Origin of the sequence: Pantoea sp. IMH (assembly GCF_000599885.1) — a bacterium.
Taxonomy (GTDB): Bacteria; Pseudomonadota; Gammaproteobacteria; order Enterobacterales; family Enterobacteriaceae; genus Erwinia.
Window position 1 is genome coordinate 57672 of sequence record NZ_JFGT01000007.1, and the last position, 57671, is coordinate 115342.

General features: G+C 53.4%; 52 protein-coding genes, 2 tRNA genes, 1 other RNA gene and 1 pseudogene (2 of these 56 cut by a window edge). 31 read left to right on the top strand and 25 right to left on the bottom strand.

Features of this window, described 5'->3' with window-relative positions; translation table 11 throughout:
- The 6 genes and pseudogenes from EA20_RS0118270 to EA20_RS0118300 all read left to right on the top strand — a co-directional run.
- Window positions 1-1063, top strand: the 3' portion of a protein-coding gene (locus EA20_RS0118270; protein ID WP_024968204.1) for an anthranilate synthase component 1. 500 nt of this gene lie to the left of the window's left edge; 1063 of the gene's 1563 nt are visible here — the last part of the coding sequence; the start codon falls outside the window, past its left edge; it ends in the stop codon at window positions 1061-1063.
- Window positions 1063-2656: pseudogene (gene trpD, locus EA20_RS21200) on the top strand (bifunctional anthranilate synthase glutamate amidotransferase component TrpG/anthranilate phosphoribosyltransferase TrpD). Before EA20_RS0118270 ends, trpD begins: the two are co-directional and overlap by 1 nt.
- A gap of 2 nt (window positions 2657-2658) precedes the next feature.
- The gene (gene trpCF, locus EA20_RS0118285; protein ID WP_024968207.1) at window positions 2659-4020 is read left to right on the top strand and encodes a bifunctional indole-3-glycerol-phosphate synthase TrpC/phosphoribosylanthranilate isomerase TrpF; all 1362 of its coding nucleotides are present in this window, start codon (window positions 2659-2661) and stop codon (window positions 4018-4020) included.
- A 42-nt stretch (window positions 4021-4062) separates the two neighbouring features.
- A complete protein-coding gene (trpB, locus tag EA20_RS0118290) occupies window positions 4063-5253 on the top strand; it encodes a tryptophan synthase subunit beta (protein ID WP_024968208.1) in 1191 nt (396 codons plus the stop codon).
- Window positions 5253-6059 carry a tryptophan synthase subunit alpha gene (trpA, locus tag EA20_RS0118295; RefSeq protein ID WP_024968209.1) on the top strand — a complete coding sequence of 269 codons (807 nt, stop codon included), beginning with the start codon at window positions 5253-5255 and terminating at the stop codon, window positions 6057-6059. Before trpB ends, trpA begins: the two co-directional genes overlap by 1 nt.
- Window positions 6060-6201: 142 nt before the next feature.
- Window positions 6202-6516, top strand: a complete 315-nt coding sequence (locus EA20_RS0118300; protein WP_024968210.1) for a BON domain-containing protein — start codon at window positions 6202-6204, stop codon at window positions 6514-6516.
- Between the two features lie 56 nt (window positions 6517-6572).
- Here the strand turns inward: EA20_RS0118300 and ompW are convergent, their stop codons facing one another.
- Window positions 6573-7205 carry an outer membrane protein OmpW gene (ompW, locus tag EA20_RS0118305; RefSeq protein ID WP_024968211.1) on the bottom strand — a complete coding sequence of 211 codons (633 nt, stop codon included), beginning with the start codon at window positions 7203-7205 and terminating at the stop codon, window positions 6573-6575.
- A 330-nt stretch (window positions 7206-7535) separates the two neighbouring features.
- On the opposite strand from ompW, the gene EA20_RS0118310 reads away from it, so the two are divergent.
- From EA20_RS0118310 to yciA, 3 genes are all read left to right on the top strand, one after another.
- The gene (locus tag EA20_RS0118310) at window positions 7536-8273 is read left to right on the top strand and encodes a YciC family protein (protein WP_024968212.1); all 738 of its coding nucleotides are present in this window, start codon (window positions 7536-7538) and stop codon (window positions 8271-8273) included.
- A gap of 78 nt (window positions 8274-8351) precedes the next feature.
- Window positions 8352-8888 carry a septation protein A gene (locus EA20_RS0118315; protein WP_024968213.1) on the top strand — a complete coding sequence of 179 codons (537 nt, stop codon included), beginning with the start codon at window positions 8352-8354 and terminating at the stop codon, window positions 8886-8888.
- 51 nt (window positions 8889-8939) lie between these two features.
- Complete coding sequence (gene yciA, locus EA20_RS0118320) at window positions 8940-9371, top strand: acyl-CoA thioester hydrolase YciA (RefSeq protein WP_024968214.1); 432 nt, start codon at window positions 8940-8942, stop codon at window positions 9369-9371.
- Between the two features lie 41 nt (window positions 9372-9412).
- Here the strand turns inward: yciA and tonB are convergent, their stop codons facing one another.
- Complete coding sequence (tonB, locus tag EA20_RS0118325; protein ID WP_024968215.1) at window positions 9413-10156, bottom strand: TonB system transport protein TonB; 744 nt, start codon at window positions 10154-10156, stop codon at window positions 9413-9415.
- 204 nt (window positions 10157-10360) lie between these two features.
- Between tonB and EA20_RS0118330 the strand changes: the two genes are divergently transcribed.
- The gene (locus EA20_RS0118330) at window positions 10361-10657 is read left to right on the top strand and encodes a YciI family protein (RefSeq protein ID WP_024968216.1); all 297 of its coding nucleotides are present in this window, start codon (window positions 10361-10363) and stop codon (window positions 10655-10657) included.
- A 23-nt stretch (window positions 10658-10680) separates the two neighbouring features.
- On the opposite strand, the gene EA20_RS20480 is transcribed toward EA20_RS0118330, so the two are convergent.
- The gene (locus EA20_RS20480) at window positions 10681-10872 is read right to left on the bottom strand and encodes a YciY family protein (protein ID WP_071995454.1); all 192 of its coding nucleotides are present in this window, start codon (window positions 10870-10872) and stop codon (window positions 10681-10683) included.
- A gap of 148 nt (window positions 10873-11020) precedes the next feature.
- Between EA20_RS20480 and cls the strand changes: the two genes are divergently transcribed.
- Window positions 11021-12481 (top strand): cardiolipin synthase, encoded by a 1461-nt coding sequence (gene cls, locus EA20_RS0118335; protein WP_024968217.1) that lies wholly within the window; start codon window positions 11021-11023, stop codon window positions 12479-12481.
- A gap of 36 nt (window positions 12482-12517) precedes the next feature.
- On the top strand, window positions 12518-12841 hold the full coding sequence (locus EA20_RS0118340) for an HI1450 family dsDNA-mimic protein (protein ID WP_024968218.1): 324 nt from the start codon (window positions 12518-12520) through the stop codon (window positions 12839-12841).
- 39 nt (window positions 12842-12880) lie between these two features.
- On the opposite strand, the gene oppF is transcribed toward EA20_RS0118340, so the two are convergent.
- The 7 genes from oppF to EA20_RS0118375 all read right to left on the bottom strand — a co-directional run bounded on the left by oppF (window position 12881) and on the right by EA20_RS0118375 (window position 21518).
- Window positions 12881-13882, bottom strand: coding sequence for a murein tripeptide/oligopeptide ABC transporter ATP binding protein OppF (oppF, locus tag EA20_RS0118345; RefSeq protein ID WP_024968219.1), 1002 nt, complete (start codon window positions 13880-13882; stop codon window positions 12881-12883).
- Window positions 13879-14892 (bottom strand): ABC transporter ATP-binding protein, encoded by a 1014-nt coding sequence (locus tag EA20_RS0118350; RefSeq protein ID WP_024968220.1) that lies wholly within the window; start codon window positions 14890-14892, stop codon window positions 13879-13881. Before EA20_RS0118350 ends, oppF begins: the two co-directional genes overlap by 4 nt.
- A gap of 11 nt (window positions 14893-14903) precedes the next feature.
- Window positions 14904-15812: an oligopeptide ABC transporter permease OppC gene (oppC, locus tag EA20_RS0118355; RefSeq protein ID WP_024968221.1), complete on the bottom strand. Its 909-nt coding sequence runs from the start codon at window positions 15810-15812 to the stop codon at window positions 14904-14906.
- Window positions 15813-15826: 14 nt separating this feature from the next.
- Complete coding sequence (oppB, locus tag EA20_RS0118360) at window positions 15827-16747, bottom strand: oligopeptide ABC transporter permease OppB (protein ID WP_024968222.1); 921 nt, start codon at window positions 16745-16747, stop codon at window positions 15827-15829.
- An 82-nt stretch (window positions 16748-16829) separates the two neighbouring features.
- Window positions 16830-18461 (bottom strand): oligopeptide ABC transporter substrate-binding protein OppA, encoded by a 1632-nt coding sequence (gene oppA / locus EA20_RS0118365; RefSeq protein ID WP_024968223.1) that lies wholly within the window; start codon window positions 18459-18461, stop codon window positions 16830-16832.
- Between the two features lie 163 nt (window positions 18462-18624).
- Window positions 18625-20259, bottom strand: coding sequence for an ABC transporter substrate-binding protein (locus tag EA20_RS0118370; protein ID WP_024968224.1), 1635 nt, complete (start codon window positions 20257-20259; stop codon window positions 18625-18627).
- A gap of 611 nt (window positions 20260-20870) precedes the next feature.
- Entirely contained in the window at window positions 20871-21518 is a 648-nt protein-coding gene (locus EA20_RS0118375; protein ID WP_024968225.1) for a YchE family NAAT transporter, read from the bottom strand.
- Window positions 21519-22003: 485 nt separating this feature from the next.
- Here EA20_RS0118375 and adhE point away from each other — a divergent pair, with 485 nt between their 5' ends.
- The gene (adhE, locus tag EA20_RS0118380; RefSeq protein ID WP_024968226.1) at window positions 22004-24688 is read left to right on the top strand and encodes a bifunctional acetaldehyde-CoA/alcohol dehydrogenase; all 2685 of its coding nucleotides are present in this window, start codon (window positions 22004-22006) and stop codon (window positions 24686-24688) included.
- Window positions 24689-24813: 125 nt separating this feature from the next.
- Here adhE and tdk read toward each other — a convergent pair whose 3' ends face one another.
- The gene (gene tdk, locus EA20_RS0118385; RefSeq protein WP_024968227.1) at window positions 24814-25434 is read right to left on the bottom strand and encodes a thymidine kinase; all 621 of its coding nucleotides are present in this window, start codon (window positions 25432-25434) and stop codon (window positions 24814-24816) included.
- A gap of 489 nt (window positions 25435-25923) precedes the next feature.
- Here tdk and hns point away from each other — a divergent pair, with 489 nt between their 5' ends.
- On the top strand, window positions 25924-26331 hold the full coding sequence (gene hns, locus EA20_RS0118390) for a histone-like nucleoid-structuring protein H-NS (RefSeq protein WP_024968228.1): 408 nt from the start codon (window positions 25924-25926) through the stop codon (window positions 26329-26331).
- A 127-nt stretch (window positions 26332-26458) separates the two neighbouring features.
- On the opposite strand, the gene EA20_RS0118395 is transcribed toward hns, so the two are convergent.
- From EA20_RS0118395 to rssA, 5 genes are all read right to left on the bottom strand, one after another.
- Window positions 26459-27466, bottom strand: coding sequence for an NAD-dependent epimerase (locus EA20_RS0118395; RefSeq protein ID WP_024968229.1), 1008 nt, complete (start codon window positions 27464-27466; stop codon window positions 26459-26461).
- A 10-nt stretch (window positions 27467-27476) separates the two neighbouring features.
- The gene (locus tag EA20_RS0118400) at window positions 27477-28820 is read right to left on the bottom strand and encodes a UDP-glucose/GDP-mannose dehydrogenase family protein (RefSeq protein ID WP_024968230.1); all 1344 of its coding nucleotides are present in this window, start codon (window positions 28818-28820) and stop codon (window positions 27477-27479) included.
- 24 nt (window positions 28821-28844) lie between these two features.
- The gene (galU, locus tag EA20_RS0118405) at window positions 28845-29753 is read right to left on the bottom strand and encodes a UTP--glucose-1-phosphate uridylyltransferase GalU (RefSeq protein WP_024968231.1); all 909 of its coding nucleotides are present in this window, start codon (window positions 29751-29753) and stop codon (window positions 28845-28847) included.
- Between the two features lie 194 nt (window positions 29754-29947).
- Window positions 29948-30961: a two-component system response regulator RssB gene (gene rssB, locus EA20_RS0118410; protein ID WP_024968232.1), complete on the bottom strand. Its 1014-nt coding sequence runs from the start codon at window positions 30959-30961 to the stop codon at window positions 29948-29950.
- Between the two features lie 76 nt (window positions 30962-31037).
- Window positions 31038-31964, bottom strand: coding sequence for a patatin-like phospholipase RssA (gene rssA, locus EA20_RS0118415; protein ID WP_024968233.1), 927 nt, complete (start codon window positions 31962-31964; stop codon window positions 31038-31040).
- A gap of 106 nt (window positions 31965-32070) precedes the next feature.
- On the opposite strand from rssA, the gene EA20_RS0118420 reads away from it, so the two are divergent.
- The 6 genes from EA20_RS0118420 (at window position 32071) to xthA (ending at window position 35347) form a co-directional block, all read left to right on the top strand.
- Window positions 32071-32529 carry a YchJ family protein gene (locus EA20_RS0118420; RefSeq protein ID WP_024968234.1) on the top strand — a complete coding sequence of 153 codons (459 nt, stop codon included), beginning with the start codon at window positions 32071-32073 and terminating at the stop codon, window positions 32527-32529.
- 47 nt (window positions 32530-32576) lie between these two features.
- Complete coding sequence (purU, locus tag EA20_RS0118425) at window positions 32577-33425, top strand: formyltetrahydrofolate deformylase (RefSeq protein WP_024968235.1); 849 nt, start codon at window positions 32577-32579, stop codon at window positions 33423-33425.
- 143 nt (window positions 33426-33568) lie between these two features.
- Window positions 33569-33653, top strand: a tRNA-Tyr gene (locus tag EA20_RS0118430).
- Between the two features lie 279 nt (window positions 33654-33932).
- A tRNA-Tyr gene (locus tag EA20_RS0118435) sits at window positions 33933-34017 on the top strand.
- A gap of 39 nt (window positions 34018-34056) precedes the next feature.
- Window positions 34057-34152: non-coding RNA, RtT sRNA (locus EA20_RS20485), on the top strand.
- Window positions 34153-34540: 388 nt separating this feature from the next.
- The gene (gene xthA / locus EA20_RS0118445) at window positions 34541-35347 is read left to right on the top strand and encodes an exodeoxyribonuclease III (protein WP_024968237.1); all 807 of its coding nucleotides are present in this window, start codon (window positions 34541-34543) and stop codon (window positions 35345-35347) included.
- Window positions 35348-35389: 42 nt separating this feature from the next.
- On the opposite strand, the gene EA20_RS21325 is transcribed toward xthA, so the two are convergent.
- From EA20_RS21325 to EA20_RS0118465, 3 genes are all read right to left on the bottom strand, one after another.
- Window positions 35390-35716, bottom strand: a complete 327-nt coding sequence (locus tag EA20_RS21325) for a DUF1496 domain-containing protein (protein WP_369699802.1) — start codon at window positions 35714-35716, stop codon at window positions 35390-35392.
- 104 nt (window positions 35717-35820) lie between these two features.
- Window positions 35821-37743: a DNA topoisomerase III gene (locus EA20_RS0118455; RefSeq protein WP_024968239.1), complete on the bottom strand. Its 1923-nt coding sequence runs from the start codon at window positions 37741-37743 to the stop codon at window positions 35821-35823.
- A gap of 228 nt (window positions 37744-37971) precedes the next feature.
- The gene (locus tag EA20_RS0118465; protein WP_024968240.1) at window positions 37972-38523 is read right to left on the bottom strand and encodes an NAD(P)H nitroreductase; all 552 of its coding nucleotides are present in this window, start codon (window positions 38521-38523) and stop codon (window positions 37972-37974) included.
- A 191-nt stretch (window positions 38524-38714) separates the two neighbouring features.
- Here EA20_RS0118465 and sppA point away from each other — a divergent pair, with 191 nt between their 5' ends.
- From sppA to pncA, 3 genes are all read left to right on the top strand, one after another.
- A complete protein-coding gene (sppA, locus tag EA20_RS0118470; protein WP_024968241.1) occupies window positions 38715-40571 on the top strand; it encodes a signal peptide peptidase SppA in 1857 nt (618 codons plus the stop codon).
- A gap of 86 nt (window positions 40572-40657) precedes the next feature.
- Window positions 40658-41677 (top strand): asparaginase, encoded by a 1020-nt coding sequence (gene ansA, locus EA20_RS0118475; protein WP_024968242.1) that lies wholly within the window; start codon window positions 40658-40660, stop codon window positions 41675-41677.
- Between the two features lie 15 nt (window positions 41678-41692).
- Complete coding sequence (gene pncA / locus EA20_RS0118480) at window positions 41693-42301, top strand: bifunctional nicotinamidase/pyrazinamidase (RefSeq protein WP_024968243.1); 609 nt, start codon at window positions 41693-41695, stop codon at window positions 42299-42301.
- 149 nt (window positions 42302-42450) lie between these two features.
- On the opposite strand, the gene EA20_RS0118485 is transcribed toward pncA, so the two are convergent.
- Window positions 42451-42729, bottom strand: coding sequence for a YeaC family protein (locus EA20_RS0118485; RefSeq protein WP_024968244.1), 279 nt, complete (start codon window positions 42727-42729; stop codon window positions 42451-42453).
- A 3-nt stretch (window positions 42730-42732) separates the two neighbouring features.
- Window positions 42733-43143, bottom strand: coding sequence for a peptide-methionine (R)-S-oxide reductase MsrB (msrB, locus tag EA20_RS0118490; protein WP_024968245.1), 411 nt, complete (start codon window positions 43141-43143; stop codon window positions 42733-42735).
- 341 nt (window positions 43144-43484) lie between these two features.
- On the opposite strand from msrB, the gene gapA reads away from it, so the two are divergent.
- On the top strand, window positions 43485-44480 hold the full coding sequence (gene gapA / locus EA20_RS0118495) for a glyceraldehyde-3-phosphate dehydrogenase (protein ID WP_024968246.1): 996 nt from the start codon (window positions 43485-43487) through the stop codon (window positions 44478-44480).
- A 63-nt stretch (window positions 44481-44543) separates the two neighbouring features.
- Window positions 44544-45422: a D-hexose-6-phosphate mutarotase gene (locus EA20_RS0118500; RefSeq protein WP_024968247.1), complete on the top strand. Its 879-nt coding sequence runs from the start codon at window positions 44544-44546 to the stop codon at window positions 45420-45422.
- 55 nt (window positions 45423-45477) lie between these two features.
- Here EA20_RS0118500 and EA20_RS0118505 read toward each other — a convergent pair whose 3' ends face one another.
- Together EA20_RS0118505 and EA20_RS0118510 are read right to left on the bottom strand one after the other, a co-directional pair.
- Complete coding sequence (locus EA20_RS0118505) at window positions 45478-46329, bottom strand: aldo/keto reductase (RefSeq protein WP_024968248.1); 852 nt, start codon at window positions 46327-46329, stop codon at window positions 45478-45480.
- A gap of 82 nt (window positions 46330-46411) precedes the next feature.
- Window positions 46412-47152 (bottom strand): MipA/OmpV family protein, encoded by a 741-nt coding sequence (locus EA20_RS0118510; protein WP_024968249.1) that lies wholly within the window; start codon window positions 47150-47152, stop codon window positions 46412-46414.
- A 423-nt stretch (window positions 47153-47575) separates the two neighbouring features.
- Here EA20_RS0118510 and yeaG point away from each other — a divergent pair, with 423 nt between their 5' ends.
- From yeaG to EA20_RS0118550, 6 genes are all read left to right on the top strand, one after another.
- On the top strand, window positions 47576-49510 hold the full coding sequence (yeaG, locus tag EA20_RS0118515; RefSeq protein WP_024968250.1) for a protein kinase YeaG: 1935 nt from the start codon (window positions 47576-47578) through the stop codon (window positions 49508-49510).
- Window positions 49511-49577: 67 nt separating this feature from the next.
- Complete coding sequence (locus tag EA20_RS0118520) at window positions 49578-50858, top strand: YeaH/YhbH family protein (protein ID WP_024968251.1); 1281 nt, start codon at window positions 49578-49580, stop codon at window positions 50856-50858.
- Between the two features lie 441 nt (window positions 50859-51299).
- On the top strand, window positions 51300-53027 hold the full coding sequence (locus tag EA20_RS0118530; protein WP_024968253.1) for a potassium/proton antiporter: 1728 nt from the start codon (window positions 51300-51302) through the stop codon (window positions 53025-53027).
- 77 nt (window positions 53028-53104) lie between these two features.
- The gene (locus tag EA20_RS0118535; protein WP_024968254.1) at window positions 53105-53338 is read left to right on the top strand and encodes a DUF1480 family protein; all 234 of its coding nucleotides are present in this window, start codon (window positions 53105-53107) and stop codon (window positions 53336-53338) included.
- A 376-nt stretch (window positions 53339-53714) separates the two neighbouring features.
- Window positions 53715-55181, top strand: coding sequence for an undecaprenyl-phosphate galactose phosphotransferase WbaP (wbaP, locus tag EA20_RS0118545; RefSeq protein WP_024968255.1), 1467 nt, complete (start codon window positions 53715-53717; stop codon window positions 55179-55181).
- Between the two features lie 153 nt (window positions 55182-55334).
- Window positions 55335-56537: a multidrug effflux MFS transporter gene (locus EA20_RS0118550; RefSeq protein WP_024968256.1), complete on the top strand. Its 1203-nt coding sequence runs from the start codon at window positions 55335-55337 to the stop codon at window positions 56535-56537.
- Here EA20_RS0118550 and dadX read toward each other — a convergent pair.
- Both dadX and EA20_RS0118560 read right to left on the bottom strand, forming a co-directional pair.
- Complete coding sequence (gene dadX, locus EA20_RS0118555; protein ID WP_024968257.1) at window positions 56521-57600, bottom strand: catabolic alanine racemase DadX; 1080 nt, start codon at window positions 57598-57600, stop codon at window positions 56521-56523. The genes EA20_RS0118550 and dadX overlap by 17 nt on opposite strands.
- Before the next feature lie 29 nt (window positions 57601-57629).
- Window positions 57630-57671: the end of a D-amino acid dehydrogenase gene (locus tag EA20_RS0118560; RefSeq protein ID WP_024968258.1), read on the bottom strand. 1254 nt of this gene lie beyond the right edge of the window; the window shows 42 of its 1296 coding nt (coding positions 1255-1296); its start codon lies beyond the right edge, outside the window; the stop codon is at window positions 57630-57632.

Here is a 57671-nt window from a genome sequence, read left to right on the forward strand (position 1 = left end):
TCAACGCTGCCCGGATTACTGTTTCTATCTGGCGGAAACGCTGCTTATTATCGATCACCAGAGCCAGACCGCGCGGTTACAGGCGAGTCTGTTTACCTCCACATCGGGTGAGTTTTTACGTCTGCAAAGCCGCATCGAACAGCTGCATGCGCAGATGCTGCACCCTGCGGTGCCGCTGCCGGTACAGACGCTGGAAAGCATGACATTAAGCTGCAATCAGAGCGATGAAGCCTATTGCGATATCGTGCGTCAGATGCAGGAAGCCATCCGCGTTGGTGAGATATTTCAGGTAGTCCCTTCACGACGCTTTTCGCTCCCTTGCCCTTCCCCGCTGGCGGCATACGATACCCTGAAGAAAAGCAATCCCAGCCCCTATATGTTCTTTATGCAGGATCGCGACTTCAGCCTGTTTGGGGCGTCGCCGGAAAGCTCACTGAAATATGACGCCGCTAATCGTCAGATTGAGATCTATCCCATCGCCGGTACGCGTCCCCGTGGCCACCATGCGGATGGTTCTCTGGACCGCGATCTCGACAGCCGTATCGAGCTTGAGATGCGTACCGATAAAAAAGAACTTGCTGAGCATCTGATGCTGGTCGATCTGGCGCGTAACGATCTGGCCCGCATCTGCGAACCGGGAAGCCGCTACGTTGCCGACCTGACCAAGGTTGACCGCTATTCCTTTGTGATGCATCTGGTTTCCCGCGTGGTAGGCACGTTGCGTAAGGATCTGGATGTGCTTCACGCTTACAGCGCCTGTATGAACATGGGCACCCTGAGCGGTGCGCCTAAAGTCAGGGCGATGCAGCTTATTGCGGCGGCTGAAGGTACCCGTCGCGGTAGCTATGGCGGCGCGGTCGGTTACTTCACCGCCAGCGGCGATCTTGATACCTGTATCGTTATTCGCTCTGCCTATGTTGAGGATGGTATCGCTACCGTTCAGGCGGGTGCTGGCGTGGTGCTCGATTCCATTCCTCAGGCTGAAGCGGATGAGAGCCGGAATAAAGCCCGCGCCGTTCTGCGCGCTATTGCCGCGGCGCATCACTGCAAGGAGATCTTCTGATGGCTGATATTCTGCTGCTCGATAATTTTGATTCCTTTACCTACAACCTTGTTGACCAGCTGCGCGCCTCGGGACATACGGTTGTGGTTTATCGCAACAATGTGCCGGCGGATACGCTGATAGCACGGCTCAAAAGCCTGGAGAACCCGGTGCTGGTGCTTTCACCGGGTCCCGGTTCCCCTTCAGAAGCTGGTTGTATGCCGGCGTTGCTGTCGCGCTTACGTGGTCAGTTGCCCATTATCGGCATCTGCCTTGGACATCAGGCGATTGTGGAAGCCTACGGCGGCTACGTGGGTCAGGCGGGCGAGATCCTTCATGGTAAAGCATCTGCCATTTCCCATGACGGTGAAGGTATGTTTGCCGGACTGGCGTCGCCCTTGCCGGTGGCACGTTATCACTCACTGGTCGGCAGTAATATTCCCGACGGGCTGACGGTCAATGCCACTTTCAACGGCATGGTCATGGCGGTGCGCCACGACAAAGATCGCGTCTGCGGGTTTCAGTTTCATCCCGAATCCATTCTGACCACGCAGGGAGCACGCCTGCTGGAGCAAACGCTCGCCTGGGCGCTGGCATAATAATAAGGAGAGAACCATGAACGCGATTCTGGAAAAGCTTTACCAGGCAGCAACCCTGACGCAGGCGGAAAGTCACCAGCTTTTTTCAGCCATTATCACCGGACAGCTGGAGCCTACCCAGCTTGCCGCCGCGCTGATTGCGATGAAAGTCCGTGGTGAACGCCCGGAGGAAATCGCCGGGGCGGCAACCGCACTGCTTGAAGATGCTAAGCCCTTCCCGCGCCCGGACTACCCGTTTGCCGATATTGTCGGCACCGGCGGTGACGGTAGCAACAGCATTAACATTTCCACGTCGAGCGCCTTCGTGGCGGCGGCCTGCGGGCTGAAAGTCGCCAAGCACGGCAACCGCAGCGTCTCCAGTAAGTCCGGATCCTCAGATCTGCTGGCGGCGTTTGGCATCAGCCTCGACTTACCTGCTGAACAGGCACGGCAGGCGCTCGATGAACTGAATGTCTGTTTCCTGTTTGCGCCGCAGTATCACACCGGCTTTCGCCACGCGATGCCGGTCCGTCAGCAGTTAAAAACCCGTACGCTGTTTAATGTACTGGGGCCGTTAATCAACCCGGCACGTCCGCCGCTGGCGGTGATTGGCGTCTACAGTCCGGAGCTGGTTCTGCCCATCGCCCATACGCTGAAGATGCTCGGCTATCAGCGCGCCGCGGTCGTCCACGGTGGCGGTATGGATGAAGTTGCCCTGCACAGCGCAACCCACATCGCGGAACTGCGCGAGGGCGAAATCACCAGCTATCAGCTGACGCCGGAAGATTTCGGGCTGAGCTTCCATCCTCAGGAGGCGCTGGCTGGCGGTACGCCGGAAGAAAACCGTGACATTCTGACCCGTTTACTCCAGGGTAAGGGCGAGCGCGCGCACGAAGAGGCCGTCGCGGCGAACGTCGCCCTGCTGCTGAAAATTTTTGGACACGAAGATTTGCGTGAAAACGCACAGCGGGCGCTCAGCGTCATCAGAAGTGGACAGCCTTACGAACACGTTATCGCACTGGCAGCAAGAGGATAATCATGCAGGATACCGTACTCGCTAAAATCGTACAGGATAAAGCGGTGTGGCTGGCGGCACGCCAGCAACAGCAGCCGCTGGCAACGTTTCAGGACGAGATAAAGCCTGCCACGCGCAATTTTTACCATGCGCTTCAGGGGGCCAGAACCGCCTTTATTCTGGAATGCAAAAAAGCCTCTCCATCCAAAGGTCTGATTCGTGAGGATTTTGACCCGGCAACCATCGCGGGCGTTTATAAGCACTATGCTTCTGCGGTTTCCGTGCTGACCGACGAAAAGTATTTTCAGGGCAGTTTTGACTTTCTTCCCATCGTCAGTGCCGCCATCACCCAGCCGGTATTGTGCAAAGATTTTATGATCGACCCTTATCAGGTCTATCTGGCGCGCTTTTATCAGGCAGACGCCATATTGCTGATGCTTTCCGTGCTCAACGACGACCAGTATCGTCAACTCGCCGCCGTCGCGCACAGCCTGAATATGGGCGTTCTGACAGAGGTGATCAGCGACGAAGAGCTTGAACGGGCAACGGCGCTCGGCGCGAAGGTCATCGGCATCAATAACCGCGATTTGCGCGATCTCTCAATCGACCTGGATCGTACCCGCCGGCTGGCGCCTAAAGTGGCGCACGGCGTGACGGTCATCAGCGAATCCGGGATCAACAGTTATGCGCAGGTACGGGAACTGAGCCATTTTGCCAATGGCTTTCTTATCGGCTCCGCCCTGATGTCCGAAGATAATCTGGCCACGGCGGTACGCCGGGTGATACTGGGTGAGAATAAAGTGTGCGGACTGACCCGCGCCGAAGATGCCCGCAGCGCCTTCGAAGCGGGGGCGATTTACGGTGGCCTGATCTTTGCTGAAGGATCGCCACGCCAGGTGAGCCTTGAACAGGCACGGCTGGTGATGCAGGGCGGCGATCTGCATTATGTCGGGGTGTTCCGTAATAGCGCTATTAGTGACGTTGTCACTGCTGTCCGTGAACTGAACCTCGCTGCCGTCCAGCTGCACGGAGAAGAAGATCGCGCTTTCGTCGCTGCGCTTCGTGAACAGCTTCCGCATAACACACGAATCTGGAAGGCATTCAGTATTGCCGGTTCGCTTCCTTCGCGCGACTGGCAGCATGTGGACCGCTACGTTTTTGATCAGGGTGCGGGCGGCACAGGCCAGAGTTTTGACTGGTCACTGCTGCGCGATCAGAACCTGGATAATGTTTTGCTGGCCGGCGGCCTGGGCGCGGATAACTGCGTGACTGCCGCCCAGTTGGGATGCGCAGGCCTGGATTTTAATTCCGGCGTGGAAAGCCAGCCTGGTATTAAAGATGCGTCAAAAATTGCCTCGGTGTTTCAGACCCTGAAGGCGTACTGACCGTAAGGACAGGCGCTTGCCCGTCCATTAAGGAAAAGCGATATGACTTTATTAAACCCCTATTTTGGTGAATTTGGCGGCATGTATGTGCCGCAGATCCTGATGCCGGCACTGAACCAGCTTGAAGAGGCCTTCGTCAGCGCCCAGCGCGACCCCCTCTTCCAGGCCGAATTTATCGATCTGCTGAAGAACTATGCTGGCCGTCCTACCGCGCTGACCCTGTGCAAAAATCTTACCGCAGGAACCCGTACCCGCCTCTATCTGAAACGGGAAGATCTGTTGCACGGCGGCGCGCACAAAACCAATCAGGTGCTGGGCCAGGCGCTGCTGGCAAAACGCATGGGCAAAAAAGAGATCATTGCCGAAACCGGTGCCGGTCAGCACGGCGTCGCTTCCGCACTTGCCTGCGCCTTGCTGGGCCTTAAATGCCGCATCTATATGGGCGCAAAAGACATTGAGCGCCAGTCGCCAAACGTCTTCCGTATGCGTCTGATGGGAGCGGAAGTGATCCCGGTCCATAGCGGTTCCGCCACCCTGAAAGATGCCTGTAACGAGGCGCTACGTGACTGGTCCGGAAGCTATGAAACGGCACACTATATGCTCGGTACCGCTGCGGGCCCGCATCCTTTCCCGACCATCGTCCGTGAATTCCAGCGGATGATTGGCGAAGAGACCAAAGTGCAGATTCTGGAAAAAGAGGGCCGTCTGCCGGATGCGGTCATCGCCTGCGTTGGTGGCGGCTCCAATGCCATCGGCATGTTCGCCGACTTTATTGATGAAACAACCGTCGGGCTGATTGGCGTGGAGCCAGCCGGACACGGCATTGAATCCGGTGAACACGGTGCGCCGCTGAAACATGGTCGCGTGGGTATCTATTTCGGCATGAAAGCCCCGATGATGCAGACCGCAGAGGGCCAGATTGAAGAATCTTACTCCATCTCTGCCGGGCTGGACTTCCCTTCCGTTGGCCCACAGCATGCATATCTTAACAGTACGGGCCGGGCCGATTACGTCTCCATCACCGATGATGAGGCGATGGAAGCGTTCAAGACGCTCTGCCGGAGCGAAGGCATTATTCCGGCCCTCGAATCGTCACACGCCCTGGCGCATGCGCTGAAGATGATGCGGGAAGCGCCGGAAAAAGAGCAGCTGCTGGTGGTGAACCTTTCAGGACGCGGCGATAAAGATATTTTCACCGTTCACGATATTCTGACCGCTAAGGGAGAAATGTAATGGAGCGCTACGATCAGCTATTCCGTCGTCTTGCAGAGCGTAATGAAGGCGCTTTTGTGCCTTTCGTAACCCTGGGCGACCCGACTCCCGAACTTTCGCTGCAAATTGTTGATGCGCTGATTGAAGGCGGCGCGGATGCGCTGGAGCTGGGCATTCCTTTCTCCGATCCGCTGGCGGATGGTCCCACTATCCAGAACGCCACACTGAGGGCTTTTGCAGCAGGCGTGACGCCGTCGCACTGCTTTGAAATGCTTGCCGCTATCCGGCAAAAACACCCCACCGTGCCGATTGGTCTGCTGATGTACGCGAACCTGGTATTTTCCAACGGCATCGACAACTTCTATGCCCGCTGCGAGGAAGCCGGGGTGGATTCCGTGCTGGTGGCAGATGTGCCGGTTGAGGAATCTGCCCCCTTCCGTCAGGCAGCGCTGCGTCATAATGTGGCACCCATTTTTATCTGTCCGCCGAATGCCAGCGACGATCTGCTTCGCGAGATAGCCTCACACGGTCGCGGCTACACCTATCTGCTTTCGCGGGCTGGCGTAACCGGTACCGAGTCGCGTGGCACAAGCCAGTCTCTCGAACATCTGGTGACGAAGCTGCGCGAGTATCATGCCGCTCCGCCGCTTCAGGGCTTCGGTATTTCCGAGCCTGATCAGGTAAAAGAAGCGCTGGCGGCCGGCGCAGCGGGCGCGATTTCGGGATCGGCTATCGTCAGGATCATCGAACGTAATCACGCCAATCCTCCCGTTATGCTGGCAGAGCTGACGGCGTTTGTCAGTTCGCTCAAAGCGGCAACGCGCTGACCGCCGCCTCATATCAGCGGGTAAGACGCGCTTTTTAAGCAATCACGTTGATAAACCGGCGTTTATGGCTAACACTTCCCTCTGCAGAGCGATTCTGTAAACACAGCATGCATTTTTAATGAAGATAACAGGGAGCAGAACAATGAAGTTATTTAAAGTCTTAACGGGTATGGTGGTGGCCGTTGTGGTGGCGCTTTCGCTGAGCGCCTGCGCCCCAACGGCAACTCAGGAAGGGACCGGCGGCTACATCGACGATACGGTGATCACCACCAAAGTGAAAGCTGAGTTACTGAACGATGAGTCGCTGAAATCCACCGAAATCAATGTGGAGACCTTTAAAGGCCACGTTCAGCTCAGTGGTTTTGTCACTTCACCACAGATGGCTAACCGTGCCGTTCAGCTCACCCGCAGCGTGAAAGGCGTGAAAGCGGTGTCGAATAAAATGCAGATCAAATAGTTCTGCTTTATAAACGTCAAAAGGCGCAGTGATGCGCCTTTTTTTACGCCTGCGCTTCAGAAGCGGTAGCCTGCGCCAAAGAAGAACACAAAAGGATTAACGTGGGTATCAATGCTCTGACGGGAGCCACCCGCATCGAAGTTCACTTTGGTATCAATATCCATATACCAGAGCGACGCATTGAGCATCCAGTCCGGCGTCAGCTGGTAGTCAAGGCCAACCTGACCCGCCACACCCCATGACTCTTTTACCTTCAGGTTGCTGAGGCCAGCATCGCGACCGGTCTGGTTAAAGTCGGCATCATAAAATTTGGTGTAGTTGACACCCACGCCCGCGTAAGGCTGCCATTTACTGCTGCTATCCATAAAATACCACTGTGCCATCAGCGTAGGCGGTAGCTGACGAACGGTTGCCAGATTACCGGTAGACGCCAGCCCCACCTTATGGCGGAACGGGGTTGCGCCCAGCAGCTCAATACCAATGTTATCGGTCGCCATATAGGTGAAGGTTAGCCCAAGCTGGGTATTATTACTGACGTCAAATTCACCCAGACCCAGCACGTTATCCGATCCGCCAGTCGGGCGTACCGTAGCGGAACCAGCACGCATAAAGAAGTCTCCCACCTGATGGGCAGAGGCCACCAGCGGCATCAGGGTCAGGGCGGCAAGTAACACAGCTTTCAGTTTCATCACTACTCCTTAGCAAAATGAAATAACCATCGCTCAACAGCGAAACGCGAAAAACCCTGTATTTTTACAATGAATTACTGGAAACATCATCTTAATCATTTTTTTCAAACTCCTTAAAAAACAGTCGGTTGATATAGATCAACTTTTACCTGTTTTAACGCGCGCCGCACAAATGCTTAGGGTTAGAAACAAATGGACATTTACAGGTTCAGAGCTGGCCAATGGGATAATCTCTTCTTTAATCGAAAGTTATGTAAGACAGGGTGCCAGGTTAGCGCCAGACCATGTACAATCGCCGGATCGCAAAACACCGCTTTTCAAGGAGTCTACATGTCTATCACGGCGGGTTCGTTGTACCGTGACACCGGGAACTTTTTACGCCATCAGCTGGTCACTATCGTGCTGCTGTCGCTGCTGACCTCATTTATTACCGTGCTGATTGGCCATGCCCTGACGCCGGGTGCCGATCAGCTCGCCCTGCTCTCCGAAGGTCAAAGTGGTTCTGGGATGAGCCTGCTTGAAATGGTGCAGAATATGTCACCTGAACAGCAGAACGTGCTACTGCGCGCCTCGGCTGCCGGTACGTTCGCCGCGCTGGTGGGGAATACCCTGCTACTGGGAGGCATGCTGAGCCTGATCCCGATGGTTTCTGCCGGACAGAGAATCAGCGCGCTGCGCGCCATCGGTGCCTCCGCCCCGCTGCTCCCACGTCTGCTGCTGCTGGTCTTTATTGTCACGCTGGTCGTTCAGCTCGGCTTTATGGTGCTGGTGGTGCCAGGCGTTATTCTGGCAATTCTCCTGTCGCTGGCGCCGGTTATTCTGAGTACAGAGAAGACGGGCGTCTTTGCCGCCATGCGCACCAGCCTGCGTCTGGTCTGGAGCCAGATGAAGATCGTCGCGCCTGCCGTGGCGTTCTGGCTGCTGGCGAAAATTACGGTACTGCTGCTGGCGTCTTCGCTGACTATCCTGCCGGCGAACGTCGCTTCTGTGGTGCTTAACGCGCTAAGCAATCTGGTCTCAGCCATACTGATTATCTATCTTTATCGCCTTTATATGCTGTTACGCTAGTTGCTGTCAGCGGATGGCCGTCAGGGCATCCGCTTCAGATTGGTTACCCTTGTCTCAGTCTGTTATCTGGAAGCCCTTATGAAGCAGTTACTCGATTTTCTTCCCCTCGTGGTCTTTTTTGTTTTCTATAAGCTTTACGATATTTTCGTCGCCTCCGGCGCGCTTATTGTTGCCACCGGTCTGGCGCTGGTGGCTAGCTGGCTGCTCTACCGCCGGCTCGAAAAGATGACCATCATCACCTTTGTGCTGGTGGCGGTCTTCGGCACGCTGACGCTGGTTTTCCATAATGATGAATTTATCAAATGGAAGGTCACGGTAATTTATACCCTGTTCGCTGCGGCGCTGGTCTTCAGCCAGTTCTTTATGAAACAGCCGCTGATCCAGACCATGCTGGGCAAGGAGCTGACGCTGCCGGGTTCCGCCTGGCGCAGGCTTAACATCGCCTGGGCGATTTTTTTCCTCGCCTGCGGCCTGGCCAATATTTATGTGGCGTTCTGGCTGTCACAGGCATTCTGGGTAAATTTTAAAGTTTTCGGCCTGACCGGACTGACCCTGATCTTTACCCTGATTAGCGGCCTCTATATCTATCGCCTGATGCCGCAGGAAGAGAAGTAATTTTCCCGGCGCTTCTGCCGGCTATTTGCGCCTTTAGAGTAAGAGCAATGCATGAATAATGACGGAAACAGGCTTCCGCAGGGTGAAATGGTGTTACGTACGCTGGCGATGCCCGCCGATACCAACGCCAACGGCGATATTTTTGGCGGCTGGCTGATGTCGCAGATGGATATGGGTGGCGCGATTCTGGCAAAGGAGATCGCCGGAGGACGCGTGGTAACGGTTCGCGCTGACGGTATGACCTTTCTCAAACCGGTGGCAGTCGGCGACGTGGTGAGCTGTCACGCCCGGTGTATCCGTACCGGGACCAGCTCCATTACGATTAATGTGGAAGTGTGGATTAAGAAAGTCTCATCCGAACCTATCGGGCAGCGCTACTGCACTACCGAAGCGGTATTTGTCTATGTGGCCGTCGATGCTGCCGGCAAATCCCGTCCCTTGCCGGCTGATAAAAGCCATTTTCAACACGATCAACAGGCATAACCCTTTTCCTGCTCAGGCACGGCGTCGCCGTGCCTTTCTCTTTATTCGACGCTGCTGCCACCTTTTATTCTGAAAATGACTTTGGTGGTCAGATTCTTACCTGGCTTATTAGGTTCGTAGCGCCATTTCTTCATCGCCTGCTTCACTTCACGCTCAAACATATTGCGGGGTTTGGCGGAAAGGATGCGGACATTATCAACACGCCCGGCACTGTCGACGTCAAACTGTACTCTTACTTCTCCCTCAAGACGCAGCGCAAAGGCGCGGGCCGGATAGCTGGGTTTACCCTGTTGCAGCGCTCTCGGACCGCTGCTGACGGAAGGCGCTGCCGCCGGCGTCGACTTCGGTGCCGTTGAAGGCCGGGTGGCGGGCGTCTCGGTTTTTGCAAACGGTGACGCGGCCCGTGGCTCGGTTCTCGGCTTAACCTCTTTCCTGGGCTTTATCACCTCTTTTTTTACCGGCTTCGGTTTAGGTTTGGGAACGGGCTTCGGTTCGGGAATGGGCACGGGCTCCGGTTTAGGCGGCTCCGGAAGAGGTGCGGGTTCCGGCTCGGGCTCCGGCTCAGCAACAGGTTCAGGCGCAGGCTGGGGAGCGGGCTGAGGCTCTGGCTGCACTTCAGGGGCAACCAGTGACACGCTTATCGGCTGGGACGCTTTCGGCATCTCCACTGTCTGGTGAAAAGAGGCATAAAGAATTCCCCCAATTACCACGGCGTGCAGGCCTAACGAGAACAGCATCGGCAGTGAGATACGGCTGGGTAAAGAAGTTTCTGCAAGCGTCGTCATAATCTTTCTGCTGTTTAGGTGAAGCGACAAGTTTAAATGCAAATAGCAATCAGTTTCAACAACCTCTCGATATTGTCGTCCCGTTTTCCGCATTAATGTCAATTTTGCTGAACGTCAGCAACAGAGTGCTATCTTTCAATTGCACAACGGTTAACGATGACTTAACGTGATGATCGATGAAGAAAACTGACTGGAGCTGTGACCGTGCTTTATGTAATTTATGCTGAAGACAATGCCGATTCACTGGAAAAGCGTAGCGCCGTGCGCCCTGCTCACGTGGCGCGCCTGCAGCTCCTGCGAGATGAAGGTCGCCTTATTCTTGCAGGGCCTATGCCTGCGGTGGACAGCAACGAACCGGGCGTCGCGGGTTTTACCGGCTCAACCGTGGTGGCGGAATTTGCTTCCCTTGAGGAAGCGCAGGCCTGGGCAAAAGATGACCCCTACATTGCGGCCGGGGTCTATAAACAGGTTCAGGTCAAACCCTTTAAGCGCACGTTCTGATTTCTCTGGCTGCGCGCCGGGCGTTACCCGCTACGCGCCTGTTTAACAGGATGAGTGATAAACAGAACTGAACGCCGCTGCTGCTGGCTGAGCTGGTGACGGATAGCGACCATGCGTCCGTAGCGTCTCGACTGCGCTTCGAGCCACCGTGTCCGGCGGCGTTGTATCTGACGTGACATCCGCCAGCGTGCGACTTCATTTCTGCTCCGTCTCATAGTAACCTCTGCTGAAAAAACTCGCGGCGCAGTATAGCGCTTTCGGACCCCGCATGGGGTCCGATGACTTTAACCGGGAAAAGGTTTCCCCTTACGCCAACTGCACGTAAACTCCCTCTATTGCGGCGTGAACAGGATTTTCACTTACATGACGACTTTTTATACTTTAATCAGTTGGCTCATTTTCTTCGGTTACTGGTTACTGATAGCCAGTGTTACCCTGCGCATTTTAATGAAGCGTCGCGCTGTCCCTTCTGCCATGGCCTGGCTGCTGATTATTTATATTCTGCCGCTGGTCGGTATCATCGCCTATCTTTCATTTGGGGAGCTGCATCTGGGTAAGCGCCGCGCCGAGCGCGCACGCACAATGTGGCCCTCCACCGCCAAATGGCTCGAAGATCTGAAATCGTGCCAGCATATTTTTGCCCACAATAACAGCGACGTGGCCCGCTCACTGTTTCAGCTTTGCGAAAACCGTCAGGGCGTGGCGGGCGTCAAGGGTAATCAGCTTCAGCTTCTCACTTCCACTGATGACACTATGCGGGCGCTAATCCGCGATATTCAGCTGGCCCGGCATAATATTGAGATGGTGTTTTACATCTGGCAGCCCGGTGGGCTGGCCGATGAAGTGGCGGAGTCGCTGATGGCCGCCGCCCGTCGCGGCGTGCACTGCCGCCTGATGCTGGATTCCGCCGGCAGCGTACAGTTTTTCCGCAGCCCCTGGGCGGCGATGATGCGAAATGCCGGCATTGATGTGGTGGAAGCGCTTAAGGTCAGCCTGCTGCGTGTCTTCTTACGTCGTATGGACCTGCGCCAGCACCGTAAAGTTGTGCTGATTGATAACTACATTGCCTATACGGGCAGTATGAATCTGGTGGACCCCCGCTACTTCAAACAGGATGCGGGCGTGGGACAGTGGATCGATTTGATGGCCAGGATGGAAGGCCCGGTAGCCACCACCATGGGGATCATCTACTCCTGCGACTGGGAGATCGAGACCGGCAAGCGCATTTTGCCCCCGCCGCCGGACGGCAACATCATGCCGTTTGAGCAGGAAAGCGGTCACACTATCCAGGTGATCGCCTCAGGACCGGGCTTCCCGGAGGACCTGATCCATCAGGCGCTGTTAACCGCCGTCTATGCCGCCCGCGAACAGTTAATCATGACCACGCCCTATTTCGTGCCCAGTGACGATCTGCTCCATGCCATCTGTACCGCCGCCCAGCGCGGCGTCGATGTCAGTATCATTGTGCCGCGGCATAATGATTCGATGCTCGTCGGCTGGGCAAGCCGGGCCTTTTTTGCCGAGCTGCTTGAGGCGGGCGTGAAAATCTATCAGTTTGAAGATGGCCTGCTACATACCAAGAGCGTGCTGGTCGACGGACAACTTAGCCTGGTAGGCACGGTTAACCTTGATATGCGCAGCCTCTGGCTGAATTTTGAAATTACTATGGTGATTGATGATGATGGGTTTGGCAGCGATCTGGCGCGGGTACAGGATGATTATATCGCCCGCTCAAGACTGGTGGACGCCAGCCGCTGGTCGCGCCGTGCCTACTGGCAGCGGATCGTTGAACGACTGTTTTACTTCTTCAGTCCATTGCTGTAAAACGAGCGAAAAATAGCAGGCATGACGGAAACTATGATGGATTTAAATAATCGCCTTACCGACGACGAAACGCTGGAACAGGCTTACGATATTTTTCTGGAACTGGCGGGCGACAATCTCGATCCTGCTGACATTATTCTCTTTAATCTGCAGTTCGAGGAGCGCGGCGGCGCCGAGCTTTCTGACCCTGCGGAGGACTGGGCTGAACACGTCGATTTTGACCTGAACCCGGACTTTTTCTCCGAAGTGGTTATTGGTCTCGGCGAAGCGGAGGGTGAGCCGATCAATGATGTCTTTGCCCGTGTCCTGCTCTGTCGTGAGAAAGATCATAAGCTTTGCCATATATTGTGGCGTGAATAACCTACTGAAAAAGACCGGCAGCGCCGGTCTTTTTTTTGGTTAAAGCGGATCCACTTTCAGGCAGGAGACCGCATGGCGGAAACTACCTTCCAGCAGTGGCCGTGTTTTGGCACATTCCGGTCCGGCGATCGGGCAGCGTGTGCGGAATACACAGCCGGAAGGCGGATTAATCGGCGAGGGTAATTCCCCTTCCAGCAGTTGGATAACCTTGTTCTTTTCCAGATCCGGATCGGGAACAGGCACAGCGGACATCAGCGCGCGGGTATATGGATGCTGCGGGTTATGGTAGACCTCACCATAGGTGCCCAGCTCTACCGCATGGCCGAGATACATTACCAGCACGCGATCGGAAATATGCTTTACCACCGCCAGGTCGTGGGCGATAAATATCAGCGACAGGCCCATCTCCCTTTGCAGCTTTTGCAGTAAATTTACTACCTGCGCCTGAATCGACACATCCAGCGCTGACACCGGTTCATCACAGATAATCAGTTTGGGCTCGAGGATAAGTGCCCGTGCAATGCCGATACGCTGGCACTGGCCACCCGAAAATTCATGCGGGTAGCGGTTAATCAGGTTTGGCAACAGCCCAACCTTCATCATCATGGCCTTAACCTTCTCCTTTACCTCCAGTTTCGGCATTTTGGGATGATAGGTCCGCAGCGGCTCGGCAATAATATCGCCGATGGTCATGCGTGGGTTAAGTGAAGCCAGCGGGTCCTGAAAGATCATCTGGATATCGCTGCGGGCTCTGCGCCACTCTTCCTCACTCTGCCCCAGCAGATCGCGCCCCAGCCAGGCAACGCGGCCATCTGTTGCTTTGACCAGGCCGATAATGGCGCGGGCGAGCGTGGATTTACCACAGCCCGACTCTCCCACTACGCCCAGCGTTTCGCCTTCATAGAGACGCAGGCTGACACCATCAACCGCCTTCAGGGTTTTTGACGGCTGCCAGAACCACTGCTTGCCATCCTTAATATCGAAATGCACCTTCAGATCGGCAATTTCGAGCAACACTTTCTTTTCAGCTACCGCAGTCATACCAGCTCCTCCGCAGGTTTAAAGCAGGCGCGCAGGCGACCCTCGCCAAAGGGCGTCAGCGGCGGTGCGTTTGAGCAAATTTCCATCGCATGGGGACAGCGCGGCTGGAACGGGCAGCCGGACGGCAGGCGTAGCAGATTCGGTGGGTTACCGGGGATCGTCATCAGCGAATCCCCTTCCGCATCCAGACGCGGCACCGCATTCAGCAGACCAATGGAATAAGGATGGGTTGGCTCGTAGAACACATCTCGGGCTTTGCCATACTCCATGGTCCGTCCCGCATACATCACCAGCACCCGGTCGCAGATACCGGCGACGACGCCAAGATCGTGCGTGATCATAATGATGGCCGTATTAAACTCTCTTTTCAGATCGTTTAGCAGCGTCATGATCTGCGCCTGTACGGTCACATCAAGCGCCGTGGTGGGCTCATCAGCAATCAGCAGCTTCGGCTTGCAAAGCAGCGCCATGGCAATCATGACGCGCTGGCGCATGCCGCCGGAAAACTCGTGCGGATACATTTTCATTCGCTTACGGGCTTCCGGCATTTTTACCGCATCCAGCATACGGACAGATTCTTCAAAGGCCTCTGCGCTGCTCATCCCTTTATGAAGCTTTAACACTTCCATCAGTTGCTCACCCACCCGCATATAAGGGTTAAGCGAGGTCATGGGATCCTGAAAAATCATCGCCACCTGTTCGGCGCGCAGGTTGTTAAGCTGCTTTTCCGGCAGATTGAGGATCTCTTTGCCGTTGAACAGCGCGGAACCACCAATGCGGCCATTTGAGGCCAGCAGCCCCATCAGTGCAAACGCGGTCTGGGATTTCCCGGAACCGGACTCGCCGACGATGCCGAGCGTTTCACCCGCACGCAGGTTAAAGTTGAGGTCGTTAACCGCCGTGACATCACCGTCCGGCGTGCTAAAGGTGACGCGCAGATCCTTCACGTCAAGTAACAGCTCGCTTCCCGCTTGTTGTGCCATTGCTGGCTGTAATTCAGTTACGCTCATCGGGAAACTCCTTAACGGTCTTTCGGGTCGAGGGCATCACGCAGGCCATCGCCAATAAAGTTAAAACAGAACAGCGTAATCACCAGAAAACCTGCCGGGAACAGCAGTAGCCAGGGCGAAACCTCCATGGAGTTAGCTCCGTCGCTGAGCAGTGCTCCCCAGCTGCTGAGCGGCTCCTGCGTGCCGAGGCCCAGGAAGCTTAGGAAGGATTCAAACAGGATCATACTCGGCACCAGCAGCGAGGCGTATACCACAACCACGCCCAGCACATTCGGCACAATATGGCGCAGAACAATACTGGCGGTTGAGACGCCGCCGACATGGGCCGCTTCGATAAACTCTTTCCGCTTCAGGCTGAGCGTCTGGCCGCGAACGATACGCGCCATATCCAGCCAGGACACCAGTCCGATCGCCACAAAAATCAGCAGAATGTTACGACCGAAAAAGGTGACCAGCAGAATGACAAAGAACATAAAAGGGAAGGAGTTAAGGATTTCCAGCAGGCGCATCATCACGGAGTCCGTTTTGCCGCCAAGATAGCCCGCAAGCGATCCATAAAGCGTACCGACAAGCACGGCCACCAGCGCCGAGGCGATGCCGACCATCAGCGAAATACGTCCGCCAATCGCCACGCGCACCAGCAGATCGCGGCCGGATGAGTCAGTGCCGAAATAGTGACCCACTTCCATTTCAGGTGGTGCCGACATCATTCCCCAGTCCGTTTCATCGTAGGTAAAAGCGGAAAGCATTGGGGCAAAAATGACAAACAGCGCAATCAGCAGCAGCACAATCAGGCTGCCCAGCGCCGCACGGTTATGGATAAAACGACGACGGGCATCCTGCCACAGGCTACGCCCTTCGACTTCCAGCTTCTCGCTGAAGGCATCAAGAGCTTCGCTATTTTTCTTACTCAATAACATGGCGAGCTCCGGTATTAATAACGAATTTTCGGATCGATGACCGCATAAAGCACATCAACGATCGCATTGAACAGAATAGTCAGCACACCCACTAAAATTGTCAGGCTCAGCACCAGCGAGTAGTCACGGTTAAGCGCACCGTTCACAAAAAGCTGGCCGATACCAGGCAGACCGTAAATGGTTTCAATCACCATCGATCCGGTGATGATGCCGACGAACGCCGGACCGAGATAGGAAAGCACCGGCAGCATCGCGGGCTTGAGCGCGTGGCGCAGCACAATGCGGTGCATCGGTAAACCTTTCGCGCGGGCGGTGCGGATAAAGTTAGAGTGCAGTATCTCGATCATCGACCCACGCGTGATGCGCGCAATGCTGGCGATATACGCCAGTGAAAGGGCGACCATCGGCAGGATCATATATTTCAGCTGGCCGCCGTTCCATCCGCCGCCAGGCAACCACTTCAACCCAATCGCAAAGATCAGAACCAGCAGCGGCGCCACCACGAAACTCGGTATGACCACGCCGGTCATTGCCACCCCCATCACCGCAAAGTCCCATTTCGTATTCTGCTTCAGCGCCGCGATTACGCCCGCCGAAACCCCCAGCACCACGGCGAGCACAAAGGCCGCCAGGCCGAGCTTAGCCGATACCGGAAAGGCGTGCCCCACCAGATAGTTGACCGAATAGTCTTTGTATTTGAAGGAAGGCCCAAAATCACCGTGAGCCAGCTGTACCAGATAGTTGGTGTACTGCTTCCACATCGGATCGTTCAGATGGTATTTCGCTTCGATATTCGCCATTACCTCTGCTGACAGCGTACGCTCACCGGTAAAAGGACTGCCCGGCGCTAACCGCATCATAAAGAAGGAGATGGTGATCAGAATGAGTAACGTCGGGATCGCTTCCAGAACACGACGAAAAATAAACTTTAACATTGCCCGTACCTGCTGGCTTGTGCCTTAGCACTGCGTAAAATAGACACGATGGGGGAAGCGAATCCCTCCCCCACTTTTGCCATTAATGTTTGATAATGTAGAGATTTTTGTCGTAAACATTATCCAGTGGATCTTTACCGGTATAGCCACCCACGTAAGGCTTCACCAGACGGGTGTTAACGTAGTAGTAAAGCGGGACAATCACGGAATCCTTATCGAGGATCTGTTCAGCCTTGGCATAAAGATCGCTACGGCCTTTCTCGTCACTGGCGCCTGCCGCAGCGGTCATCACTTTATCGAACTCCGCCGATTTGTAATGTGAGGTGTTGTTGCTGCTGTCGGAAAGCATGGTGTTCAGGAATGAAGTCGGTTCGTTATAGTCCGCACACCAGCCCGCACGGGCCACGTCGAAGTTCCCCTGATGACGGGTATCCAGGAAGGTTTTCCACTCCTGATTATTGAGCTTGATATCCACCCCGAGATTTTTCTTCCAGATGGACGTCGCGGCGATAGCCAGCTTTTTATGCAGGTCGGAAGTGTTATAGAGCAGCTGGAAAGAGAGCGGCTTATCTTTGGTATAGCCCGCTTCGGCCAGCAGTTTTTTGGCTTCTTCGTTACGCTTTTCCTGTGACCAGCTGAACCACTCCGGCTTGATCAGCTCGGCACCGTCGGTCGCCGTCGGCGTGTAGCTATAGGCTGGCATCTGCCCCTGGGCCAGCACCTTGTTCACGATAATGTCACGATCGATGCCCAGCTTCAGGGCAGCCCTGACGCGCGGATCGTTGAAAGGCGGCTTCTGGTTGTTGATCTCGTAATAATAAGTACAGAGATAAGGGTCAACTTTCAGCTCTTTTGGGTTTTCCCGCTGAAGCTTTTTAAACAGCTCGATCGGCATATTGTTATAGGTCATATCGCTGCCGTCGCTGCTGAAGTAACGGTTAACATCGCTCACTTCCGAGGCGATAGGCAGGAAAGTGACTTTTTCGAGTTTCGTATTGACGTTATCCCAGTATTCCGGGTTACGCACCAGCACAATACGTTCGTTGATCATATGAGACTGCAGTTTGAATGCGCCGTTGCCCACCCAGCTCTGCGGCTGCGTCCACTGCTCGCCCGCTTTGTCGATGGCCGGCTTATATACCGGAGACATGGAAGGGTGAATAAGCAGTTTGAAGAAATAAGGGACGGACTGGCTCAGCGTCACCTGCAGCGTATGGTCATCAATCGCTTTCACGCCCAGCTGATCGGGGCTTTTCTTACCGGTAATAATCTCATCCACGTTTTCCAGGTGACCATACTGCAGGTAGCTGGCATAAGGAGAGGCGGTTTTCGGATCAGCCAGGCGCTGCCAGCTGTAGACGAAATCCTGGGCAGTTACCGGCTCGCCGTTTGACCATTTGGCATTTTTACGCAGATGGAATGTCCAGACCTTGCCGTCTTTATTTTCCCAGCTTTCCGCCACGCCCGGGATTGGATGACCATCCGGGTCGCTTATTACCAGCCCTTCAAGCAGATCGCGGCTGACGTTGGATTCCGGAACGCCCTCAATTTTGTGCGGATCGAGCGACTGGACTTCACCGCCGTTGCCCTTAACCAGTTCCTGCTTTGCCGCCAGCTCCACGCCCGCAGGCACGGTGGCCGCTATCGCAACATTGCCCGCCAGCGCGGTCATAATCCCAAGTGCTATCAGGCTTTTTTTCGTGATGTTGGTCATTATTTACCTACTCCAGTTTTATCATTGCTGATGTGCTTTCAGACATCAGCGCCACCCTTTTAACGGGCTTTTCCTCTCAGGTTACCTGAACGTTGGCGCGCTGAGACGATGAGGTTTTATCCTGTCTGGTTTTAAGACGTCCGCCGGACAAATCGCGCCGGACTTAATGTTTTATGATGTAGTAGTATTTCAAGTCGGTCAGGTCCTGCGGATCTTTACCGGTAAAGCCGCCGACCCAGGGTTTCACTAAGCGCGCACTGACGCGGTAGTAAACCGGAATAATGGCCGAATCGCTATCCAGCTGCTGCTCCGCCTGCTGATAGACAGCCGCACGTTCAGCGTCAGGCACGTCCAGCGAGCGGGCCATCAGGGCGTCAAACTTCTCGCTTTTGTAGAAAGCGGTGTTATTCGTCGAGGTACTCAGCATGGCGTTCAGGAAGGTTGAAGGCTCGTTATAGTCGGAACACCAGGTGGCGCGGGCTACGTCAAACTCTCCCTGACGGCGCGTATCCAGCATCGTTTTCCACTCCTGATTATTCAGTGAAACGCTGGCGCCGAGATTTGATTTCCACATCGACGCGGCCGCAATAGCCTGCTTTTTATTCACATCAGACGTGTTATATAAGAGGGTGAAACGCAGCGGATTGTCCGCCGTGTAGCCCGCATCAGCCAGCAGCTTCTTCGCCTTCTCGTTTCGCTCAGCCTGCGTCAGCGCCATCCAGTCGGGCTGAGTAGAAGTCCCACCATTGATAAAGGGCGGCGTAAAGTTACCCGCCGGGATCTGCCCCTGCCCCATCACTTTTTCAGTAATAATGTTGCGATCCAGGGTTAGCTTCACCGCGGTGCGTACTTTAGGATCGTTGAACGGCGGTCGCTTATTGTTCAGCTCGTAGTAAAACGTGCAGAGCAGCGGGCTGATGCGGACCTGGCTGCCAAGCGTTTTTCGCAGCGATGGAAAGCGATCCGGGGGCAGCGCGCTGTTGGTGATATCGATTTCACCGCTGCGGTAGCGGTTCACGTCACTGGCTTCCGACGTCACTGGCAGAAAGGTTGCACGGTCGATTACTGAGCGGGCGTTATCCCAATATTGCGCGTTGCGTTGCAAAACGATTTTCTCGTTGATTACCCAGTCGCTGAGCGTATAGGCGCCGTTGCCAACAAAATGACCAGGTTGCGTCCAGCGATCGCCCCACTTTTCAATGGCGTTACGATTAACAGGCTTCAGGGAGGTATGGGCCGCCAGCTCAACAAAATAAGGGACAGGCTGGCTTAGCGTGACCTGAAAGTGGCGATCGTCCAGCGCTTTTACGCCCAGAGCAGAAGGAGGCAGTTTGCCCGCCAGGATTTCATCAATATTGGCTACATGGGCATACTGCAGATAGCTGCCATAAGGTGACGCTGTTGCCGGATCAACCAGGCGCTGCCAGCTATAAACGAAATCGCTGGCGGTGACGGGATCGCCATTGCTCCATTTCGCATTGTCCCGCAGGGTAAACGTCCAGACTCTCCCCTGCTGATTGCGCCAGCTTTCCGCCACGCCGGGCACCAGACGGCCTGCGTTATCGGTCGTGACCAGCCCTTCAAGCAGGTTCAGAATAATATTACTTTCCGGTACGCCTTCAATTTTCTGCGGATCGAGTGAAGATACCTCTCCGCCATTATTAATGACGATAGTCTGGCTGGCGGCCAGCTCAACGCCGCCGGGAACGGTGGCGGCAAACGAATGGCTGGCGATAAGTCCTGTAAGCGCGACAGCGACTTTCCGGAGACGTAAAACGCATTGCTCATTATGTTTCATTAAGCGTGGATAACCTTTTTAAGAAACCGGAACGGGAAGAGAAAAACTCTTTTGCATATCCGGTGCCAATTCTTTACCGAAAACGAGACGTTATCAGAGTGCGTCTTTTTACGCCAAAACAGCGCGTCGAAAATGTTAACTAATTCTCTTTTATCACGAGCGGCTGACAATCAGAAGCGTTATTTAACATGTTGAATTAATCGCCATCCTGCTGATTTTCAATTGATTAACATCAAAGAGGCGAGAGATTAATCAATCTCAGGAATGATCGAGTTCACAAAACTCGCAAAATAGGCAATTAAAGTAGCGCTACAGAATGAATCACCATAAACCCGTCTCATGCCAAACTGTTGTGCCACAAAGTTAGCAAGCTGGCCTATTTCAGCAATGTGATTAAATTAACATTCCGTTGTTAGTGATTGAAATCAGACAGGATTGCAGTAGTTACATTAATAATGACGCTCAGCCATTAAGCTGAGCGAATAATTGCACCATAAAAATGCATAAAAACCCCCTTAGCGCACCATTATGGTGCCTCACCTGATAGTTATAAAAAAAAAAGCGCAGAATATGCGCTTTATTTTCAACAGGCAGTTTTGTTATAGCGTTGATTAATGTACCAGCCCGGGGAATAGTGCTCTGATGCCGGTCACCACGAACTCGATGCCCAACGCCATCAGCAGCAGTCCCATAATTCGGGTAATAACGTTAATCCCGGTTTGGCCCAGCAGCCTGACCATTAAGGGGGCGGCCCGGAACAGCAGCCAGCAGCAGAACGCGAACAGCGCAATGGCGAGGCTGAAGCCCAGCAGGTTAAGCCAGCTGTTATAACGTGTACTCCAGACAATGGTCGAGCTGATTGCGCCCGGGCCAGCCATCAGCGGCAACGCCAGCGGCACCACACCAATGCTTTCCCGGATTGCCGTTTCTGATTTTTCCTGCTTATTCTGTTTATCTTCGCCCAGTTTGCCGCTGATCATCGACATGGCGATGGTGACCACCAGAATACCGCCCGCAATGCGAAAAGAGTCAATTGAGATGCCAAATATATGCAGAATCGCATCACCCAGAAATAGCGATGTCCAGAGAATAATCGCCACCGAAAGGTTGGCCGTCATATTGGTTTTATTGCGCGCCGCAGCCGCCTGATAGCTGGTCATACTAATAAAAACGGGGATGATCCCTACCGGATTCACCAGGGCAAATAGCCCCACAAAAAATTTAATATATCCGGAAAAGTCTAATATAGCCGGGTTCACAATCTGCTCCTGAGCGGGCGGGTTTTCTGGCGGGTAATTTAATGCAAAAGCGTTACGCTTACCATCATAAGCCGCCAGATTTTTGCCTGGTTTTAAGGCCGTAGCCCAGCATAATCCGCCAAAGGAATACGCCGCTGTTGCCGTTCTGATGCGGCAGAGAGAGCGGGACTACCACCGATTTCCCGAAATTACCAAAAATCGCACAAAACGTGCGGCTGAAAGGTGTCAGCTTGGGCGTAACTTGATCCAGATCATACTTATATTACCCCATAGTGGGTAAGCTGCATTCATCAAAAGGAAGTGTGAAGCCCGCATTTTTTCCGTCCAGGCGGAGTAAAGCGGAGACTTTTTCAGTAAACCTGTAACGCGAATGCGTAAACCGGTGAAAAGTCACAGTGATTTAACTACAGCGTAACAGCGCGTGACTATACTCATAGGTTCAGACTTGTTTACTAATAGAGTTTAACTTCCATCAGGAGAGCATTATGGCCGTTACTAATGTTGCTGAACTTAACGCACTGGTTGAACGTGTAAAAAAAGCCCAGCGAGAATATGCCAATTTCACTCAAGAACAAGTTGACAAGATTTTCCGCGCCGCGGCTCTTGCCGCCGCTGATGCCCGAATTCCGCTGGCAAAAATGGCCGTTGCAGAATCAGGCATGGGTATTGTTGAAGATAAAGTCATTAAAAACCACTTCGCTTCTGAATATATTTACAACGCCTATAAAGATGAAAAAACCTGCGGTATCCTTGATACCGATGATACGTTTGGCACCATCACTATCGCTGAACCAACAGGCCTGATTTGCGGTATCGTCCCCACCACTAACCCGACTTCTACGGCGATTTTCAAAGCGCTTATCAGCCTGAAAACCCGTAACGGTATTATCTTCTCTCCTCATCCACGTGCCAAAGATGCGACGAATAAAGCGGCGGATATCGTGCTGCAGGCAGCGATTGCCGCAGGGGCGCCTAAAGATATTATCGGCTGGATTGACGTCCCTTCCGTCGAGCTTTCTAACCAACTGATGCACCATCCGGATATCAACCTGATTCTGGCTACCGGTGGTCCGGGCATGGTGAAAGCGGCCTACAGTTCTGGTAAACCTGCTATCGGTGTTGGCGCGGGGAACACGCCGGTCGTGATTGACGAAACGGCGGATATCAAGCGCGCTGTAGCGTCAATCCTGATGTCAAAAACCTTCGATAACGGCGTTATTTGTGCATCTGAACAGTCTGTCATCGTGGTTGATTCAGCCTATGAGGCCGTACGCGAGCGTTTTGCCAGCCACGGCGGCTATATGCTGCAGGGTGAAGAACTCAAAGCTGTGCAGAATATTATTCTGAAAAATGGCGGTCTGAATGCGGCTATCGTCGGACAGCCCGCGGTGAAAATTGCTGAAATGGCCGGCATTAAAGTGCCCGCTAACACCAAAATCCTGATTGGTGAAGTGAAGCTGGTCGATGAGAGCGAGCCTTTTGCGCACGAAAAACTTTCCCCTACGCTTGCCATGTACCGCGCGAAAGATTTTGAAGATGCCGTTTCTAAAGCGGAAAAACTCGTGGCGATGGGCGGTATCGGTCACACTTCTTGTCTCTATACTGACCAGGATAACGAGCGCGAACGCGTGAACTATTTTGGCGATAAAATGAAGACTGCGCGTATCCTGATCAATACTCCGGCTTCTCAGGGCGGTATTGGCGACCTTTATAACTTCAAACTGGCACCGTCTCTGACGCTGGGCTGTGGTTCATGGGGTGGTAACTCAATTTCTGAAAACGTCGGACCTAAACACCTGATCAATAAGAAAACTGTCGCCAAGCGAGCTGAGAATATGTTGTGGCATAAACTTCCTAAGTCTATCTACTTCCGCCGTGGTTCACTGCCTATCGCCATGGAAGAAGTGGCAACCGACGGAGCTAAACGTGCCTTTATCGTGACGGACCGGTTCCTGTTCAATAACGGTTACGCCGATCAGATTGTTTCCGTACTGAAATCTCACGGTATTGAAACTGAAGTCTTTTTCGAAGTGGAAGCAGATCCAACGCTGAGCATTGTGCGCAAAGGCGCAGAGCAGATGAACTCCTTTAAGCCGGATGTCATCATCGCGCTGGGCGGTGGTTCCCCGATGGATGCGGCCAAAATCATGTGGGTGATGTACGAACATCCGGAAACCCACTTCGAAGAACTGGCGCTGCGCTTTATGGATATCCGTAAACGTATCTACAAGTTCCCGAAAATGGGCGTGAAGGCGAAAATGATCGCAATCACCACCACTTCCGGTACCGGCTCTGAAGTCACACCTTTCGCCGTGGTCACCGATGACGCTACCGGCCAGAAATATCCGCTGGCTGACTATGCGCTGACGCCTGACATGGCTATCGTTGACGCCAACCTGGTGATGAATATGCCGAAGTCCCTCTGTGCCTTCGGTGGTCTGGATGCGGTGACCCACGCGCTGGAAGCTTACGTATCTGTGCTGGCGAACGAGTACTCTGATGGCCAGGCTCTGCAGGCGCTGAAGCTGCTGCAGGAAAACCTGCCGGCAAGCTATCATGAAGGCGCGAAGAATCCGGTTGCCCGCGAGCGCGTTCATAACGCCGCGACTATCGCTGGTATCGCGTTTGCTAACGCCTTCCTGGGCGTCTGTCACTCAATGGCGCATAAACTGGGTTCAGAGTTCCATCTTCCTCACGGTCTCGCTAACGCCCTGCTGATCAGTAACGTTATTCGCTACAATGCGAACGACAATCCGACTAAGCAGACCGCCTTCAGCCAGTACGATCGTCCGCAGGCGCGTCGTCGCTATGCTGAAGTGGCCGACCATCTGCGTCTGAGTGCACCAGGCGATCGCACCGCTCAGAAAATTGAGAAGCTGCTGGCATGGCTTGAAGAGATTAAAGCGGAGCTGGGTATTCCTAAATCTATTCGCGAAGCTGGCGTGCAGGAAGCAGACTTCCTGGCGAAAGTGGATAAGCTGGCTGATGATGCGTTTGACGATCAGTGTACCGGTGCTAACCCACGTTACCCGCTGATCGCTGAGCTGAAACAAATCATGCTGGATACCTTCTACGGCCGCGAATATACCGAACCTTTTGCAAACGTTGCTGAAGCCGTCACCGCTCAGCCGGTGGAAGCGAAAAAAGCCGAAAAGAAAGTTAAAAAGTAAACTGAGTCAACATTAACAAACCCGCCGGAAGGCGGGTTTTTTTATGGGTAAACATTTATAAAATTTATGAAACCATGGCTATATGTCGGTCAGGAATGCCATTTTCTTCCCCGGGAAATAAGGTCTCATGATTGATCTTTATGTTCACCATAAATGGCCCGTAACGAACCCTGTTCCAGGGCTTCTTTATAATGTTTCCGGCAAACTGAAACGTAACGTTCATTACCCCCAATCACGACCTGCTCACCCTCTTTAAAAGGCGCCCCGTTACTGTCCAGCCTTAATACCATTCCGGCCTTCCTGCCGCAGTGACAAACGGTTTTTAATTCAACAAGCTTATCCGCCCAGGCCAGTAAATAGTGGCTACCGCTGAATAACTCACCCTGAAAATCTGTACGCAAACCATAGCAGAGCACAGGAATATCAAGCTCGTCCACAACGTCTGATAACGCCTTAACCTGGTCACGCGTCAGAAACTGGCATTCATCAATCAGTACGCAGTGTACCGGTTCCAGTTGATGTTCAGCGCTGATCGTCTCGAAAAGTAAACTTTCGTTATTATACAATTTTGCTGGAGAAGAAAGTCCAATTCTCGAACTGACTTTCCCCATACCAAACCGGTTGTCTATCTCGGCGGTGAAGACCAGCGTGCGCATACCGCGCTCCTGGTAATTATAAGAAGACTGCAGAAGTGCGGTGGACTTACCCGCGTTCATTGCAGAGTAATAGAAATATAGCTGAGCCATAAGCTTCAACTCCGGATAAAAGTTTGCATCAGATTTTCACGGAGTGTATCACAACCACTCGTCCGCAGAGAAAACGTGATGCCTGTGCCAGCGCATGATTACCCGCTTCTGCCCCCTGAGCGCAGATTATTTACATAAATCTGCATTCCCCGCCTGTTTGCTGAGCATTTTATGATAAAAAGAGGCTTGCAGTTCAAATATCCACTGTTTTTTCCGGGGGTTAGTCCCGGTTTATCGAAGAGGAAATAGCGTTTCAGTCATGATAATTCCCGCCACTAAAGGAGTATCTTAATAGATCAGGATGAAGAGTTATTACGGCATATTCTTGTCTAATCATAAGAATTCTCCCGTTAATAAGTGCGAAGTGACGCTCTTTATCGGGATTATACAGTTGCCGTTTTAAAATTACCTATTGCAGTTCCTATTCACGCACCCTATTATTATCAGGAAGAACAGTCCCCCACCTTTTATAATTTTGAGATTTGGATAATGAGCGAAGCACTTAAAATTTTGAACAACATTCGTACCCTGCGCGCCCAGGCGAGAGAATGCACGCTGGAAACGCTGGAAGAGATGCTGGAAAAACTGGAAGTTGTGGTCAATGAGCGTCGCGAAGAAGAGAGCCACGCGCAGGCTGAGAACGAAGAACGCATCCGAAAACTGCAGCAGTACCGTGAAATGCTGATTGCAGATGGTATCGATCCTAATGAACTGCTCTCCACGCTGACGGCCACTAAAGCGACAGGTAAAACCAAACGCGCGGCCCGTCCGGCTAAATACAAATATATTGATGAAAATGGCGAATCCAGAACCTGGACCGGCCAGGGCCGCACCCCAGCCGTGATTAAGAAAGCCATCGAAGAAGAAGGCAAACAGCTGGACGATTTCCTGCTGTAATAGCCATTTTTGTGCTTCAGAAAATTCCCCATTCCTGTAATGGGGTTTTTTATATGTTCAGCTTAGCAGCGCCATAAATTAAAAAAGGAAGCACGCCGGCTTCCTCTTCTGCACTTATTCCGCCAGCTCAGACCTGGTAGAATTCGCGATACCAGCTGACAAACTTAGCGATACCTTCTTCCACGCCCGTCTTAGGCTTAAATCCTGTCGCCTGATAGAGCGCACTGGTATCCGCGCTGGTTTCAAGCACGTCACCTGGCTGCATCGGTAGCATGTTCTTATCCGCTTTCATTCCCAGTGCTTTTTCCAGCGCCTCGATATAGCTCATCAGCGTGACCGGCTGGCTGTTGCCGATATTATAAACGCGGTAAGGCGCTGAACTGGTTGCAGGGCTCCCCTGCTCTACCGTCCATTCCGGGTCCGCCTGTGGGACCACATCCTGGAGCCGGAAAATAGCCTCAGCGATGTCATCTATATAAGTAAAATCGCGACGCATCTGCCCCTGGTTATAAACGTCTATTTTCTCTCCGGCAATAATCGCTCTGGTAAATTTAAACAGCGCCATATCAGGCCGCCCCCAGGGACCGTAAACGGTAAAGAACCGCAGGCCGGTGGTGGGAATACCATAGAGATGAGAATAGGTATGGGACATTAATTCATTGGCTTTCTTGGTCGCAGCATAAAGCGAGACCGGGTGATCTACCGAATCCTCCGTAGAGAACGGCATTTTTCGGTTAAGGCCATAAACCGAACTGGAGGAAGCGTAAAGCAGGTGGCCGATATGATTATGCCGGCACCCTTCAAGAATATTAAGATGGCCAATCAGATTGGCATCTGCATAGGCCAGAGGATTTTCAAGCGAATAACGAACGCCAGCCTGGGCGCCAAGATGAATTACTCTGTCAAAACCCTGTTCAAGGAAAAGGTGGGCAATACCTTCACGGTCAGCAAGATCAATTTTGATAAACTGAAACGCGGGATGCGTTTCAATAAGAGCAAGGCGGGCCAGTTTGAGGTTAACATCATAATAATCATTCAGGTTGTCGATACCGACAACCTGGTGACCGGCAGCCAGCAGGCGTTCCGTTACGTGAAAACCGATAAATCCTGCTGCGCCGGTAACCAGATATTTCATACTGTCCTCGTTAATTATGCAATTTTAATGAAGCTCCGCGGCCGATTGCATAATAAACAAAACCGCGTTTGCTGACTCTTTCTGGATCATACAGGTTACGACCATCAAAAATCACGGGTTCTTTCAGGGCATTTTTAATCACGTCAAAATCTGGCGCGCGGAAATTCTGCCATTCGGTACAGATAACCAGACCATCGGCACCCTGCAGGGCGGCTTCTTTCGTTCCCATCAGCTTAAGATCGCTGCGATGACCATAGATACGCTGCGCTTCATCCATCGCTTCCGGATCGAAAGCCTGAACGGAAGCACCCGCTTCCCACAGCGATTCCATCAGCACGCGGCTTGACGCTTCACGCATATCATCTGTGTTGGGCTTGAATGAAAGCCCCCACAGTGCAAAGGTTCTGCCCTTCAGATCGTCGCCAAAGTGGCGCTTGATAAAGTCAGGCAGCTTGCTTTTCTGCGCGTCGTTGACATCTTCAACGGCCTGTAACAGACGTGGCTTATAGCCAATCTGCTCCGCCGTACGAATCAGCGCCTGAACATCTTTCGGGAAGCAGGAACCGCCGTAACCACAGCCAGGATAGATGAATGAGTAGCCGATACGGGAATCAGAACCAATGCCCTGACGCACCTTCTCAACATCGGCACCCAGACGTTCCGCCAGGTTCGAGATCTCATTCATAAAGCTGATTTTAGTAGCCAGCATGCAGTTTGCTGCATACTTGGTCAGCTCAGCACTACGGATATCCATCAGGATCATGCGATCGTGATTGCGGTTGAATGGCTCATACAGCTCGCGCAGCAGATCAACAACTTCATCGTTATCCGTGCCCACCACAATTCGTTCAGGACGCATGCAGTCATTCACCGCAGCCCCTTCCTTAAGAAATTCCGGGTTAGACACCACATCAAAGGCAATATCTGCACCGCGCGCCTTCAATGTCTCTTCCATAACGGCACGAACGCGGTCAGCGGTCCCTACCGGTACGGTTGATTTATCGATCACAACTTTATGTTCGTTCATATGCTGTGCGATAGTACGGGCGACGGCGGTAACATATTTCAGATCCGCTGAACCATCTTCATCCGGCGGTGTTCCCACAGCGATAAACTGCATGGTGCCGTGATTAACCCCCTCTTCCGCTGCGGTGGAAAATTTAAGGCGTCCCGCCTCATAGTTCTGCATCACCAGCGGCGTCAGGCCCGGTTCAAAAATTGGAATGATCCCTTTCTTCAGATTTTCGACTTTATTTTCGTCGACATCGATGCAAAGAACGTCATGTCCGACTTCAGCTAAAACTGCAGCCTGAACCAGACCCACATAGCCGATACCAAATACGGTGACTTTCATTGATTTGTCCCGGTTAAAATTAAATTACTTTTTAGAACCAACAGTAGCATCAAGCCACTCTTTGAAGTCGCTGCCCAGCGTATTGTGACGCACGCCGTATTCAACGAAAGCCTGCATATAACCCAGTTTGTTACCGCAGTCATGGCTTACGCCTTTCAGGTGATAAGCTTCTACGGTTTCTTTATCCATCAGCATGGCAATTGAGTCAGTCAGCTGAATCTCATCACCCGCGCCCGGAGGCGTTTTCGCCAGCAGAGGCCAGATATCAGCGGAGAGGACGTAGCGTCCCACAACGGCCAGGTTAGACGGTGCTTTATCAGCTTTTGGCTTCTCAACCACGCCAACCATTGGTGCGCTTTCACCGGCTTTCAGCTCGGCGCCCTGGCAGTCCACAACACCGTAAGCGGTAACGTCGGCGACAGGCTCGACCATGATCTGGCTGTGCCCCGTTTCGTCGAAACGACGCATCATATCGGCGAGGTTATCTTTTGCCAGGTTAGATTCGTACTCATCAATAATAACGTCAGGCAGGATGACGGCGACAGGTTCGTTACCCACGACCGGATAAGCACACATCACCGCGTGACCCAGGCCTTTGGCCAGACCCTGACGTACCTGCATGATGGTGACATGAGGTGGGCAGATAGACTGGATTTCTTCCAGCAGCTGACGCTTAACGCGTTTTTCCAACATCGCTTCCAGTTCGAAACTGGTGTCAAAGTGGTTTTCGATGGAGTTTTTAGAAGAGTGCGTAACCAGCACAATTTCGTTAATCCCTGCGGCGATACACTCGTTAACGACATACTGAATTAACGGCTTATCAACCAGCGGCAACATCTCTTTTGGAATCGCCTTGGTTGCTGGCAACATACGCGTTCCCAAACCCGCTACCGGGATTACCGCTTTTTTTACTTTAGACTTATAGGTAGACATCAGAGTACCTCTCTTTAGGCCGTTCAAGTTATTACTTGATATGTCGATTAAAAAACGAAGTGAGTATACCAGTTCATGCCGGGCGGAATTATCCTGGTTGAATCAATTCAGTTGAATTTAAGACTATTACCCAAGTCTAAAGCCTGTCTCTGGCCCTGTCTGCGGGGAGTCATTATAAAAAATACGCCATCCGCTTAATCGGTAGACAACATCAGGCGCAGCCTGCCGCCGGCACCCCATACCTGACATTGCCATGCGTCACAACGCTGACTTATTTGATTAAGATGCGTACTGCCCAGAGTGCCAAGCGGCACGCCATTACTGAGCTGTATTTGATGTGTATCGACGTTAAGCGTGGCATTTAAGCCAGCGGAAACAAGGATCAGATTTTTTAAGCCCTGATGATAGTAACCCACCAATAAAGGAAATTGCCCTTTAAGGTTCGCCTGGCGTAAAAGAAGGTTAACCTGTTTCAGCAAACCATTTAATTCCGGCAGACGCTGCGCCTGGCCGGACAATTGATCCTGCAGCAGGCCGTTAAATAAAGCACGGAGCAACAGAGCAGCCAGCACGCCATTATCCCCAGCCCGGGTAACATCAAGACAGTAGAAGGCGAGATCTTTTTCTGATAGCGCTGCAACATCCAGCACCAGACCGGGTTGCTCAGCCGTCGTCAGCTGACGGTAATTTATCCGGCAGTTGGCAATGACTTGTTGCACAGGCGGCTGAAGCTGTTTCAGTAATTTGGCGGCAGCCTGGGGATCGCGAACCAGCGCGTCCCAGTCCTGGAAGAGTTGCTCATCTTCCTCCACTTTTGAAGTAAACATGGACGGATAGAGGCATTCGTAGACGGCTTCACGCAGACGGGCCAGATCTTTAAGCGGCTTCAACAGCACATCCTGAACGCCCAGCCGTAATACCTGCGCGATATCCGCCATATTTTCAGTGGCAGAAATCACCAGCACAGGGATGTCGCTGCCTTTACTGCGAAGATGCTCAACCAGCTTAAGCCCGTTCATCCGGGGCATTGCGAGATCACAAATGATCAGTTCGGGGCTAAGGTGAGTTAACTTCTCCAGCGCCTGAACGCCATCATCCGCCAGGGTAATGGTCGCGCCGAGCGCGCTAAGGAAGTTATCCAGCAATGAGCGGAAAACGACTTCGTCTTCAACGATCAGAATCTGTTTTCCGCTTAATGGCTTGTCCATTATCCCCCCTTGTACATCAGATTACACAATAGTGGCCCATAAACCCCAATCGTGCCTGTCAGAATTGCCCTAACGCTCATTTTTCTCTTCCCGGTAAAGGCTTACCGCCTGCCAGCGGGAGTAGTTCATCCATTTTTTTCTCAACGGCAAGCCGCCCGGCGGCAATCGCCTCTTCCGCCCGGTGAAAGTCCAGGGTGGAAATCTGTGGGCAGAAGGGTTGAATCAGCACGTCGGGTGGATCGCCTGCCATGCGGTTCCGTTTGAGCCGGTTTTCAAGAACCTGAATGGAGGTGGTCATAATTTCCATTGCGCCGGGGCTTTGATTTATCTTTCGCTGAGCCACCCGGGCCAGGCTATTGCGTAGCCGCCCTCCCCAGCTGGTCACCACCTGGGCGGGTTGAGTCTCTTCACTTTCTGGCGTGACGGAGAAAAGATCCTGCTGCATAAGGTGCGCGTCATGCTGAAGATCGACAGCAATGACAATATCGGCACCCAGCGCGCGGGTCAGAGAGATGGGAACTGGATTAACAACCGCCCCGTCGACCAGCCAGTAACCGTTCCAGGCTACCGGCGCCAGCAGGCCGGGCATACTGCAGGAGGCGCGAATCGCCCGATGAAGATCGCCTTCCGTTAGCCATAGCTCTCTACCGGTACTCAGGTTTGTCGCCACGGCGCCAAAAGGCAGCGTGCATTGTTCAATGTTATCAAACGTAATAAGACGGCGAATATGGTTGAAAACCCGTTCTCCACGCAGTAATCCACCGCGACGCCATGAAAAATCCATCAGGCGTATGACATCCCAGTAACCGAAGGACCTTACCCAGGTTTCCATCAGCGGCAGGCGACCACTGGCGTAGGCGGCGCCTACCAGCGCGCCAACGGAACAGCCTGCCACAACATCGATTTTGATACCTGCTCTTTCCAGCGCATCAATCACGCCAATGTGAGCCCATCCTTTTGCCGCACCCGATCCAAGTGCAAGTCCGATTTTAACTTGTCTCATTCCACCTCTGGCGTGCTCAACACTTTCAAATGGCATCATTCAGGCCGCTCGGTTACCATGATGCCCAACTACTTTATCCATCTTTATTATACTTGCCGGAGCCATCGTGTCTGACCCTTGCCCCTGCTGTAGCGGACTGGAGTATAACCTATGTTGCCACCCCTACCTAAAGGGAGAGGCAATTCCCGACAGTCCGGAAGCGCTAATGCGCTCCCGCTATAGCGGTTATGCAAAACAAAATGCTGATTATCTCATCAACACCTGGCATTCCTCCTGTCAGGCAGAACGCTTTCGGGCCAGTCTTATCGAAAGTTTTGCCTCGACCCGCTGGCTAAGTCTACAAATAATTGAGACTGAAATGCCAGTGGTTAAGCCGGAAGGATTTGTGACATTTTTTGCACGTTTCTCTGAAAATGGGCAGGAAGGCTTTATTCACGAACGTTCACGCTTTCTTCGCGAGGAAAAACGCTGGTACTATGTTGACGGAACCTACCCTGTCACCGGGCGTAACGATCGGTGCCCTTGCGGCTCCGGCAAAAAATTTAAGAAATGTTGTGGCCAGTAACGGCCATCATTACCATATCGAGTTGCTTCAACAGGATTACCACCGCAATGCAAGCGCAAACATCGCAAAGAAAAGTATTAAGGACTATCTGCCCGGACGCTAAAGGGCTGATCGCGAAAATCACCAACATTTGTTACAAGCACGAGCTTAACATCGTGCAGAACAATGAGTTTGTTGATCACCGCACCGGGCGTTTTTTCATGCGCACCGAACTGGAAGGGATTTTTAACGATACAACGCTGTTAGCCGATCTCGACAGCGCGCTGCCTGCCGGTTCCGTACGCGAACTGAATTCCGCCGGCCGCCGCCGCATTGTTATCCTGGTGACCAAAGAAGCGCATTGTCTTGGCGATCTGCTGATGAAAAGCGCTTATGGCGGGCTGGACGTTGAAATAGCAGCGGTTATTGGTAACCATGAAACGCTGCGTACGCTGGTAGAACGCTTTGATATCCCGTTCATTCTGGCCAGTCACGAAGGCCTGACGCGCGAAGAGCATGACAATAATATGGCTGTGGAAATCGATCGTTATCAGCCTGATTACGTCGTCCTTGCTAAATATATGCGCGTTCTGACGCCCGCCTTTGTTCAGCGTTATCCGAATCAGATCATCAATATTCACCACTCGTTCCTGCCTGCCTTTATTGGCGCTCGCCCCTATCATCAGGCTTATGAGCGTGGCGTAAAAATCATTGGCGCTACCGCGCACTATGTCAATGATAATCTGGATGAAGGTCCGATCATTATGCAGGACGTGATCCATGTTGATCATACCTATACGGCCGAAGATATGATGCGGGCGGGACGGGACGTTGAGAAAAATGCGTTGAGCCGTGCGCTCTATAAAGTTCTGGCGCAGCGTGTCTTCGTTTACGGCAACCGCACAATTATTCTCTGAGCCATTCGCGGCGGGTTTGGTGGACAAACCAGCACGCCGCGCAAAAAATCGGCAAACGATTGATTTATATTAAGCGTGGCCTTTACAGCCTCAGTGCATTTGGTATGATGCGCCCCGCTTAACAGCACAGCAGCAAGGCCAGTGGTGGGGTTCCCGAGCGGCCAAAGGGAGCAGACTGTAAATCTGCCGTCATCGACTTCGAAGGTTCGAATCCTTCCCCCACCACCATCACATGTATTTACGACTTCATCGTTAGAGCACTCTGTTTCATATTCCCCACGGGGAAGGATGAGAAGCTTCGACCTCGAAGGTTTGACCCGCAGGGCGCGAAGCGACGTGAATCCTTCCTGCACTGTAGTACTGTTCAGCACCACCATTTCAGACTCCGGTCTGTTCGACGTTAAGTTTGACCCGCAGAGCACGGCGCGAAGCGACGTGAATCCTTCCTGCACTGCCCTACCAGAATAGTTATCGCAACTATCTCTGCATAAGAAATACGCTTCCCCTGGTGGGGTTCCCGAGCGGCCAAAGGGAGCAGACTGTAAATCTGCCGTCATCGACTTCGAAGGTTCGAATCCTTCCCCCACCACCATCACAAACACTTCCGACTTCATCGTTAAAGCACTCTGTTTCATATTCCCCATGGGGAAGGATGAGAAGCTTCGACCTCGAAGGTTTGACCCGCAGGGCACGGAGCAAAGCGACGTGAATCCTTCCCCCACCACCATCACATGTATTTACGACTTCATCGTTAGAGCACTCTGTTTCATATTCCCCACGGGGAAGGACGAGAAGCTTCGACCTCGAAGGTTTGACCCGCAGGGCACGGCGCGAAGCGACGTGAATCCTTCCTGCACAGTAGTACTGTTCAGCACCACCATCACATGTACTCACGACTTCATCGTTAAAGCACTCTGTTTCATATTCCCCACGGGGAAGGATGAGAAGCTTCGACCTCGAAGGTTTGACCCGCAGGGCACGGAGCAAAGCGACATGAATCCTTCCCCCACGAACCCGCGCGGCGGCAGCCACCTGACGGCACACCCAATGATGACTTTCGGGGGTAAACTCTGCTACCATCCGCGCTAAATTCCCTACCGGTAATGGCCTGCGCAATGAAATTTCTTTCTTTCAATATCAACGGGCTGCGCGCTCGTCCCCACCAGCTTGAAGCGATCATCGAACAACATCAGCCTGACGTCATCGGCCTTCAGGAAACGAAAGTGCATGATGATATGTTCCCGCTCGAAGCGGTAGCTAAACTGGGTTATAACGTCTTCTATCACGGTCAGAAAGGCCATTACGGCGTGGCTTTACTTACCAAAGCACAGCCGGTGATGGTGCGTCGCGGGTTTCCCGGCGATGGCGAAGACGCACAGCGTCGCCTGATTATGGCCGATATCGCCAGCCCGATAGGCGACATCACGGTGATTAACGGCTACTTCCCACAGGGGGAAAGCCGGGACCATCCGACCAAATTTCCGGCCAAGGAGAAATTTTATCGCGACCTGCAAAATTATCTTGAGCAGGAGCAGCAGGCAGACAAGCCGGTGCTGATTATGGGCGATATGAATATAAGTTCGACTGACCTGGATATCGGCATTGGTGAAGAGAGCCGCAAACGCTGGCTGCGAACCGGCAAATGTTCCTTTTTACCTGAAGAACGGGAATGGATGGATCGCCTGCTGAGCTGGGGGCTGGTGGATACCTGGCGCGCGCAAAACAGTGAGGTGAACGATCGCTTCTCCTGGTTCGACTATCGCTCAAAAGGTTTCGATGATAACCGCGGACTGCGTATCGATTTGCTGCTGGCCAGCCAGCCGCTCGCAGCGCGCTGCGTCGCAACGGGGATTGATTATGCGATTCGCAGCATGGAAAAACCCTCTGACCATGCGCCGGTCTGGGCAGAATTCAGCCTCTGATCGTATAAATGCGGAGTCAGGCTATTGCCTGACTCCCGGTGCCTATTTCAGCGTCTGCCAGATCAGATTATTGGTGCCGATAGAGTGTTCATCGCGGCGGCACTGAAGCAGTACGCCTTCCATCTTCACCACAGCCCCTTCCGTATAGCTGCGGTTTTCGTATGTACAGCAGCGCAGACAGGGTTTCTGATTGCCGTTGCCGCTGTTTGCCCAGACTTCAGGTGGCAAATCGACCACAACGCCCGCATTATAGCCCCCCTCGCCCGCATCATGATCGTTGCCATACCCGCCGCCGTGCCCATGCCCGCGATCGTTCTGATAGCCACCCTGCTGCGGATAACGTCCACCCGTTGAATGCTGCGTTTGCACAGTACTCTCCGCCTGGCGGCCAACATGCAGTGATTGCTCTTCCGCCAGCGCCTGCCCGCTTAGCAGCAAGGCGGCGATTATTACTTTGGTTGCCGTTTTATTCATCACTCAGTTTCCTTTGCCTTTGACGCTCTGCGTCGCGGTTTCGGTTTTTTACCCGGAGCCACAGCGGGAAGACCACGGAACGCGTGCGCGGCAGGTTGCTGCCTCGCCTGTTCTATCAGCGAATACAATGTCTCCACCAGCGGCAGCATAAAATCCTGGTAACGGCACTGCTTTTCACTGATTTTCGTCAGCGTGGATTCCCAGTGAGCGGTCATATCGGGACGCGCCGCCATCTCAGGCAGCGAATGTATCAGCGCCCGCCCGGCGGGAGTGGCATGAATGTAGCGCCCCTTTTTAATCAGAAAGGCGCGTTTAAATAACAGTTCAATGATCCCGGCGCGCGTGGCCTCTGTTCCTAAACCATCGGTCGCACGCAGGACTTTCTTTAATGCTTTATCCTGGACAAAGCGGGCGATGCCGGTCATGGCGGAAAGGATCGTGGCGTCGGTAAAGGGCCGGGGCGGCTGCGTCTGCTTCTCCACCACTTCGCCACGTTCGCATAAGAGTTCATCCCCTTTGGCAACCACCGGCAGCGGCGTACCGTCATTCTCCTCATCGCGCTCCTTACTGCCCAGCAGCGCGCGCCAGCCCGCCTCAGCCAGAAAGCGGGCTTTCGCCACAAATTTACCGCCGGCGATATCCATTTCAATCACACATTTCCGGTAGACCGCATCCGGACAGAACTGCATCAGATACTGCGTGGCGATCAGGCGATAGATATTATTTTCATTATCGGTAAGCCGGATACTGTTACTGCGCGCCGTCGGTACAATAGCGTGGTGCGCATCAACTTTTTTATCATCCCAGCAGCGGTTTTTGCGATCGGGATTAAAATCACCCGGCGGTGTCAGATCGGGCTGATGCGCGTTAATGGCGTTCAGTACCGCATGTCGCCCCGCGAAATGTTCTTCAGGGAGATAGCGGCTGTCAGAACGCGGATAGGTAATAAGCTTGTGGGTTTCATACAATTTCTGGCAGGTGTCGAGCACGGTTTGCGCACTGAGTCCAAAACGCTTCGCTGCTTCGATCTGCAAACTTGAGAGCGAGAACGGCAGCGGCGCCGTATCGTTCTCCCGTTTGTCATTATAGCTGCTAACAAGCGCGGGCTGACCGCCAATGCGGCCCACCACATGCTCCGCCAGCGGACGGTGCAGCAAGCGCCCCTCTTCATCCTGATAGGGTTCACATGACTCGCTAGGCTGCCACAGCGCCACGAAGCGTTCCTGCTGAGGTGTGACAATGTGCGCTTTAACTTCGAAGAAGTCTCTGGGAACAAAGTTTTCGATCTCTTCATCGCGTCTTACGACCATACCCAGCACTGGGGTCTGCACTCTGCCAACGGAAAGCACACCGTCGTAGCCCGCATTACGGCCCAGCAGCGTATAGGCACGGGTCATATTGATGCCGTAAAGCCAGTCAGCCCGCGCCCGGGCCAGCGCGGATACGCAAAGCGGAATAAACTCACGATTTTCCCGCAGGCGCCCTACTGCCCGCTCGACTGCCTGAGGGTTGAGATCGTTGATCAGACAGCGCTGAACTTTTTCCCGCTTTTCCCCTGGCAGGTCGAGATAATCCAGTACCTCATCCACCAGCAGCTGTCCTTCCCTGTCCGGGTCGCCTGCGTGAATGATTTCCGTCGCCTGCGTCAGCAGTTTTTTGATCACATTCAGCTGCTTCGCCACCGAGGGTCGGGGCTGCAACTGCCATTTTTCCGGCACGATGGGCAAATCGGCCAGCGACCAGCGTGCATAGCGACTGTTATAGCTGTCGGGCTGAGCCTGCTCCAGCAGGTGACCAACACACCAGGTAACCATATGGTCCGCACCACAGGCGATATAGCCGTCGCCCCGACGGTGCGGTTTCGGTAGAACGTCCGCGATGGCGCGGGCCAGGCTCGGTTTTTCTGCAATAAACAAACGCATCCGGGAGTGACTTCCTGCTCAGCTAGCGATGATCTGAAAAGCCTGCTCCCCGAGGCGATCCGCAGAGAGCAATACTATCGTCTGCAACAGGCAGACAGGCTGAATTATCCTCATGGTAGCGTTTTGCATCAGCAGGAGTAAGGGCGCGTGCTTTATTTCCTGTCCGTTCGCTCAATATCGCGACAAAATGCGGCACAGCGAGCTTTTTCACCCCTGCGCCGCCGGGTTTCAGAAATAACGGACAAAAGGTGTGGTATCCGGCGGGATGATGGTGGTATTTGCTTTCAGCTGCGGCGTGCCAAGATAGAGAAAGCCGACGATAGCATCCTGCTCACGACACTGAAAGGCTTCACGCACGGCAGGATGTTCTGTCCAGGCCCCGCTGCGCCAGATGCCGTTAAAGCCCTGTGCGACAGCGGCCATCTGCATCGCCATCACCGCACAACCTGCGGAAACAACCTGCTCCCAGCGCGGCACTTTGTGATTTTCCTGACAGTGCGCCACTACGGTGATGATCATCGGTGCGCGAAATGGCGACTGCTTCGCTTTTTCGATAGCTTTTTCATCCATCTGATCCTGGCGCGCGGCGCTTTCCAGTAGCTGGCTGAAGCGCTCGCGCCCCGCTTTTTCAATTACCGTAAAGCGCCACGGCTGTAGCGTACCGTGATCGGGGGCTCGCATACCGGCCCGAAGGATATTTTCCAGCACCTCGCCGGCCGGTGCGGGCTCGGCTAAGCGGGAGGCAGAACGTCGGTTAACGACCAGGTCCAGTGCGTCCATTTTATTCTCCTGATAATGCGTAGCTTTTAGCTGAAGCTAGCACAGGATGATGATTTGTTACAGCATAACGCTTTTTCCTGCTGACAATATCATCGCTGATAATTAGGATGTCACCATTCTGCTCCGGTTTCGGCGACGTTGCGCGTTAGCAACGAACGAGAGCGGACTTCTGAGGCGTTGATGGAGTTTATATGCGCATGATAGGGCGATTTATCGCTGGCTTTTTCAAATGGTCCTGGCGGCTTCTGAATTTTGTCCGGGAATTTATTCTTAACCTGTTCCTGATTCTGCTGGTAGTGATGGTGGCGGGTGCCTGGTTTCAGTACAACCGCTCCACCACACCGGTCGAGCCAACCAAAGGCGCATTAATCGTTGATCTGAGCGGTGTGGTGGTAGATAAACCATCCGTCAGCAATAAGATCAGTAAAATTGGCCGTCAACTCCTCGGTGCCAGCAGCGACCGGCTGAAAGAGAACTCCCTGTTTGACGTGGTGGACGCCATCCGTCAGGCAAAGGACGATACTAACATCACCGGTATGGTGCTCGATCTGCGCGATTTTGCCGGTGCCGATCAGCCTGCCTTGCGCTATATCGGCAAAGCGCTTCATGAATTCCGTGACGCTGGCAAGCCAATATATGCCACCGGCGACAGCTACAGCCAGGCGCAATATTACCTTGCCAGCTTCGCCAGTAAAATCTATCTCACCCCGCAGGGCACCGTAGATTTGCATGGTTTTGCCACCAACGGGCTCTACTATAAGTCGCTGCTGGAGAAGTTAAAGGTGACCTCCCACGTCTTCCGCGTCGGCACCTATAAGTCAGCCGTTGAACCTTTCCTGCGTGATGATATGTCTCCGGCTGCCAGAGAGGCGGACAGTCGCTGGGTCGGCGAGCTTTGGCAAAACTATCTTAATACCGTTTCCGCCAACCGTCAGTTAACGCCTGCGCAGCTTTTCCCGGGCGCACAGGAAATCATCGCCGGACTGCAGGCGGTCGATGGCGATACGGCGCGTTACGCTAAAGAGAATAAGCTGGTGGATGAACTGGCCTCACGCGCCATGGTCAACCATGAATTCACCAAAGTCTTTGGCTGGGATGACAGCATTAAAGATTATAAAGGCACCAGTATTTACGACTATCCGCTGAAAAAACCGGATACCCCTGACGGCAATATCGCGGTAATTATCGCCAGCGGCGCCATTATGGATGGTGAAGAAACCCCAGGCAGCGTGGGTGGTGATACCACAGCGATGGAGATCCGTCAGGCGCGGCTCGATCCGAAAATCAAAGCCATCGTATTCCGCGTAAACAGCCCTGGCGGCAGCGTTACGGCCTCTGAGACGATCCGTGAGGAGCTTGCCGCCGCAAAAGAAGCCGGGAAGCCGGTCGTGGTGTCGATGGGGGGTATGGCCGCTTCCGGCGGCTACTGGGTCTCAACGCCAGCCAATTACATTATTGCCAGCCCGGGCACGCTCACCGGCTCGATCGGTATTTTTGGGGTGATTAACACGGTTGAGAACTCCCTTGATGCGATTGGTGTTCATACCGATGGCGTGGCAACCTCACCGCTTGCGGATGTGGCGGCCACCAAAGCCCTGCCGCCAGAAGTGCAGCAGTTAATGCAGTTAACCATTGAGAACGGCTACAGAAACTTCCTGGGCCTGGTGGCGAAGTCACGCCATAAAACGCCTGAGCAGATTGATGCGATCGCACAGGGCCACGTCTGGACCGGCAGTGATGCGAAAGCGAACGGGCTGGTTGACGGACTGGGTGATTTTGATGATGCCGTTGCCAAAGCCGCTGAGCTGGCCAAGCTGAAATCCTGGCAGCTAAGCTGGTATCAGGAAGATCCGGGCTTCCTGGATCTTCTGTTCAGTCAGATGGATGCATCTGCGCGCGCAGCGCTGCCTGATGCACTGAAAGTCTGGCTGCCAGCACCAATGATAGATGTTATGGCCGCAATGAAAGAGCAGCCGGGGCTTTTTGACAATCTTAACGATCCGCAAAACCGCTACGCTATCTGTCTCACCTGCGGTCAGGTGAAATAGTCCCTCAGCAGCCCGCCATCTGGTCGGGCTGCTTTTCCCTGGCTTTCCCCTTATACTTCGCCTTTTCGGCAAGCCTGAGTCTCCTGATGCACAAAAAATCTATCTACGTTGCCTATACCGGCGGAACTATCGGTATGCAGCGCTCCGAACATGGCTATATTCCTGTTTCTGGTCACCTTCAGAGGCAGCTGGCTAACATGCCGGAATTTCACCGTGCCGAAATGCCCGATTTCACTATCCATGAGTATCAGCCGCTGATTGATTCCTCCGATATGACGCCGCAGGACTGGCAGGCTATCGTCGATGATATCCGGCAAAACTATGACCGTTACGACGGTTTCGTTATTCTTCATGGCACGGATACCATGGCCTTCACCGCTTCGGCGCTCTCTTTCATGCTGGAGAACCTGGCCAAGCCGGTGATTGTGACAGGGTCACAAATTCCGCTGGAAGAACTGCGTTCTGACGGTCAGCAAAATCTGCTCAACGCCCTCTTTGTGGCGGCGAATTATCCGATCAATGAAGTCACGCTATTTTTCAATAACACGCTTTATCGCGGCAACCGCACCACTAAGGCGCATGCTGACGGTTTTAATGCTTTTGACTCCCCTAATCTGGCGCCGCTTCTGGAAGCGGGTATTCATATCCGTCGGTTAAACACCCCACCTGCGCCCTGCGGGCAGGGTGAGCTGATTGTGCATTCCGTTACCCCTCAGCCGGTCGGCGTGGTGACGATCTATCCGGGCATCTCAGCCGATGTCGTCAGCAATTTCCTTCTCCAGCCGGTAAAAGCACTGATATTACGCTCGTATGGTGTGGGCAATGCGCCGCAAAACCCAGCCTTTCTGAGAGAGCTGAAAGCGGCTTCAGCGCGTGGCATCGTGGTGGTCAATCTGACGCAGTGTATCTCTGGCAAAGTGAATATGGGCGGCTACGCGACCGGGAACGCTCTGGCAATGGCGGGAGTGATCAGCGGTATGGATCTTACCGTTGAGGCCACGCTGACCAAACTTCATTTCCTGCTCAGCCAGAACCTTTCCAGTAGCGAAGTGCGCCGGTTAATGCAGGTTAATCTTCGCGGCGAGTTAACCCCGGACGATAAGTGAGGCATCATGACATCCATGCAGCAGGCTTTGTTACTGATTGATTTACAGAACGACTTCTGTCCCGGCGGCGCACTCGCCGTCAGAGAGGGTGACCAGGTGATGGCTGTTGCCAATCAGTATGCGGCAGAGTTCAGCCAGCGCGGTTTACCCGTCGTTGCCACGCAGGACTGGCATCCTGCCAACCATGGCAGTTTCGCTTCTAATGCAGGTGAGCCCGCTGGCAGTTGCGGGATGCTGGCAGGCCAGCCGCAAATCTGGTGGCCCGATCACTGTATTCAGAACAGTACAGGCGCCGCGCTGCATCCGTCACTGACAGAGCAATACATCACCCATCGTGTCCGCAAAGGGCAGAATCCTGACGTGGACAGCTACAGCGCATTTTATGATAACGGCCACCTTGCGCAGACCGGACTTGATGACTGGCTGAAAGCCCGAAACATTAATGCATTAACCGTCATGGGGCTTGCGACCGACTATTGTGTCAGGTACAGCGTGCTGGACGGGCTGGCGCTGGGCTATGCCGTTACGGTGATCCGGTCAGGCTGTCGGGGCGTTGAACTGAAGCTTGGTGACTGTCAGGCCGCGATCGATGAGATGGCCGCACACGGTGCCGTTATCCTGTAACCGGAAGCTGTCGCGCTGAGGGTGCGGTTTAAGGACATGAAAACAGTAATCGCATCCTGGCGATAATCTGAATTTTGATGTGTAAAGCAGAGGCTGGTGCAGGCTTAAGGCTGGCTGGCCCGCGCCTTAATCCTGCTAATACGCCAGCATTACTGGAGCTTGATTCGGGTGACATTGTCGTCAGTGATACCAAACTCTTCCTTCAGTTCCCGCTTGGTTTTCATCACCATCTGGCCGCCCTTTCCCACGCTCATATGCTGCGGCTGGTCGTTATGTCGCGCCTGCCAGAGCATCACCAGCTGAAGGCTGTTTTCTTTCTGTTCAGGCGTCAGGGCCACGCCATCGGCCCATTTTCCCGTTTCCACCGCAGTCACCAGCCGCTGATAGACTTCCGGCGTCATGGTGGCCAACATCTCATCAAGCATCATCGCTCAGCCCTTAATATTATTGCCATCATCGTCGGTAAAGCTTAGCGAGGCGGAGTTAACACAATAGCGCTCGCCGGTAGGCTGCGGGCCATCCGGGAAAACGTGCCCGAGGTGCGCATCACAGCTGCCACAGCGAATTTCGATACGCTGCATGCCATGTGAATCATCTTCGATGTAGCGCACAGATGCTTCGTCAACGGGTTGATAAAAGCTGGGCCAGCCGCAGCCTGAATCATATTTCGAACCGGAGAGAAACAGCGGCGCGTTGCAGACGAGGCAGTGATAGATTCCTTCGCCTTTGTTGTGCAAAAGCTTGCCGGAAAACGGCGGTTCTGTACCGCGCTGCTGAGTCACGTAGCGCTGCATCTCATTCAGATCGGTTTCTGGCGACAGGGGGTGTTGGTCTTTGGCCATTTTGCTACTCTCGGACAGTGTGATTCTGAAAATATTGGCTAGTATTCTAACAAATAGTTAACAAGGTCAGGGGGGTTTTTTCATCTCAGGCGGATTCTGAAAGTCACTGGAAGGTGAAATTGTGATGCGCATCACCTTTTGGCCGGGCTGCCCCTTTATATTCGGGTAAATCGCCCCAATAGTCGGAATAATCGCCGTGCGAAATGCGCTTTTTGATAAATAATTCCTGCTTCAGGGTTTGATTTGTCGCAACTATTGAAGCGATTCCGCTTGACGCCTGGTAAGGTTTTTGTAATTTTACAAGCAACCTTTTATTCACTAACAAATAGCTGGTGGAATATATGACTATCAAAGTAGGTATCAACGGTTTTGGCCGTATCGGTCGCATCGTTTTCCGTGCTGCTCAGCAGCGTTCTGATGTAGAGATCGTGGCAATCAACGATCTGCTGGACGCAGAGTACATGGCTTACATGCTGAAGTATGACTCTACCCACGGTCGTTTTGACGGCACCGTAGAAGTCAAAGATGGCCACCTGGTTGTCAACGGCAAAACCATCCGTGTTACCGCTGAAAAAGATCCGGCTAACCTGAAATGGGGCGAAATCGGCGTTGACGTTGTGGCTGAAGCGACCGGTATCTTCCTGACCGACGAAACTGCACGTAAGCACATCCAGGCAGGCGCGAAGAAAGTTGTTCTGACCGGTCCTTCTAAAGATGACACCCCAATGTTTGTCATGGGCGTTAACCACAAATCATACGCTGGCCAGGATATCGTTTCTAACGCATCCTGCACCACCAACTGCCTGGCACCGCTGGCGAAAGTCATCAACGATAAATTCGGCATCGTCGAAGCCCTGATGACCACCGTTCACGCTACCACTGCTACGCAGAAAACCGTTGATGGCCCGTCTCACAAAGACTGGCGCGGCGGCCGTGGCGCCTCCCAGAACATCATCCCTTCATCTACCGGTGCAGCTAAAGCCGTAGGTAAAGTGATCCCTGAACTGAACGGCAAACTGACTGGTATGGCGTTCCGTGTGCCTACTCCTAACGTTTCCGTGGTTGACCTGACTGCACGTCTGGCTAAGCCTGCTTCTTACAAAGAAATTTGTGAAGCGATCAAGGCCGCGTCTGAAGGCGAACTGAAAGGCGTTCTGGGCTACACCGAAGATGACGTGGTTTCCACCGATTTCAACGGCGAAGTACTGACCTCTGTATTCGATGCCAAAGCTGGTATCGCACTGAGCGACACTTTCGTGAAGCTGGTTTCCTGGTACGATAACGAAACTGGCTACTCCAACAAGGTCCTGGACCTGGTTGCTCACATCGCTAAATAAGCGCGATGTAAATTCAAGGGCGACTGCGGTCGCCCTTTTTTTTGGCTGAAATAAGGTTTACTCATGAACGAAAAACTCTTTTCGCTTCCCGTTGTTAACCAGATAACGCCCTATATCACCCAGCGTAACATTGGCGATTTACCCGCTGTGGTCATTGCGCACCCTAAAGTCCGGGCGGCGGTGACGTTACAGGGCGCCCACCTGATTGCCTGGCAGCCTGCGGGAGAAGAACCGGTAATCTGGATCAGTGAGAGGACCGCCTGGAGCGCCGGTAAAGCGATCCGGGGCGGCGTTCCTGTTTGCTGGCCGTGGTTTGGCCCTGCAGGGGAGCCGGCACACGGTTTTGCCCGCACCCTGCCGTGGACCCTCTCAGCACATGATGAAAATGAAGAGAGCGTGATGCTCACCTTTGTGCTTGAGAGCAACGAGCAGACGAAGAAACTCTGGCCACACGATTTTACCCTGCTGGCCCGCTTTCGCTTCAGCGATCGCTGTGAAATTGAACTGGAAGCGCACGGCGACTTTGAGGCCACTGCGGCACTGCACAGCTACTTCAGCGTGGCAGATATCGCAGAGGTCGAGGTAAGCGGCCTGGGCAAAACCTATATCGATAAAGTTAATCAGGGCGCTCAGTGCACCTCTGAAAACGGTAAACAGACCTATCCCGACCGCATTGACCGTATCTACACCCAGCCTGAAGCATGCAGTCTCATTCACGATAAGGCTGGAAACCGTACGCTGGAAGTGCACCATCACTACCATAGTGACGTTGTCACGTGGAATCCGGGTCCAGAATTGTCCTGTAGCATGGGTGATATGGCAAATGAAGGGTATAAAACCATGGTCTGCGTGGAGACTGCGCATGTTTCGTCTCCGATGATTAGCGCAGGAGAATCGCCTTCACGGTTGGCGACAACGATCAAAGTGCGTAAGAACGGCTGACAATGGCTTGTTGCTCACCATCCTGCTCGGGTGGTGAGCGCGATATCGGGTTGTATCAGATAACATCCAGCGGAAGTTTCTTTTGTGGCGGCGGGAACGCCTGATTAATTAACGTCAGATCGCCGCTTTCCAGCACCACGCCAAGCGCCGCCGCATTTTCTTCCACATGTTGTATGCTACCCGCCTTAGGAATGGCCATCACCCCTTCCTGACGGATAACCCATGCCAGCAACAGCTGCGGGACGGTGATGCTTTTCTGCCGGGCAATCTCAACCAGCACAGGATGCGCCATCAAATCGCGACGCAGCCTTCCCGCCTGCGCCAGCGGGGAATAAGCCATCACCGGCATGTTCCGCTGCTGACAGGCAGGTAACAGGTCGTACTCGATGCCCCTGGAGGCAAGGTGGTAGAGAACCTGATTCGTTGCACAGCCCGTACCCCCCTCTTCCGTCAGCAGTTCTTCCATATCGGCAGTATCAAAATTAGACACTCCCCAGCGGCGTATTTTCCCGGCCTGCTTCAGCTGCGTCATCGCGTGAAGCGTCTCCTCTAAAGGTATATTTCCGCGCCAGTGCAGCAGATAGAGATCGAGGTAATCCGTTTTCAGACGGCGCAGGCTGCGTTCGCAGGCTTCAACAGCATCCGTGGCACCTGCATTCCACGGGTACACTTTAGAAACCAGCCAGGCGCGATCCCGTCGTCCCCGCAGCGCTTCGCCTACCACTTCCTCGGCGCCGCCATCCGCATACATTTCCGCCGTATCGATCACGCGCAGGCCAAGCTCAAGGCCGTGCTGAAGCGCTGTTACCTCTGCACGCCGCTGCGTCGCATCTTCACCCATATACCAGGTTCCCTGCCCAATAGCAGGCAGCTGGCATGCTTCAGAAAAAATTACCGTTCGGGTCATATTACTCTCCTGCACCTTTTTTACGCGTCATATATGTGCAAAAGGGCGCAAAGCGCCCTTTCTCTGTGCATTAAGTCTGCGATCAGAAGGTATAGCTGATGCCGGTCCAGACCGTTGTCTCTGATTTGCGATCCACCATCGGGCTGTCCTGGATCTCATCGCTCAGGCGCGCGTAGCGGCCATAGGCTGAGGCGGTCCAGTTCTGGTTAAGGGAATAGGTCGCTGTCAGCTCCAGATAGGGATTCCAGCTGGAATCAGCCTGATAGCTGCTCAGGCCACTGCGGCGAGATTCGCTCTTTGAGACCCCGTAATAGTAATCGTTCTGATTATCACTGCTCCAGAGCGCACCAATACCTGGCGTCAGGCTGAACTTGCCAAACTGGAAACGATACAGATAAGTAAGATCCCACAGGAAGCCGTTGCTGTTATCCAGCACATCACCTGCCAGCACCGTACGCACCGAACCCCATTCGGCATTATGTCGGTAGGTCACACCTGCCATCATAGTCATATGCCGGTTATCCAGCTGCTTGAGCTGCTTATTGTCGGTATCGTCCGTGTTAAAGTTCTGAGGAGAGCCGAGAATACTCAGTGCAAGCTGGTTTTCATTGTCCTTCCACAGATAGTAGCCAGCCTGAATCCCCCGCACATAGAAACTTTCCCCTTCGTAACTGATTACCGGGAAGGGATAGTAGCGTTCATCTCCACCCTTATAAGGGTTCTGGCTGTAGATAACGGAGGCCCCCAGCGTTAAGGGGTTCGCCTGCGCCAGCATCGAGGCCGGAAGAAAAAGTGCAAAAGCGCTAACTTTGAAATAGTTCACAATTTATTCAATCCATAAATATGACAAACAAGGTCTTTAGTTTATCAGTCCCTGACAAAGAGTAAAAAAAATTCATATCTCGTCGCACTTAGAATCAATTGGCCGCGCGGTAAGGGACCAAAAACGCAGGCTTATTTACACTTGTCCCGCAGCCCGCCACTGCCAAGGCTCTTAAGTCAGACTCCGTGACTTTGTCCTTGAAATATCATCACAAATGAGAAAGCGCTCAGGAAAATTCTTGAATGCCATCTACGCTTTAATGAAAGAGAGGAAAATTTCGAGAGTAAGTCACCAGTACCCTATCTTCCTGAAAAAAGACGTCAGATTGGCATAAGGGTTGCTGTGATCCTGTAAGTTCCTTCAGGGGCTGACCCCACTTAGGCTCCTGGTACCTGTGCTAAAAAAGAAAGGACGGGCATCGCTATGAATATATTCGATCACTATCGCCAGCGTTATGAAGCTGCCAAGGACGAAGAGTTCACACTCCAGGAATTTCTTACCCTGTGCCGGCAAGACCGCAGTGCTTATGCCAACGCGGCAGAACGACTGTTAATGGCTATCGGCGAGCCGGTTATGGTCGATACTGCCCAGGAGCCTCGTCTTTCCCGTCTGTTCTCTAACCGCGTCATCGCACGTTATCCCGCCTTTGAAGAGTTTTACGGCATGGAGGAGGCTATCGAACAAATTGTTTCCTACCTCAAACATGCGGCACAGGGTCTTGAGGAGAAAAAACAGATCCTTTATCTGCTGGGTCCGGTCGGGGGCGGTAAATCGTCGCTGGCTGAACGCCTGAAATCGCTGATGCAGCGGGTGCCGATATATGTCCTGAGCGCGGACGGTGAACGAAGCCCGGTTAACGACCATCCTCTCTGCCTGTTTAACCCTCAGGAAGATGCCAATATTCTTGAAAAAGAGTACGGCGTTCCCCGCCGTTATCTCGGCACCATCATGTCACCCTGGGCGGCAAAACGCCTGCACGATTTTGGCGGAGATATTTCCCGCTTCAAAGTTGTGAAGGTCTGGCCTTCCATTCTGGATCAACTGGCGATAGCCAAAACGGAGCCGGGAGACGAAAACAATCAGGATATTTCCGCCCTGGTAGGTAAAGTTGATATCCGTAAACTGGAAAACCACGCGCAGAACGATCCCGATGCTTATGGCTATTCCGGCGCGCTCTGCCGGGCCAACCAGGGGATTATGGAATTCGTGGAGATGTTTAAGGCGCCGATTAAGGTGCTCCACCCCCTGCTGACCGCCACTCAGGAAGGTAACTACAACGGCACCGAGGGCATTTCCGCTCTGCCGTTTAACGGTATTATCCTCGCGCACTCTAACGAATCCGAGTGGGTGACTTTCCGTAATAACAAGAACAATGAAGCTTTTCTGGACCGCGTCTATATCGTTAAGGTGCCTTACTGCCTGCGGGTATCGGAAGAGATTAAAATCTACGACAAGCTGCTCAACCATAGTGAGCTTTACCATGCGCCATGCGCACCGGGAACCCTTGAAACCCTGGCCCGGTTCTCGATACTTTCCCGTCTTAAAGAGCCGGAAAACTCGAGCACTTATTCCAAAATGCGCGTCTACGACGGTGAAAGCCTGAAAGATACCGATCCGAAAGCGAAATCATACCAGGAGTATCGCGATTATGCGGGTGTGGATGAAGGCATGAACGGCCTTTCAACGCGCTTCGCCTTTAAAATCCTTTCACGCGTGTTTAACTTCGATCATACCGAGGTCGCGGCTAACCCGGTGCATCTGTTCTATGTGCTTGAACAGCAGATTGAACGCGAGCAGTTCCCTCAGGATCAGGCAGAGAAATACCTTGAACATCTCAAAGGCTATCTGATTCCGAAATACGCCGAGTTTATCGGTAAAGAGATCCAGACCGCCTATCTTGAATCTTATTCAGAATATGGTCAGAACATTTTCGATCGCTATGTCACCTACGCTGACTTCTGGATTCAGGATCAGGAATATCGCGATCCCGATACGGGACAGCTTTTTGACCGCGAATCCTTAAATGCGGAACTGGAGAAGATTGAGAAGCCCGCCGGCATCAGTAATCCGAAGGACTTCCGTAATGAAATTGTCAACTTTGTCCTGCGCGCCCGCGCGCATAATAATGGGCGCAACCCGAACTGGACAAGTTACGAGAAGCTGCGCACGGTAATCGAGAAGAAAATGTTCTCCAATACCGAAGAGCTGCTGCCGGTAATTTCGTTCAATGCGAAAACGTCCACGGATGAGCAGAAAAAGCATGATGATTTTGTCGACCGTATGATGGAGAAAGGCTATACCCGCAAGCAGGTACGCCTGCTCTGTGAATGGTATCTGCGGGTAAGAAAATCGTCCTGATTCAGGTCTGTATGCATTACCGGGCCGGGTGACACCAGCCCGGCATGCAACGTGGTGTGGGGGAATTATGGCCTATTTTATCGATCGGCGTCTTAACGGCAAAAACAAGAGCGCGGTTAACCGCCAGCGCTTTCTGCGCCGTTATAAATCGCAAATCAAACAGTCGATTTCCGAGGCCATCAATAAGCGTTCGGTGACCGACGTGGAAAGCGGCGAGTCTGTTTCAATTCCGGTGGACGATATTCACGAACCCATTTTTCATCAGGGCCGCGGCGGTAAACGCCACCGCGTCCATCCCGGGAACGATCATTTTGTGCAGAATGACCGTGTTGAACGCCCTCAGGGCGGGAGCGGCGGCGGTGGCAGCGGCCAGGGAAATGCCAGTCAGGATGGAGAAGGTCAGGACGAATTCGTCTTTAATATCTCGAAAGATGAATATCTTGATCTGCTGTTCGAAGACCTGGCCCTGCCTAACCTGAGAAAAAATCAGCACCGCCAGCTTAATGAATATAAGGTTCACCGGGCGGGCTACACTTCCAACGGCGTCCCGGCCAATATCAGCGTGGTTCGTTCACTGCAGAATTCGCTGGCAAGGCGTACCGCGATGACCGCTGGCAAACGCAGGATGCTCAGTGAGCTGGAAGCGACGCTGGAGGTCATTGAAAAATCGGAACCGGCTCAGCTGCTGGAAGAGGAACGGTTACGGCAGGAGATTGACGAACTGCGGGCGCGGATCAAAAGAGTGCCTTTTATCGACACCTTTGACCTGCGTTATAAAAATTTCGAGAAACGTCCGGAACCCTCAAGTCGGGCCGTTATGTTTTGCCTGATGGATGTCTCAGGCTCCATGGACCAGGCGACGAAAGATATGGCCAAACGCTTTTATATTCTGCTCTATCTTTTCCTGAGCCGGACTTATAAAAATGTGGAAGTGGTCTATATCCGCCATCATACCCAGGCGAAAGAAGTCGATGAGCAGGAATTTTTCTACTCGCAGGAAACAGGAGGAACCATTGTTTCCAGTGCTCTGAAGCTGATGGATGAAGTGGTGAAGGAGCGTTACGACCCTGCTCAGTGGAATATTTATGCGGCACAGGCGTCAGATGGTGATAACTGGGCGGACGATTCACCGCTCTGCCATGAAATACTGGCGAAGCACATTCTGCCGGTAGTGCGTTATTACAGCTATATCGAAATCACGCGCCGCGCCCATCAGACGCTCTGGCGTGAATATGAACACCTTCAGGCTATGTTTGATAATTTCGCACTTCAGCATATCCGTGAACCGGAGGATATCTATCCGGTCTTCCGTGAACTCTTTCATAAACAGGCGGAAGAGAGCTACTGAAGCGATATGAAGAATAGCTACCAGTGGAGCTGAGTGGGCTGAACGGCGAGGATAAGACGCAGTCAACGAGAGTGGCCAGTTTCCCAACAGGATAAACGCTGTCCGGTCTGGCGTCTTTTCTTCGCAATTCTTCTCCCGTCGCGGTATGACGCACATTTCAACCCTCTGGGTCCCCGTTATTGCCCGTGATGACTTCCTCCTGCTTCGCCTCTCAGGTAAGCGAAAAGGCCTGCTATCCCTGTTTTTTTCGGTCAATGCCTCAAATAACAGGCTAATCATGCGCACTCAGGCGCCTTTATCCGATCGCATTTTGTGTTATTTTAATCAGGTAGGAAAAAATAAGCAGCGCCATCTTCATCTTTGATGACGCCGGAAAGTAACGAGGCAGTCCCGCAACGAGCTGTTACAGCAAGCGTTTATTTATTACAGGAGAGTTATCCATTGGAAGCCAGCGCAATTTACAGTCTGTTTATTATTGGTTCCGTGCTGGTCGCCGCAAGCATTTTGCTGAGTTCATTCTCATCTAAGCTCGGCATCCCAATTTTAGTCATTTTTCTTGCCCTTGGCATGCTGGCGGGTGGCGACGGCATTGGTGGGATCGCTTTCGATAATTACCCCGCCGCTTTTCTGATCAGTAACCTTGCGCTGGCGGTCATTCTGCTTGATGGCGGTATGCGCACCCAGGCGAGCTCTTTCAGAGTTGCCCTTGGGCCAGCCCTCTCCCTGGCAACCGTCGGCGTCCTCATTACCGCAGGACTGACCGGTATGGCCGCCGCCTGGCTGTTCAATCTGAATATGCTGGAAGGTTTTCTGGTGGGCGCGATTATCGGCTCAACGGATGCCGCTGCGGTCTTCTCCCTGCTTGGTGGTAAAGGGCTGAACGAGCGCGTCGGCGCCACCCTTGAGATTGAATCCGGCAGTAATGATCCGATGGCAGTATTTTTAACCATCACGCTGATTGAGATGATCCAGCAGGGACAATCTGGCCTGAACTGGACCTTTGTGATTCACCTGATCCAGCAGTTCGGACTGGGGATAGTACTGGGCCTTGGCGGCGGCTGGGCGCTGCAACAGCTGATTAACCGGGTTTCACTGGCCAATGGCCTCTATCCTCTGCTGGCCGTCAGTGGCGGCATCCTGGTCTTTGCGCTGACCACCATGCTGGAAGGCAGCGGCATTCTGGCGGTCTACCTTTGCGGCTTTCTGCTTGGCAACCGCCCAATCCGCAACCGCCATGGCATCCTGCAAACCTTCGACGGCATGGCCTGGCTCAGTCAGATCGGTATGTTTTTAGTCCTCGGACTGCTGGTGAATCCTTCAGACCTCTGGACCATTGCCTTACCGGCGATGCTGCTTTCTATCTGGCTGATCCTGATCGCGCGTCCACTTTCCATATTTGTCGGCCTGCTGCCGTTTCGCGGCTTCAACATCCGCGAACGGTGCTTTATCAGCTGGGTAGGTTTACGCGGCGCGGTACCCATCATTCTCGCCGTTTTCCCAATGATGGCGGGCCTGGAACATGCCTCGCTCTTCTTTAATATCGCTTTCTTCGTGGTGCTGGTGTCATTAATGGTTCAGGGCACGACGCTGGGCTTAGCCGCCCGCAAAGCCAGAGTGGTCGTGCCGCCGATGGCCTCTCCCATCTCACGAACCGGTCTGGATATTCATCCTGAGAATCCCTGGGAACATTTTGTCTATCAGCTTAGCGAAGATAAGTGGTGCATTGGCGCGGCGTTGCGCGAGCTGAAAATGCCCAGAGAAACCCGGATTTCCGCCCTGTTCCGCGACAATCTGTTACTGCACCCCACCGGCAATACGCGGCTGAGAGAAGGCGACGTACTCTGCGTCATTGGTCGTGAGCGCGACCTGCCGGCGCTGGGTAAACTGTTCAGTCAGCTGCCGCCTGTCTCCCTTGACCAGCGCTTCTTTGGCGACTTTATCCTTGAGGCCGACGCCCGTCTGCAGGACGTGTGCGAAATTTACGGCATTGAGCTGGATGAAGAAACCAATGCCAGTCAGACACTGGGGCATCTGATTGGTAAAATGATTGGCGGCACGGCGGTAGTCGGCGATCAGGTCGAATGGAAAAATATGATCTGGACCGTGGCGGAGAAAGAAGCTAACGCCATTGTGAAAATTGGCGTCCGGGTTGCGGATAACAAGGAATAATCCTGGCCTGAGGAACTCGACCTGTGGCAAATAGCGACTAAACTTAAGATTCGTATTTGTCCGGAAGGGAGTAAATCATGGGTCATGTTGTTAAGATTGGTCGCTACGAAATTATTGACGCGGAGCTGGATGCGCAGAATGTCGATACGGTCAGCATCCCCTGCAGCACCAATCCCGGGCTAAGTTATCAGCTGGATGGCTGGGATAATGAAACCAGCGTCCCCGCCTGGATTGACGGTGAGCCCGTGGATTTGGCCATTTGTCATTACGATAAACAAAAGGATCGCTGGATACTGAAAAAACCGGCCTGATGCGCTTTACCCTTCACCGCCGTGGTCATTCGCTGCGGTGAAATTTTCTTTTCTCTGCCATCAAAATGTTATTTCAGCGTCATACAATTCCCTTATTCTTTATTTCCCCGCTTCGCTTATTATTATCCGCTTATTGCGCTGCTGTTTTTTTGACCATTTTAGGAATTGCCCGTATTAACTAACCCAAATAACTCCTGCATACTCTGAATCTGCTTTAACCTGATTTTGTTTCATTTCTCTTCTCGCCGCGTTACCACTGCGGGTGAAGATTTATGACGTCCCAGAATTAACGTTGGAACTTGCATTTCCATTACTCCTGAACGCGTGCTTGATTCCCGTCAGGTTACCGGTCACTCATGAAAAGAGAGCAAGCATTATGGCAAGTACTCTGGTATTGAACGATCGCCGCCGGGCATTTAGCGGTACACGAAAAAATATTATTACCAAAGCCGCACTCAGTTTCTCCGATTTGATTTCTATTAACCTGGCGCTGTTTTTATCCACGGCCACCGTCCAGGCTATTTGGGGTAATCTGGATATATTTATTCCCCCACAGGAAGTGGAAGTGCGATTTCTGGCGCAGTTTATTATGTCGGTGCTCTGTACTGCCTGGTTCTGGATGCGTCTGCGCCATTACACCTACCGCAAGCCCTTCTGGTTTGAACTGAAAGAGATTATCAAAACGCTGGTGATATTCTCCCTGCTGGACCTGGCCTTAATTGCCTTCTCAAAATGGGATTTCTCCCGCCTGCTCTGGAGTTTCACCTGGGCATGGGCGTTGATCCTTGTCCCGCTGCTGCGCTCATGCGTCAAACATGCCATTCTGAAAGCCGGACAGTGGCAGAAACAGACCATCATTATCGGGTCAGGTAAAAATGCGCGTGAAGCCTACGCTGCGCTCCAGAGCGAGGAAATTCTGGGTTATGAAGTGAAGGCATTTGTTGCATCCAACGATCACGGTGGTGCAGAAAGTCTCAACGGTGTACCGGTTATCACCGCAAAAGATATCATCTGGGATACCGTCGATCTCGACAATACGCAGTTTATTGTGGCGATGGAGTATGAGCAGCAGGCCTTACGGGACACCTGGCTTAAACTGCTATCCAGTAAAAAATGCCGCTCCGTTTCCGTGATCCCCACGCTGCGTGGCGTCCCGCTTTATGGCACCGATATGTCCTTTATTTTCAGTCACGAAGTGATGATTTTGCGGGTCAGTAATAATCTGGCCAAGCGCTCGTCCCGCTTCCTTAAGCGCGTCTTTGATCTGGTGGTGGCCTCGATGCTGCTGCTCTTTCTCGCGCCGGCGTTCGCCATCATCTGCTGGATGGTGGGCCGTGATGGCGGCAATAAAATTTATGGTCATGAACGCGTGGGCCAGGATGGCAAAAAATTCAAATGCCTGAAATTCCGGTCAATGGTTACCAATTCTAAAGAGGTGCTGGAAGAACTGCTCGCCACCGATGCTGAAGCGCGTGCGGAGTGGGATAAGGACTTTAAGCTCAAGAACGATCCGCGCGTCACGAAAATCGGCGCCCTGCTGCGCAAAACCAGCCTGGACGAACTGCCACAACTCTGGAACGTGATCCGTGGCGAAATGAGTCTGGTTGGCCCCCGCCCGGTCATCGAAGCGGAGCTTGAGCGTTATGCCGGCGATGTGGATTACTATCTGATGGCGAAACCGGGCATGACCGGCCTCTGGCAGGTCAGCGGACGTAACGATATCGATTACGACACGCGCGTTTACTTTGACTCCTGGTACGTGAAAAACTGGGCTTTGTGGACGGATATTGCCATCTTATTTAAGACGGCGGGCGTGGTGTTTCGCCGCGACGGTGCATATTGATGACAGCCTGTGGCTGACGCAGCTTCATACGCCATGCCGTAAGATACCGGCATGGCGTTGCTGCCTGTGCTTTTTTCTTATTTCTTCCTTTTCTTTTGCCACTCTTGTCACTACCCTGTGCGGCTCGCTCTTAAACGGATATCGCCTCGCACGATGCAAAAATTCACGTTAATTCTTCTGAGCCTGGTGTTACTTGCACCGCTGGGCATCGATCTTTATTTGCCGACGCTGCCAGAAATTGCGCTGGGGCTGAATACGCCTGTTACCACCGTGCAGACGACAATTCCCCTGTTCCTGCTGGTTATGGGGCTGGGGCAGATTGTCGCCGGACCGCTGGTCGATAATTTCGGGCGTAAACCCGTCGCGCTGATTGGCCTTTTTCTCTATATGTTAGGGAGCGTTCTGGCCGCAACGGCGACCAGCTGGCCTCAGTTTCTGCTGGCCCGCATCGTGCAAGGCTGTGCGGTCTGCTGTACCGCAGTGGTGGCGTTCAGCGGCGTGCGCGACCGTCTCGACGGCGAAGATGCTGCCAGAGCCTACGGTTTCCTGAACGGGGCGCTTAACATTGTTCCTGCACTGGCCCCGATGCTGGGCGGATTGCTGGCGGCGGCTTTCGACTGGCGTGCGCCCTTCTGGTTTCTCACCGCCTATGCGCTGGTTATCGGCCTGATTGTGGTGTTCTTCCTGCCAGAAACCCGCCCTGCCGGTACGCTCGCGGTGAAAGGGCTGCCGCTGAAGCAATACTGGCAAATTTTCCGCCAGCCGCGCTTTCTTGCCTTCGCCTTTGCCAATGCGGGCGCGCTGGGCATGGTGCTGACCTATGTCTCTCTTGCACCTCAGGTATTGATGACGGAAGGGAAACTGACCGCGCTGCAATTTTCGATAGCCTTCGGCGCAAACGGCTTCTGGATTATGCTGGTCAGCGTGCTGGTCAATAAAATCATCCGCAAAGTAGGTCGTCCTTTCTGCCTGGCAGCAGGCAGTCTGGCGATGATACTCGGCGCGCTGATGCTGATGGGTGGCGTGCTACTCCTGCCGGGAGAATGGCAGAACAACTGGGCGCTCTATATGTTTCCGGTTGCCATTTCCGTCGCCGGTCTTGCTTTCACCGTCGGCCCGGCCACCAGCTACGCGCTGGAACCTTACCAGCAGCAGGCGGGCGTCGCTTCGGCGCTGGCGGGCTTTATTCAGATGGCCGGCGGCTCTTCCGCAGGGCTGCTGATGATGGCGCTGCCCCTTGCGGAAAAGCCCGCGCTGGCGTTGATGATGATGACAGGCGCGATTCTGGCGGGAATCGCCTGGCGCTACAGTAAAAAAGTGCGCGGCACCATTACCGCGCTTAAAGCGTCTGACTGATACGAACCGGCACCCGGGGGGCGAGCGCGCACATCAGCTCATAACCCAGGGTGCCTGCCGCCTGCGCAACCTCATCGATTTTCACATTACTTCCCCACAGCTCAACCTGGCTGCCGATGCCCGCCTGAGAGCACGGCGTAAGATCGACGGTGATCATATCCATTGATACCGCGCCTACGGTCTGCGTTTTGACGCCGTCAACCCAGACCGGCGTGCCGCTGGGCGCATGGCGTGGATAGCCATCGGCATAGCCACAGGCGACCACGCCAATCCGCTGTTCGCCTGTTGCCCGGTAGCGCGCACCATAGCCGACTGCTTCACCCACGCTCAGATTCTGAATACCAATGATTTCGCTGTTAAGCGTCATGGCAGGCCTCAGGCCGCAGCTGGCCACATCCTGCCAGTGGCCGGTCGGTGAGGCGCCGTAGAGCACGATGCCCGGCCTTACCCAGTCATAATGGGTTTCAGGGTGCCAGAGCGTGGCGGCGGAGTTGGCCAGCGAGCGCGGACAGTTCAGCCCTTCTGCCGCCTGAGCGATCCGTTTCATCGGCTCTGCGATCCCTTCCGCCGTTTCCGCTCCGGCGAAATGCGCCATCAGCGTCATTTCCGCCACGTTTTCCAGGCCACGCAGTTTGTGCCACACCTGGTGCACCTGCTCAGGACGAAAACCGAGACGGTTCATGCCGCTGTTCATCTTCAGATAAATATCCAGCGGCGCGGAAAGTTTCGCTTTCGCCAGCGCCTGGATTTGCCAGTTACTGTGTACGCTCGTGGTCAGACGATAGCGATCCAGCAGGGCCAGTTCATCCGCATGGAAAAAGCCCTCCAGCAGTAAAATCGGCTTCTTCCAGCCGCGCTCGCGCAGCAGAATCGCCTCTTCCAGATTCAGTAACGCAAAGCCATCCGAACCGGCAAGGCTTTGCCAGACGCGGTCAATACCATGCCCGTAAGCGTTGGCCTTAACCACTGACCAGAGACGGGAATGCGGTGCAGCCTGACGGGCAACCGCCAGATTATGTCGTAACGCGCTGGGATCGATCGTTGCGACAATCGGACGTGACATAACTTCTCCTGATTCTCACTAAGGAAGATTTAGCGGGCGCCCTGCAAGATTTGGCCCGTTGACGGATAAAA

Excerpts from the sequence above, each read along its gene's own strand:
- oppC (WP_024968221.1), bottom strand. The coding sequence starts at position 15,812 with ATGTTATTGAGTAAGAAAAATAGCGAAGCTCTTGATGCCTTCAGCGAG.
- oppF (WP_024968219.1), bottom strand. The coding sequence starts at position 13,882 with ATGACTGCGGTAGCTGAAAAGAAAGTGTTGCTCGAAATTGCCGATCTG.
- rssA (WP_024968233.1), bottom strand. The coding sequence starts at position 31,964 with ATGAGACAAGTTAAAATCGGACTTGCACTTGGATCGGGTGCGGCAAAA.
- rssB (WP_024968232.1), bottom strand. The coding sequence starts at position 30,961 with ATGGACAAGCCATTAAGCGGAAAACAGATTCTGATCGTTGAAGACGAA.
- EA20_RS0118300 (WP_024968210.1), top strand. The coding sequence starts at position 6,202 with ATGAAGTTATTTAAAGTCTTAACGGGTATGGTGGTGGCCGTTGTGGTG.
- EA20_RS0118455 (WP_024968239.1), bottom strand. The coding sequence starts at position 37,743 with ATGCGTTTGTTTATTGCAGAAAAACCGAGCCTGGCCCGCGCCATCGCG.
- EA20_RS0118315 (WP_024968213.1), top strand. The coding sequence starts at position 8,352 with ATGAAGCAGTTACTCGATTTTCTTCCCCTCGTGGTCTTTTTTGTTTTC.
- oppA (WP_024968223.1), bottom strand. The coding sequence starts at position 18,461 with ATGACCAACATCACGAAAAAAAGCCTGATAGCACTTGGGATTATGACC.
- EA20_RS0118505 (WP_024968248.1), bottom strand. The coding sequence starts at position 46,329 with ATGACCCGAACGGTAATTTTTTCTGAAGCATGCCAGCTGCCTGCTATT.
- EA20_RS0118340 (WP_024968218.1), top strand. The coding sequence starts at position 12,518 with ATGGATTTAAATAATCGCCTTACCGACGACGAAACGCTGGAACAGGCT.
- EA20_RS0118520 (WP_024968251.1), top strand. The coding sequence starts at position 49,578 with ATGGCCTATTTTATCGATCGGCGTCTTAACGGCAAAAACAAGAGCGCG.
- yeaG (WP_024968250.1), top strand. The coding sequence starts at position 47,576 with ATGAATATATTCGATCACTATCGCCAGCGTTATGAAGCTGCCAAGGAC.
- adhE (WP_024968226.1), top strand. The coding sequence starts at position 22,004 with ATGGCCGTTACTAATGTTGCTGAACTTAACGCACTGGTTGAACGTGTA.
- trpCF (WP_024968207.1), top strand. The coding sequence starts at position 2,659 with ATGCAGGATACCGTACTCGCTAAAATCGTACAGGATAAAGCGGTGTGG.
- ansA (WP_024968242.1), top strand. The coding sequence starts at position 40,658 with ATGCACAAAAAATCTATCTACGTTGCCTATACCGGCGGAACTATCGGT.
- xthA (WP_024968237.1), top strand. The coding sequence starts at position 34,541 with ATGAAATTTCTTTCTTTCAATATCAACGGGCTGCGCGCTCGTCCCCAC.
- trpA (WP_024968209.1), top strand. The coding sequence starts at position 5,253 with ATGGAGCGCTACGATCAGCTATTCCGTCGTCTTGCAGAGCGTAATGAA.
- dadX (WP_024968257.1), bottom strand. The coding sequence starts at position 57,600 with ATGTCACGTCCGATTGTCGCAACGATCGATCCCAGCGCGTTACGACAT.
- cls (WP_024968217.1), top strand. The coding sequence starts at position 11,021 with ATGACGACTTTTTATACTTTAATCAGTTGGCTCATTTTCTTCGGTTAC.
- hns (WP_024968228.1), top strand. The coding sequence starts at position 25,924 with ATGAGCGAAGCACTTAAAATTTTGAACAACATTCGTACCCTGCGCGCC.
- EA20_RS0118535 (WP_024968254.1), top strand. The coding sequence starts at position 53,105 with ATGGGTCATGTTGTTAAGATTGGTCGCTACGAAATTATTGACGCGGAG.
- oppB (WP_024968222.1), bottom strand. The coding sequence starts at position 16,747 with ATGTTAAAGTTTATTTTTCGTCGTGTTCTGGAAGCGATCCCGACGTTA.
- wbaP (WP_024968255.1), top strand. The coding sequence starts at position 53,715 with ATGGCAAGTACTCTGGTATTGAACGATCGCCGCCGGGCATTTAGCGGT.
- EA20_RS0118500 (WP_024968247.1), top strand. The coding sequence starts at position 44,544 with ATGAACGAAAAACTCTTTTCGCTTCCCGTTGTTAACCAGATAACGCCC.
- trpB (WP_024968208.1), top strand. The coding sequence starts at position 4,063 with ATGACTTTATTAAACCCCTATTTTGGTGAATTTGGCGGCATGTATGTG.
- pncA (WP_024968243.1), top strand. The coding sequence starts at position 41,693 with ATGCAGCAGGCTTTGTTACTGATTGATTTACAGAACGACTTCTGTCCC.
- EA20_RS0118465 (WP_024968240.1), bottom strand. The coding sequence starts at position 38,523 with ATGGACGCACTGGACCTGGTCGTTAACCGACGTTCTGCCTCCCGCTTA.
- EA20_RS0118395 (WP_024968229.1), bottom strand. The coding sequence starts at position 27,466 with ATGAAATATCTGGTTACCGGCGCAGCAGGATTTATCGGTTTTCACGTA.
- sppA (WP_024968241.1), top strand. The coding sequence starts at position 38,715 with ATGCGCATGATAGGGCGATTTATCGCTGGCTTTTTCAAATGGTCCTGG.
- yciA (WP_024968214.1), top strand. The coding sequence starts at position 8,940 with ATGAATAATGACGGAAACAGGCTTCCGCAGGGTGAAATGGTGTTACGT.
- tonB (WP_024968215.1), bottom strand. The coding sequence starts at position 10,156 with ATGACGACGCTTGCAGAAACTTCTTTACCCAGCCGTATCTCACTGCCG.
- EA20_RS0118400 (WP_024968230.1), bottom strand. The coding sequence starts at position 28,820 with ATGAAAGTCACCGTATTTGGTATCGGCTATGTGGGTCTGGTTCAGGCT.
- purU (WP_024968235.1), top strand. The coding sequence starts at position 32,577 with ATGCAAGCGCAAACATCGCAAAGAAAAGTATTAAGGACTATCTGCCCG.
- EA20_RS0118550 (WP_024968256.1), top strand. The coding sequence starts at position 55,335 with ATGCAAAAATTCACGTTAATTCTTCTGAGCCTGGTGTTACTTGCACCG.
- EA20_RS0118310 (WP_024968212.1), top strand. The coding sequence starts at position 7,536 with ATGTCTATCACGGCGGGTTCGTTGTACCGTGACACCGGGAACTTTTTA.
- galU (WP_024968231.1), bottom strand. The coding sequence starts at position 29,753 with ATGTCTACCTATAAGTCTAAAGTAAAAAAAGCGGTAATCCCGGTAGCG.
- EA20_RS20480 (WP_071995454.1), bottom strand. The coding sequence starts at position 10,872 with ATGAGACGGAGCAGAAATGAAGTCGCACGCTGGCGGATGTCACGTCAG.
- EA20_RS0118370 (WP_024968224.1), bottom strand. The coding sequence starts at position 20,259 with ATGAAACATAATGAGCAATGCGTTTTACGTCTCCGGAAAGTCGCTGTC.
- tdk (WP_024968227.1), bottom strand. The coding sequence starts at position 25,434 with ATGGCTCAGCTATATTTCTATTACTCTGCAATGAACGCGGGTAAGTCC.
- EA20_RS0118485 (WP_024968244.1), bottom strand. The coding sequence starts at position 42,729 with ATGATGCTTGATGAGATGTTGGCCACCATGACGCCGGAAGTCTATCAG.
- ompW (WP_024968211.1), bottom strand. The coding sequence starts at position 7,205 with ATGAAACTGAAAGCTGTGTTACTTGCCGCCCTGACCCTGATGCCGCTG.
- gapA (WP_024968246.1), top strand. The coding sequence starts at position 43,485 with ATGACTATCAAAGTAGGTATCAACGGTTTTGGCCGTATCGGTCGCATC.
- EA20_RS0118350 (WP_024968220.1), bottom strand. The coding sequence starts at position 14,892 with ATGAGCGTAACTGAATTACAGCCAGCAATGGCACAACAAGCGGGAAGC.
- msrB (WP_024968245.1), bottom strand. The coding sequence starts at position 43,143 with ATGGCCAAAGACCAACACCCCCTGTCGCCAGAAACCGATCTGAATGAG.